Annotated in this window: 52 protein-coding genes, 2 rRNA genes and 2 pseudogenes (2 of these 56 only partly in view); 40 read left to right on the top strand and 16 right to left on the bottom strand. The window is 72.7% G+C overall.

Annotated features, from left to right (window positions below; translation table 11 throughout):
- Positions 1–1,744: ribosomal RNA gene (locus O7595_RS26795) — 23S ribosomal RNA — on the top strand (it extends 1,379 nt beyond the left edge of the window).
- A 110-nt stretch (positions 1,745–1,854) separates the two neighbouring features.
- Positions 1,855–1,971, top strand: a 5S ribosomal RNA gene (gene rrf, locus O7595_RS26800).
- Positions 1,972–2,119: 148 nt separating this feature from the next.
- On the opposite strand, the gene O7595_RS33715 is transcribed toward rrf, so the two are convergent.
- Positions 2,120–2,383, bottom strand: coding sequence for a hypothetical protein (locus O7595_RS33715; RefSeq protein WP_332328324.1), 264 nt, complete (start codon positions 2,381–2,383; stop codon positions 2,120–2,122).
- A 9-nt stretch (positions 2,384–2,392) separates the two neighbouring features.
- On the opposite strand from O7595_RS33715, the pseudogene O7595_RS26805 reads away from it, so the two are divergent.
- Together O7595_RS26805 and O7595_RS26810 are read left to right on the top strand one after the other, a co-directional pair.
- Positions 2,393–3,121 (top strand): annotated as a pseudogene (locus O7595_RS26805) (hypothetical protein); the annotation flags it as partial.
- A gap of 42 nt (positions 3,122–3,163) precedes the next feature.
- Entirely contained in the window at positions 3,164–4,039 is an 876-nt protein-coding gene (locus O7595_RS26810; protein WP_269732635.1) for a hypothetical protein, read from the top strand.
- A 106-nt stretch (positions 4,040–4,145) separates the two neighbouring features.
- Here O7595_RS26810 and O7595_RS26815 read toward each other — a convergent pair whose 3' ends face one another.
- Positions 4,146–5,387 carry a DUF1015 domain-containing protein gene (locus O7595_RS26815; RefSeq protein ID WP_443071864.1) on the bottom strand — a complete coding sequence of 414 codons (1,242 nt, stop codon included), beginning with the start codon at positions 5,385–5,387 and terminating at the stop codon, positions 4,146–4,148.
- 163 nt (positions 5,388–5,550) lie between these two features.
- Between O7595_RS26815 and O7595_RS26820 the strand changes: the two genes are divergently transcribed.
- From O7595_RS26820 to O7595_RS26835, 4 genes are all read left to right on the top strand, one after another.
- Positions 5,551–6,585 carry an HAD-IIA family hydrolase gene (locus tag O7595_RS26820; protein ID WP_269731169.1) on the top strand — a complete coding sequence of 345 codons (1,035 nt, stop codon included), beginning with the start codon at positions 5,551–5,553 and terminating at the stop codon, positions 6,583–6,585.
- Positions 6,586–6,689: 104 nt separating this feature from the next.
- Positions 6,690–7,748 (top strand): FecCD family ABC transporter permease, encoded by a 1,059-nt coding sequence (locus tag O7595_RS26825; RefSeq protein ID WP_269732636.1) that lies wholly within the window; start codon positions 6,690–6,692, stop codon positions 7,746–7,748.
- A complete protein-coding gene (locus tag O7595_RS26830; protein WP_269731170.1) occupies positions 7,745–8,782 on the top strand; it encodes a FecCD family ABC transporter permease in 1,038 nt (345 codons plus the stop codon). Before O7595_RS26825 ends, O7595_RS26830 begins: the two co-directional genes overlap by 4 nt.
- A 65-nt stretch (positions 8,783–8,847) precedes the next feature.
- Complete coding sequence (locus O7595_RS26835) at positions 8,848–9,702, top strand: ABC transporter ATP-binding protein (RefSeq protein ID WP_269731171.1); 855 nt, start codon at positions 8,848–8,850, stop codon at positions 9,700–9,702.
- A 39-nt stretch (positions 9,703–9,741) separates the two neighbouring features.
- On the opposite strand, the gene O7595_RS26840 is transcribed toward O7595_RS26835, so the two are convergent.
- Positions 9,742–10,089 (bottom strand): SCP2 sterol-binding domain-containing protein, encoded by a 348-nt coding sequence (locus O7595_RS26840; RefSeq protein ID WP_269731172.1) that lies wholly within the window; start codon positions 10,087–10,089, stop codon positions 9,742–9,744.
- A gap of 42 nt (positions 10,090–10,131) precedes the next feature.
- Between O7595_RS26840 and O7595_RS26845 the strand changes: the two genes are divergently transcribed.
- From O7595_RS26845 to O7595_RS26865, 5 genes are all read left to right on the top strand, one after another.
- The gene (locus tag O7595_RS26845; RefSeq protein WP_269731173.1) at positions 10,132–10,530 is read left to right on the top strand and encodes a hypothetical protein; all 399 of its coding nucleotides are present in this window, start codon (positions 10,132–10,134) and stop codon (positions 10,528–10,530) included.
- A 7-nt stretch (positions 10,531–10,537) separates the two neighbouring features.
- Entirely contained in the window at positions 10,538–11,353 is an 816-nt protein-coding gene (locus tag O7595_RS26850; protein WP_269731174.1) for a TlyA family RNA methyltransferase, read from the top strand.
- Between the two features lie 20 nt (positions 11,354–11,373).
- Positions 11,374–12,291, top strand: coding sequence for an NAD kinase (locus O7595_RS26855; RefSeq protein WP_269732637.1), 918 nt, complete (start codon positions 11,374–11,376; stop codon positions 12,289–12,291).
- Between the two features lie 288 nt (positions 12,292–12,579).
- Positions 12,580–14,298, top strand: coding sequence for a DNA repair protein RecN (gene recN / locus O7595_RS26860; protein ID WP_269732638.1), 1,719 nt, complete (start codon positions 12,580–12,582; stop codon positions 14,296–14,298).
- 475 nt (positions 14,299–14,773) lie between these two features.
- On the top strand, positions 14,774–15,862 hold the full coding sequence (locus tag O7595_RS26865; RefSeq protein ID WP_269731175.1) for a glycosyltransferase family 4 protein: 1,089 nt from the start codon (positions 14,774–14,776) through the stop codon (positions 15,860–15,862).
- A 153-nt stretch (positions 15,863–16,015) separates the two neighbouring features.
- Here the strand turns inward: O7595_RS26865 and O7595_RS26870 are convergent, their stop codons facing one another.
- The 3 genes from O7595_RS26870 to O7595_RS26880 all read right to left on the bottom strand — a co-directional run bounded on the left by O7595_RS26870 (position 16,016) and on the right by O7595_RS26880 (position 20,966).
- Entirely contained in the window at positions 16,016–17,653 is a 1,638-nt protein-coding gene (locus tag O7595_RS26870; protein WP_269731176.1) for a PucR family transcriptional regulator, read from the bottom strand.
- Between the two features lie 40 nt (positions 17,654–17,693).
- A complete protein-coding gene (locus O7595_RS26875; RefSeq protein WP_269731178.1) occupies positions 17,694–19,076 on the bottom strand; it encodes an FAD-binding oxidoreductase in 1,383 nt (460 codons plus the stop codon).
- A gap of 87 nt (positions 19,077–19,163) precedes the next feature.
- Positions 19,164–20,966 (bottom strand): glycoside hydrolase family 15 protein, encoded by a 1,803-nt coding sequence (locus O7595_RS26880; protein WP_269732639.1) that lies wholly within the window; start codon positions 20,964–20,966, stop codon positions 19,164–19,166.
- A gap of 481 nt (positions 20,967–21,447) precedes the next feature.
- Here O7595_RS26880 and O7595_RS26885 point away from each other — a divergent pair, with 481 nt between their 5' ends.
- The 9 genes from O7595_RS26885 (at position 21,448) to O7595_RS26925 (ending at position 33,137) form a co-directional block, all read left to right on the top strand.
- Positions 21,448–23,133, top strand: coding sequence for a CTP synthase (locus tag O7595_RS26885; RefSeq protein WP_269731179.1), 1,686 nt, complete (start codon positions 21,448–21,450; stop codon positions 23,131–23,133).
- A gap of 79 nt (positions 23,134–23,212) precedes the next feature.
- On the top strand, positions 23,213–23,839 hold the full coding sequence (locus O7595_RS26890) for an NUDIX domain-containing protein (RefSeq protein WP_269731180.1): 627 nt from the start codon (positions 23,213–23,215) through the stop codon (positions 23,837–23,839).
- 237 nt (positions 23,840–24,076) lie between these two features.
- Entirely contained in the window at positions 24,077–26,176 is a 2,100-nt protein-coding gene (locus O7595_RS26895) for a tetratricopeptide repeat protein (RefSeq protein WP_269731181.1), read from the top strand.
- Positions 26,177–26,337: 161 nt separating this feature from the next.
- Positions 26,338–27,453, top strand: a complete 1,116-nt coding sequence (gene ald / locus O7595_RS26900; RefSeq protein ID WP_269732640.1) for an alanine dehydrogenase — start codon at positions 26,338–26,340, stop codon at positions 27,451–27,453.
- 408 nt (positions 27,454–27,861) lie between these two features.
- Positions 27,862–29,007 (top strand): ParA family protein, encoded by a 1,146-nt coding sequence (locus O7595_RS26905; protein ID WP_443071737.1) that lies wholly within the window; start codon positions 27,862–27,864, stop codon positions 29,005–29,007.
- Positions 29,004–29,567: a hypothetical protein gene (locus O7595_RS26910; RefSeq protein ID WP_269732642.1), complete on the top strand. Its 564-nt coding sequence runs from the start codon at positions 29,004–29,006 to the stop codon at positions 29,565–29,567. The genes O7595_RS26905 and O7595_RS26910 overlap by 4 nt, the downstream gene beginning before the upstream one ends.
- Positions 29,568–30,469: 902 nt before the next feature.
- Positions 30,470–31,369 carry a segregation and condensation protein A gene (locus O7595_RS26915; RefSeq protein WP_443071739.1) on the top strand — a complete coding sequence of 300 codons (900 nt, stop codon included), beginning with the start codon at positions 30,470–30,472 and terminating at the stop codon, positions 31,367–31,369.
- 113 nt (positions 31,370–31,482) lie between these two features.
- Positions 31,483–32,055, top strand: coding sequence for an SMC-Scp complex subunit ScpB (scpB, locus tag O7595_RS26920; RefSeq protein WP_443071865.1), 573 nt, complete (start codon positions 31,483–31,485; stop codon positions 32,053–32,055).
- On the top strand, positions 32,055–33,137 hold the full coding sequence (locus O7595_RS26925; RefSeq protein WP_269731183.1) for a pseudouridine synthase: 1,083 nt from the start codon (positions 32,055–32,057) through the stop codon (positions 33,135–33,137). The genes scpB and O7595_RS26925 overlap by 1 nt, the downstream gene beginning before the upstream one ends.
- Before the next feature lie 153 nt (positions 33,138–33,290).
- Here the strand turns inward: O7595_RS26925 and O7595_RS26930 are convergent, their stop codons facing one another.
- The gene (locus tag O7595_RS26930) at positions 33,291–34,298 is read right to left on the bottom strand and encodes a 1-aminocyclopropane-1-carboxylate deaminase/D-cysteine desulfhydrase (RefSeq protein WP_269731184.1); all 1,008 of its coding nucleotides are present in this window, start codon (positions 34,296–34,298) and stop codon (positions 33,291–33,293) included.
- Positions 34,299–34,440: 142 nt separating this feature from the next.
- Here O7595_RS26930 and pnuC point away from each other — a divergent pair, with 142 nt between their 5' ends.
- The 9 genes and pseudogenes from pnuC (at position 34,441) to O7595_RS26975 (ending at position 41,985) form a co-directional block, all read left to right on the top strand.
- A complete protein-coding gene (gene pnuC, locus O7595_RS26935) occupies positions 34,441–35,127 on the top strand; it encodes a nicotinamide riboside transporter PnuC (RefSeq protein WP_269731186.1) in 687 nt (228 codons plus the stop codon).
- Positions 35,124–36,230, top strand: coding sequence for an AAA family ATPase (locus tag O7595_RS26940; protein WP_269731187.1), 1,107 nt, complete (start codon positions 35,124–35,126; stop codon positions 36,228–36,230). The genes pnuC and O7595_RS26940 overlap by 4 nt, the downstream gene beginning before the upstream one ends.
- Complete coding sequence (locus tag O7595_RS26945) at positions 36,227–36,955, top strand: NUDIX hydrolase (protein ID WP_269731188.1); 729 nt, start codon at positions 36,227–36,229, stop codon at positions 36,953–36,955. The genes O7595_RS26940 and O7595_RS26945 overlap by 4 nt, the downstream gene beginning before the upstream one ends.
- Entirely contained in the window at positions 36,952–37,992 is a 1,041-nt protein-coding gene (locus O7595_RS26950; protein WP_269731189.1) for an ADP-ribosylglycohydrolase family protein, read from the top strand. Before O7595_RS26945 ends, O7595_RS26950 begins: the two co-directional genes overlap by 4 nt.
- A 24-nt stretch (positions 37,993–38,016) precedes the next feature.
- A pseudogene (locus tag O7595_RS26955) lies at positions 38,017–38,267 on the top strand (DNA polymerase beta superfamily protein); the annotation flags it as partial.
- A 613-nt stretch (positions 38,268–38,880) separates the two neighbouring features.
- A complete protein-coding gene (locus O7595_RS26960) occupies positions 38,881–40,113 on the top strand; it encodes a helix-turn-helix domain-containing protein (RefSeq protein WP_269731190.1) in 1,233 nt (410 codons plus the stop codon).
- 100 nt (positions 40,114–40,213) lie between these two features.
- A complete protein-coding gene (locus O7595_RS26965) occupies positions 40,214–40,441 on the top strand; it encodes a hypothetical protein (RefSeq protein ID WP_269731191.1) in 228 nt (75 codons plus the stop codon).
- Positions 40,441–40,656 carry a hypothetical protein gene (locus O7595_RS26970; protein ID WP_269731192.1) on the top strand — a complete coding sequence of 72 codons (216 nt, stop codon included), beginning with the start codon at positions 40,441–40,443 and terminating at the stop codon, positions 40,654–40,656. The genes O7595_RS26965 and O7595_RS26970 overlap by 1 nt, the downstream gene beginning before the upstream one ends.
- A 216-nt stretch (positions 40,657–40,872) precedes the next feature.
- Positions 40,873–41,985 carry a methyltransferase domain-containing protein gene (locus tag O7595_RS26975; RefSeq protein WP_269731193.1) on the top strand — a complete coding sequence of 371 codons (1,113 nt, stop codon included), beginning with the start codon at positions 40,873–40,875 and terminating at the stop codon, positions 41,983–41,985.
- Positions 41,986–42,040: 55 nt separating this feature from the next.
- Here the strand turns inward: O7595_RS26975 and O7595_RS26980 are convergent, their stop codons facing one another.
- From O7595_RS26980 to O7595_RS27005, 6 genes are all read right to left on the bottom strand, one after another.
- Positions 42,041–42,277 carry a helix-turn-helix domain-containing protein gene (locus O7595_RS26980; RefSeq protein WP_269731194.1) on the bottom strand — a complete coding sequence of 79 codons (237 nt, stop codon included), beginning with the start codon at positions 42,275–42,277 and terminating at the stop codon, positions 42,041–42,043.
- A 76-nt stretch (positions 42,278–42,353) separates the two neighbouring features.
- Positions 42,354–42,746 carry a VOC family protein gene (locus O7595_RS26985; RefSeq protein ID WP_269731195.1) on the bottom strand — a complete coding sequence of 131 codons (393 nt, stop codon included), beginning with the start codon at positions 42,744–42,746 and terminating at the stop codon, positions 42,354–42,356.
- Positions 42,743–43,045 carry an ArsR/SmtB family transcription factor gene (locus O7595_RS26990; RefSeq protein ID WP_269731196.1) on the bottom strand — a complete coding sequence of 101 codons (303 nt, stop codon included), beginning with the start codon at positions 43,043–43,045 and terminating at the stop codon, positions 42,743–42,745. The genes O7595_RS26985 and O7595_RS26990 overlap by 4 nt, the downstream gene beginning before the upstream one ends.
- Positions 43,046–43,321: 276 nt before the next feature.
- Positions 43,322–43,843: a Rieske (2Fe-2S) protein gene (locus O7595_RS26995; protein WP_269731197.1), complete on the bottom strand. Its 522-nt coding sequence runs from the start codon at positions 43,841–43,843 to the stop codon at positions 43,322–43,324.
- Positions 43,840–44,436, bottom strand: a complete 597-nt coding sequence (locus tag O7595_RS27000) for a DUF6529 family protein (protein ID WP_269731198.1) — start codon at positions 44,434–44,436, stop codon at positions 43,840–43,842. Before O7595_RS27000 ends, O7595_RS26995 begins: the two co-directional genes overlap by 4 nt.
- Before the next feature lie 19 nt (positions 44,437–44,455).
- Positions 44,456–45,136 carry a hypothetical protein gene (locus O7595_RS27005; protein WP_269731199.1) on the bottom strand — a complete coding sequence of 227 codons (681 nt, stop codon included), beginning with the start codon at positions 45,134–45,136 and terminating at the stop codon, positions 44,456–44,458.
- 163 nt (positions 45,137–45,299) lie between these two features.
- Between O7595_RS27005 and O7595_RS27010 the strand changes: the two genes are divergently transcribed.
- The 6 genes from O7595_RS27010 (at position 45,300) to der (ending at position 50,381) form a co-directional block, all read left to right on the top strand.
- Positions 45,300–45,752 (top strand): YidB family protein, encoded by a 453-nt coding sequence (locus O7595_RS27010; protein ID WP_269731200.1) that lies wholly within the window; start codon positions 45,300–45,302, stop codon positions 45,750–45,752.
- 197 nt (positions 45,753–45,949) lie between these two features.
- On the top strand, positions 45,950–46,312 hold the full coding sequence (aroH, locus tag O7595_RS27015; protein ID WP_138056092.1) for a chorismate mutase: 363 nt from the start codon (positions 45,950–45,952) through the stop codon (positions 46,310–46,312).
- Positions 46,309–47,394 (top strand): prephenate dehydrogenase, encoded by a 1,086-nt coding sequence (locus O7595_RS27020; RefSeq protein ID WP_269731201.1) that lies wholly within the window; start codon positions 46,309–46,311, stop codon positions 47,392–47,394. The genes aroH and O7595_RS27020 overlap by 4 nt, the downstream gene beginning before the upstream one ends.
- Positions 47,395–47,537: 143 nt before the next feature.
- Positions 47,538–48,218 carry a (d)CMP kinase gene (cmk, locus tag O7595_RS27025; protein WP_269731202.1) on the top strand — a complete coding sequence of 227 codons (681 nt, stop codon included), beginning with the start codon at positions 47,538–47,540 and terminating at the stop codon, positions 48,216–48,218.
- A complete protein-coding gene (locus O7595_RS27030) occupies positions 48,215–48,859 on the top strand; it encodes a lysophospholipid acyltransferase family protein (protein WP_269731203.1) in 645 nt (214 codons plus the stop codon). Before cmk ends, O7595_RS27030 begins: the two co-directional genes overlap by 4 nt.
- A gap of 73 nt (positions 48,860–48,932) precedes the next feature.
- Positions 48,933–50,381, top strand: coding sequence for a ribosome biogenesis GTPase Der (gene der, locus O7595_RS27035; RefSeq protein ID WP_269731204.1), 1,449 nt, complete (start codon positions 48,933–48,935; stop codon positions 50,379–50,381).
- Between the two features lie 177 nt (positions 50,382–50,558).
- Here the strand turns inward: der and O7595_RS27040 are convergent, their stop codons facing one another.
- Together O7595_RS27040 and O7595_RS27045 are read right to left on the bottom strand one after the other, a co-directional pair.
- Positions 50,559–50,852 (bottom strand): hypothetical protein, encoded by a 294-nt coding sequence (locus O7595_RS27040; protein ID WP_269731205.1) that lies wholly within the window; start codon positions 50,850–50,852, stop codon positions 50,559–50,561.
- Positions 50,853–50,968: 116 nt separating this feature from the next.
- Positions 50,969–51,802, bottom strand: coding sequence for a hypothetical protein (locus tag O7595_RS27045; protein WP_269731206.1), 834 nt, complete (start codon positions 51,800–51,802; stop codon positions 50,969–50,971).
- A gap of 343 nt (positions 51,803–52,145) precedes the next feature.
- Between O7595_RS27045 and O7595_RS27050 the strand changes: the two genes are divergently transcribed.
- Genes O7595_RS27050 through O7595_RS27060 form a run of 3 tightly spaced genes read left to right on the top strand, consistent with a single transcriptional unit; the run spans position 52,146 to position 55,246 of the window.
- The gene (locus O7595_RS27050) at positions 52,146–53,429 is read left to right on the top strand and encodes a glycosyltransferase (RefSeq protein ID WP_269731207.1); all 1,284 of its coding nucleotides are present in this window, start codon (positions 52,146–52,148) and stop codon (positions 53,427–53,429) included.
- Complete coding sequence (locus O7595_RS27055; protein WP_269731208.1) at positions 53,426–54,229, top strand: hypothetical protein; 804 nt, start codon at positions 53,426–53,428, stop codon at positions 54,227–54,229. The genes O7595_RS27050 and O7595_RS27055 overlap by 4 nt, the downstream gene beginning before the upstream one ends.
- A gap of 51 nt (positions 54,230–54,280) precedes the next feature.
- The gene (locus tag O7595_RS27060) at positions 54,281–55,246 is read left to right on the top strand and encodes a helix-turn-helix transcriptional regulator (RefSeq protein WP_269731209.1); all 966 of its coding nucleotides are present in this window, start codon (positions 54,281–54,283) and stop codon (positions 55,244–55,246) included.
- Here O7595_RS27060 and ctaD read toward each other — a convergent pair.
- On the bottom strand, positions 55,197–56,787 hold the 3' portion of the coding sequence (ctaD, locus tag O7595_RS27065; protein ID WP_269731210.1) for an aa3-type cytochrome oxidase subunit I. It continues 134 nt past the right edge of the window; the window shows 1,591 of its 1,725 coding nt (coding positions 135–1,725); its start codon lies off the right edge, out of view; the stop codon is at positions 55,197–55,199. The genes O7595_RS27060 and ctaD overlap by 50 nt on opposite strands.

Consider the following 56,787-nt stretch of genomic DNA (forward strand, 5'->3'; position numbering starts at 1 on the left):
GAGTAGCGATACACACGTGGGAAACGTGTGCGCCGATTGACTAAGGGTTCCTGGGTCAAGCTGATCTGCCCAGGGTAAGTCGGGACCTAAGGCGAGGCCGACAGGCGTAGTCGATGGACAACCGGTTGATATTCCGGTACCCGCTTTGAAACGCCCAGTATCGAGCCCATTAATGCTAAGGCCGTGAAGCCGTCGGCTGAGTCTTCGGACGAGGTCGGAGTGGTGGAGCCGCTGACCCAAGGTGGTAGTAGGTAAGTGATGGGGTGACGCAGGAAGGTAGTCCAGCCCGGGCGGTGGTTGTCCCGGGGTAAGGGTGTAGGACGTCGCGTAGGCAAATCCGCGTGACATGTGTCTGAGACCTGATGCCGAGCCGATTGTGGTGAAGTGGATGATCCTATGCTGTCGAGAAAAGCCTCTAGCGAGTTTCATGGCGGCCCGTACCCTAAACCGACTCAGGTGGTCAGGTAGAGAATACCGAGGCGTTCGGGTGAACTATGGTTAAGGAACTCGGCAAAATGCCCCCGTAACTTCGGGAGAAGGGGGGCCACGTCTGGTGATCACTCTTGCAGTGTGAGCTGGGTGTGGCCGCAGAGACCAGCGAGAAGCGACTGTTTACTAAAAACACAGGTCCGTGCGAAGCCGTAAGGCGATGTATACGGACTGACGCCTGCCCGGTGCTGGAACGTTAAGGGGACCGGTTAGCTCCATTTCGGTGGGGCGAAGCTGAGAACTTAAGCGCCAGTAAACGGCGGTGGTAACTATAACCATCCTAAGGTAGCGAAATTCCTTGTCGGGTAAGTTCCGACCTGCACGAATGGCGTAACGACTTCTCGACTGTCTCAACCATAGGCCCGGTGAAATTGCACTACGAGTAAAGATGCTCGTTTCGCGCAGCAGGACGGAAAGACCCCGGGACCTTTACTACAGTTTGATATTGGTGTTCGGTTCGGCTTGTGTAGGATAGGTGGGAGACTGTGAAGCTTGGACGCCAGTTCAGGTGGAGTCGTCGTTGAAATACCACTCTGGTCGTGCTGGATGTCTAACCTGGGTCCGTGATCCGGATCAGGGACAGTGTCTGATGGGTAGTTTAACTGGGGCGGTTGCCTCCCAAAGGGTAACGGAGGCGCCCAAAGGTTCCCTCAGCCTGGTTGGCAATCAGGTGTTGAGTGTAAGTGCACAAGGGAGCTTGACTGTGAGACCGACGGGTCGAGCAGGGACGAAAGTCGGGACTAGTGATCCGGCGGTGGCTTGTGGAAGCGCCGTCGCTCAACGGATAAAAGGTACCCCGGGGATAACAGGCTGATCTTCCCCAAGAGTCCATATCGACGGGATGGTTTGGCACCTCGATGTCGGCTCGTCGCATCCTGGGGCTGGAGTCGGTCCCAAGGGTTGGGCTGTTCGCCCATTAAAGCGGTACGCGAGCTGGGTTTAGAACGTCGTGAGACAGTTCGGTCCCTATCCGCTGTGCGCGTAGGAGTCTTGAGAAGGGCTGTCCCTAGTACGAGAGGACCGGGACGGACGAACCTCTGGTGTGCCAGTTGTCCTGCCAAGGGCATGGCTGGTTGGCTACGTTCGGGAGGGATAACCGCTGAAAGCATCTAAGCGGGAAGCCTGCTTCGAGATGAGGACTCCCACCCACTTGATGGGGTAAGGCTCCCAGTAGACGACTGGGTTGATAGGCCGGATATGGAAGCCAGGTGACTGGTGGAGTTGACCGGTACTAATAGGCCGAGGGCTTGTCCTCAGTTGCTCGCGTCCACTGTGTGGTTCCCGGGTTGCGAACAGTCGCACCGGTCGAACCAGATCCACTTGATCAATTGAAAAGTGTGCTTGTTCGCTCGAACCCGATAGGGTTTCGGTGGTCATAGCGTTAGGGAAACGCCCGGTTACATTCCGAACCCGGAAGCTAAGCCTTTCAGCGCCGATGGTACTGCAGGGGGGACCCTGTGGGAGAGTAGGACGCCGCCGAACAATCTTTCAGGACCCGTGGTCCCAGCGTTCAGCTGGGACCACGGGTCCTTTTTGTTTTGTGTGCTTTCCCCGAAGCGCGTCGGTCAGCCGGCTGCGCGAGAATTGACTGCGGTACTCGAAGACAGGAGCCTCACCGATGCCCACCAACTCAGCCGACGATCGTCCTGAGCGCGAGCCGCGTCGCCGAGACGGTGGCGGCGACCGGGGCGGCTATCGCGGGGGCCCACGTCGGGACGACAGCCGTGGGAGCAGCCACCGTCGCGACGACCGTGGTGGGTTCCGTCGCGACGACCGCGACCGTGGGGGGGCGTTCCCTCGCGACGACCGTGGCTACGGACGCCGTGACGAGCGGCGTGACGACCGGCGGGACGACAGCCGCGACGGTCGCTTCCCCCGCGACGAACGGGCCCACGGTCGTCGTGATGAGCGTCGTGACGACCGCGGTGGTTTCCGTCGTGAGGAGCGGCGTGATGATCGTGGTGGTTACGGCGGTCCGCGGCGTGATGATCGTGGTCCGCGCCGCGACGACGACCGTGGCGGTTACGGGCGGCGTGATGATCGTGGTCCGCGTCGTGATGACGACCGTGGCGGTTTCCGCCGTGACGACCGGCCGCGTGGTCCGCGTCGTGATGACGACCGCGGTGGTTTCCGTCGTGATGAGCGGCGTGATGATCGTGGTGGTTACGGCGGTCCGCGGCGTGATGACCGTGGTCCGCGCCGCGACGACGACCGCGGCGGTTACGGGCGGCGTGATGAGCGGCGTGATGATCGTGGTGGTTACGGCGGTCCGCGGCGTGATGACCGTGGTCCGCGCCGCGACGACGACCGCGGCGGTTACGGGCGGCGTGATGATCGTGGTCCGCGCCGCGACGATGACCGTGGCGGTTTCCGTCGTGATGAGCGGCGTGATGATCGTGGTGGTTACGGCGGTCCGCGGCGTGATGACCGTGGTCCGCGCCGCGACGACGACCGCGGCGGTTACGGGCGGCGTGATGATCGTGGTCCGCGCCGCGACGACGACCGTGGCGGTTTCCGCCGTGACGACCGGCCGCGTGGTCCGCGTCGGGACGACCGGCGCGACGACCGGTCCCGTGGGGGCTACCGGGGCCGTGACGACCGTGGGGGGTACGGGCGCCGCGACGACCGACGGGACGACCGCGGGCGTGAGCGGGACCGGGAGCCGATCAAGCGGCTGCCGATCCCCGAGGACGTCACCGGTGAGGAGATCGACAAGGACGTCCGGCAGGAACTCCAGAGCCTGCCCAAGACACTCGCCGAGGACGTCGCGAGGAACCTGGTCATGGTCGCGCGGCTGATCGACGAGGACGCGGAGCAGGCATACGGCTACTCGCGGGTGGCGCTGCGGCTCGCGTCCCGGGTGGCAGCGGTGCGTGAGGCCGCCGGCTTCGCCGCGTACGCGACGCAGCGGTACTCGGAGGCGCTGGCGGAGTTCCGTGCCGCGCGCCGGATGACCGGCGGTGTCGAGCTCTGGCCCGTCATGGCCGACTGCGAGCGTGGCATGGGCCGGCCCGAGCGGGCACTGGCGATGGCCGGCGAGGCGGAGGTGCAGAGGCTCGACAAGGCGGGTCAGGTCGAGATGCGGCTCGTCGCGGCGGGTGCCCGTCGGGACATGGGGCAGCTGGACGCGGCCATCGTGACGCTTCAGAGCCCCGAACTGGCGTCGAACGCGCTGCAGCCGTGGACCGCGCGACTTCGGTACGCCTACGCCGACGCCCTGCTGGCCGCCGATCGGGAGCCCGAGGCGCGCGAGTGGTTCGCGAAGGCAGTCGAGGCGGACAAGGACGGCTCGACCGACGCCTCCGACCGGCTCGCCGAGCTGGACGGCGTGGAGTTCGTCGACGCGCTGGTCGACGACACCGACACCGACACCGGAGCCGCGGCGGAGGAGGCCGGAGCCGCGAAGGACGCCGAGGCGGGCGGTGAGACGGGCGAGGCCCGCCCCGGCGACAGCGCCACCCCCGAGTCCGGGGGAGAGAGCTCCGCACGTGAGAGCTCCGCACGCGGCGAGAGCGATGTGCACGTCGAGGACGACGGCGACGAGGCCTGATCCGACTGTCGCGCCCCCACGGGTGCGTACGCGGACGACACCGGGGCCCGGCCCCCGAGCGGAACCGCTCGGGGGCCGGGCCTTTCGTGTTCCGGTCCGTGCGTGCTCAGTCCAGGCTCAGGCTGCGCAGCACCAGGCCCGTCGCCGGTTTCGGGCCGAAGGACGTCGACTTGCGGGGCATCGTGACGCCCTGCCGGGCCAGGTCCCGTACGACCTCCTCGCGCACCGGATGCATGAGGACGGCCGTACCTCCCCGGCGTTCGGCCTGGATGACCGCCGCCTCGGTGTCGTGGATGTAGGTGATCTCCTCGGGCGAGTCCGGGATGTTCCAGATCCGCTCCAGCAGGGTGGCGTGGAGGACGGTCGCGTCGAGCCGGCGCCAGGCGTCCGGCCGGTCGGCCGGTACCGTGCGCTCCAGGAGCGCCGGGTCGGGGCGGTCGATCAGATGGAAGCTGCCGTCCCCGGCGAGGACGAACGCGTTGCCCTCGCCGACGGCCTCCGCCAGGGCGCCGAGCGCGTGCGACAGCCGCCCTTCGATCTCGCGGACGCGGAAGAGGCCGTCGACGGCCGCGAGCGCGTCCCCGACCGGCAGTCGGTTGAGCAGCCGGTGGATGGCGCGTACCTGCAGGGGATAGCGGGCGGTGTCGATGAGCAGCACCAGGCCGTAGCTCCAGGCGCCGGGCGCGGCCTGCTCGTCGCGCAGCCGGAGGTAGGTCGCCCAGCGGTGGTGGCCGTCGGCGATGAGGGCCTGCTGGCAGGCGAGGTCGGATGCGATGTCCGCGAGGTCCCCGGCGTCGGTGACCGACCAGAGGCGGTGGCTGAAGCCGTCCTCGGTCGTCGTCGACAGCAGGGGTTCTTCGTGGATGACGCGCTCGATGACGGCGCTCGCCCCGTTCGCGGGCCCCTCGCTGCGGTAGGTGAGCAGCAGGGGTTCGAGATTGGCGCCGGTGGTGCGCATCAGGGCCGTGCGGTCGGCCACCACGTGCGGCATCACGTCCTCGTGGGGGAGGACGACGCCCTCCTCCGGGGCGGACAGCGTCAGCGCCCCGATGATGCCGCGCTGAAGGATGACGCCCCTGTGCTGTTCGTAGACGTACAGCGCGGGCTGCGGGTCGGGGGCCAGGACGCCCTCGGCGACCCAGCGGTCGAGGGTCTCGGCCGCCTGCTCGTGGCGTTCGGTGGCGGTCGCCGCCTGGGGGAGGATCAGCCGGACGATGTTGTACGGGTCCGCGGACTCGAGGTGGTGCAGCCCGTCGGGCCGTACGACGACGTCGTAGGGGGGCGAGGTGACCGCGGCAAGACTGCCGACCCGCTCGGGGACGTATCGCAGTCCACGGAACGGGACCATGTGCAGACCTTCGGCCGCCCTGCCACCTCGCGCGCTCATTGGTGCATCGTATGTGTCCGGCGCGATGCGCGATGATCGGGGGAGTGCGCGGCGATCGCGACGCGCCACCGATCGACGGCACCGGCCGGGTGGGCCGGGAGCCGGGAGTGAGGAGCGGACCAGCATGGGCGAGCAGGGCAGGACCAGGCCGGGCGGCAGCGCGCGGGCGCTGAACGAGGTGTACGACACGGCTCTGCTCGATCTCGACGGAGTGGTGTACGCCGGCGGGGAGGCGGTTGCGCACGCGGTGGAGTCGCTGGAGACCGCGCGTGCCGGCGGGATGCATCTGGCGTACGTCACGAACAACGCCCTGCGGACGCCGGACGCGGTGGCCCGGCATCTCACCGAGTTGGGCGTGCCTGCGGAGGCGGGGGACGTCATCACCTCGGCGCAGGCCGTGGCCCGGCTGATCGCCGAGCAGGTCCCGGCGGGTTCCCGGGTGCTCGTCATCGGTGGCGAGGGGCTGCGGGTGGCGCTGCGCGAGCGCGGTCTGGAGCCGGTGGACTCGGCCGACGACGATCCGGCCGCCGTGGTCCAGGGGTACGGCGGGCCCGAGCTGGCGTGGGGGAGGCTCGCGGAGGCGTCGTACGCGGTAGCACGCGGGGTGCCGTGGTTCGCCTCCAACACGGACCTGACGATCCCGAGTGCCCGCGGGATCGCGCCGGGGAACGGCGCGGCGGTCGAGGTCGTCCGGATCGCGACCGGTGGTGTGCCGCAGGTCGCGGGGAAGCCGCTGCCCCCGATGCACCGGGAGACGATCCTGCGGACGGGCGCCGAACGGCCGCTGGTGGTGGGCGACCGTCTCGACACCGACATCGAGGGCGCGTTCAACGGAGGGGTGGACTCGCTGCTCGTGCTGACCGGGGTGACGGACCCGGCGCAGCTGCTGCGGGCGGAGCCGAGGCACCGTCCGACCTACGTCGACGCGGACCTGCGGGGGCTGCTCACCGGACAGCCCGAGGTGGAGCCCGCCTCATCGGGGGACGGTCTCGTCTGCGGCGGCTGGACGGCCTCCGTGCGGGACGGCGCGCTCGTGATCGAGGGGGACGGCCAACAGCTGGACGGACTGAGGGCGTTGTGCGCCGCGGCGTGGACGCACGCGGCGGACGGGGCCGGGTCCCCGGAGGCGGGGAAGGCGCTCGCCCGGCTCGGCTGGTGAACGGCCGCGCGGCGAAGGGCCGGTGGGCCGGGGTTCCGGCGGCTCCGTGATCGAAGCCGCCCCGATCGAAGCGAATTGGGAGGGTAGGCTAACCTAACCGCGTGTTGGTCGACAGTCCCCCCGAACAGAGCGCGGCCCGGACGGCCGCGCCAGCCGCGCCCGAACCGCGCAAGCGCCACGCGCTGCGCGCGGCCGGCCTGCTGCTCGCCGTCGGTGTCCTGCTGCTGGTCTGTGTCGCGAGCATCGCGACAGGTGCCAAGGCGGTACCGGTCGCCGATGTGTGGCACGGGCTCTTCCAGAACTCCGGCACGGGCAACGACGTGGTGATCCGCGACGTCCGGGTGCCGCGCACCGTGCTCGGCCTGCTGGTGGGCGTCGCCCTGGGTCTCGCCGGCGCGGTGATGCAGGCGCTGACCCGCAACCCTCTCGCCGAGCCCGGTCTGCTCGGGGTCAACGCGGGCGCGGCCGCCGCGGTCGTCACCGCCATCAGCTTCCTCGGGGTCACCTCGATCACCGAGTACGTGTGGTTCGCCTTCCTCGGCGCCGGCGTGGTCTCGGTGGTCGTGTACGTGCTCGGCGGCAGCCGCGGCGCCACGCCGGTACGGCTCGCCCTCGCCGGTACGGCCGCCACGGCCGCGCTGTTCGGCTACGTCAACGCCGTACAACTGCTGGACTCCGCGGCCCTGGACCGGCTGCGCTTCTGGACCGTCGGCTCGCTCGCCTCGGCCGACCCCGCGACGATCGGGAAGGTGGCGCCCTTCATCGGCGCCGGGGTGGTGCTGGCCCTGCTGATCGCGCGGCCTCTCAACGCACTGGAGATGGGCGACGACACCGCCCGTGCGCTGGGTGCCCATCTGACCCGGACCAGGGTGCTCGCCATGGTCGCGGTGACCCTGCTGTGCGGGGCGGCGACCGCCGCCTGCGGGCCCATCGTCTTCATCGGGCTGATGGTCCCTCATCTCGTCCGGGCCATCACCGGCCCCGACATGCGATGGATCCTGCCGTACGCCGCGGTGCTGTCGCCCGTGCTGCTGCTCGGGTCGGACGTCGTGGGCCGGGTGGTCGCCCGTCCCTCGGAGCTGCAGGTCGGCGTCGTCACCGCGTTCATCGGCGGACCCGTGTTCATCCATCTCGTACGGCGCAGGAGGATGGCGCAGCTGTGAAGGCCGTGAAGGCGATACGCACCCCGGGCGGGCTGTCCGTACGCGTGGACCCGAGGGCGGCCCTCGTCGTCCTGCTGCTCCTGGCCGCCGCGCTGGCCGTAGCGGTCGTGCTCGTCGGCAGCGGCGACTTCCCGATGACGCCCGGCGAGGTCGTCGCCACCCTGCTGGGCGACGGCACGCCCGCACAGGAGTTCATCATCCGGGACGTGCGGCTGCCGCGGGTCCTGGTGGCGCTGCTGGTCGGCGCGGCGCTCGCGGTCGGCGGGGCGCTCTTCCAGTCCATCTCGCGCAATCCGCTGGGCAGTCCGGACGTGCTCGGGTTCGGCCAGGGGTCGACCGTCGGCGCGCTGACGGTGATCGTGCTGTTCAAGGGCGACGCCTTCGCCACCGCGGGCGGCGCGATCGTCGGCGGGCTGGTGACCGGCGCCGTCGTCTACCTCCTCGCCTGGAAGCGGGGTGTCCACGGCTACCGGCTCGTGTTGATCGGCATCGGTATCGCCGCGATGCTCACCGGCGCCATCCACTACCTCATCACCAAGGCCAACCTCGTCGACGCCACCCGCGCCGTCGTGTGGATGACGGGCTCGCTCGACGGCCGCGACTGGAGCCAGTTCTGGCCGCTGCTCGCCGTCTGCGCGGTGCTCGTGCCGCTGTCGCTGGCGTACGGGCGTCCCCTGCGGATGCTGGAGATGGGTGACGACGCGGCGTACGCGCTCGGGATCCGCGTGGAACGGACCCGGGCCGTGCTCATGGGCTCCGCGGTGCTGCTCACCGCGGTCGCCACGGCGGCGGCCGGTCCGATCGTCTTCGTCGCGCTGAGCGCCCCGCAGCTCGCACGCCGGCTGACGCGCTCGCCCGGTCCGAACGTCGCTGCGAGCGCGGTGATGGGCGCCGCCCTGCTGGTCGTCGCCGACTGGGTCGCCACCTCGGCGTTCGGCGACCGTCAACTCCCGGTCGGTGTCGTCACCGGGGTGCTCGGCGGCGTCTACCTGCTCTGGCTGCTCGTCACCGAGCGCAAGGCGGGCCGGATGTGACGGCCGTCGCCGGGCGTACGAGCGCGGACCCGCACCAGACCGAGAACAAGCCCAGGAGTACGTCCATGCAGCGCCTCACCGCGGAATCGGTCACCCTCGCCTACGACCGGCGGGTGATCGCCGAGGAACTCTCCGTCGAGATACCCGACAACTCGTTCACGGTCATCGTCGGCCCGAACGCCTGCGGCAAGTCCACGCTGCTGCGGGCGCTCTCGCGGATGCTGAGGCCCACTCGGGGCCGGGTGCTGCTGGACGGGCAGACGATCCACTCGATGCCCGCGAAGAAGGTCGCCCGGACGCTCGGCCTGCTGCCCCAGTCGTCGGTGGCGCCGGACGGCATCACGGTCGGGGACCTGGTGGCCCGCGGCCGGTACCCGCACCAGGGCCTGCTGCGCCAGTGGTCGCCGGAGGACGAGCGGATCGTCCAGGAGTCGATGGCCGCGACCGGGGTGGCCGAACTCGCGGACCGCTACGTGGACGAACTGTCGGGCGGACAGCGCCAGCGCGTGTGGATCGCGATGGCGCTCGCGCAGCAGACGCCGCTGCTGCTGCTCGACGAGCCGACCACCTTCCTCGACATCCAGCACCAGTTGGAGATCCTCGACCTCTGCGCCGAGCTTCACGAGACCCAGGGCCGCACGCTCGTCGCCGTGCTGCACGACCTCAACCAGGCCACGCGTTACGCGACCCATCTGATCGCGATGCGGGACGGGAGGATCGCCGCCGAGGGCGCGCCCGGCGAGGTGGTCACCGCCGAGCTCGTCGAGCGGGTCTTCGGGGTCCGCGCCCAGGTGATCGACGACCCGGAGACGGGTACGCCGTTGGTGGTGCCGCTGGCCCGGCGCGGCAGGGCCGTCCTGGACGCCTCCCAGCCCTCTGCCTCCGGCGCGGCGCCCGGTGCGACCCCGGCGGCGCCCTGAGACGCCGTGACCGTGACGGGGGGCGTCAGGCCGCCGCCGTCACAGCAGCGCCCGCAGGCGCAGCAGATCGCGGAAGCCCGCCTCGAGCCCGACCCGGCCCGAGGCCCAGGCCTTGGCGAAGTTCAGTTGCCCGTCGACCATCGCCACCAGGTCGTCGCCGGTCATCGCCAGTCGGATGTCGGCCTTCTCCGCCGGGGGGCCGTCGAGCGTGTCCAGGACCGCGATCCGGCCCGCCGTCAGGCGCCCGGTGAAGGTGACGTCCAGGTCCTTGATGTGGCAGCTCAGGGAACGGTCGAGCGCGGCCGCGCTGCGCACGTCCCCGTCCGCCTTCGCGAGATTGTCCGAAAGTCTGTCGAGTGCGCCGCGGCACTCCTCTGTCGTCGCCATTGTGATCGACGGTACCCCAGGGCTTCGCGGTAGCGTCTGGGCATGAGCGACTCGATCGAAGCGTCCCGGACGGCGCACGAGGCGTCCGGGACGGCGCCCGGCGGGCCCGTGGCGCCGTTCCCGGTTCCCGGCCCGGCGGCGGGGCGCGTGCCCGCCGGCGGCGACGGCGGGCCGGCCGGCGAGGAGGTCACCGGGGCGGCCGTCCCGGCCGCGGCCGTGGCCGAGGAGCCGTACGACCCGGCCGCCCCCGCACCCCTGGGCGTCGAGCGCGTCCCCACCGGTCACGCGGAGGTCGACGCGCACCTCGAGCGGCTGGCCGATGCCGACCACCTCCCGGCGGACGGCCATCTGGAGGTGTACGAGGATGTACACCGAGGGCTCCGCTCCACGCTGACCGCGCTGGACGCCCGACCGGACGAATCGTACGACCACAGGAGCTGAACCGAACGTGGCAGGAGTGGCACGCCGCCGTCTCGACGCCGAGCTGGTACGCCGCAAGCTCGCCCGCTCGCGCGAGCACGCGAGCCAGCTGATCGCGGCGGGGCGGGTGACCGTCGGCGGCAACACCGCCGGCAAGCCCGCCACCCAGGTCGAGACCAGTGCCGCCATCGTCGTCGCCCAGGACGAAGACGACCCCGAGTACGTCTCGCGGGGCGGCCACAAGCTCGCCGGCGCGTTCGCGGCCTTCGTTCCCCAAGGACTGAGGACCGAGGGACGGCGGGCGCTGGACGCGGGGGCCTCCACCGGCGGTTTCACCGACGTGCTCCTGCGGGCGGGCGCCGCCCATGTCGTCGCCGTCGACGTCGGCTACGGCCAGCTCGCCTGGTCTCTCCGGAGCGATGAACGGGTGACGGTCAAGGACCGTACGAATGTGCGCGAGTTGACCCTGGAGGCGATCGACGGAGAGGCGGTGGACCTGATCGTCGGGGACCTGTCGTTCATTCCGCTGGGCCTGGTGCTGCCCGCGCTGGTGCGCTGCTCGGCCCCCGGTGCCGATCTCGTCCTCATGGTCAAGCCGCAGTTCGAGGTCGGCAAGGAGCGCCTCGGCAGCGGCGGAGTGGTCCGCAGCCCGGAGCTGCGTGCCGAGGCGGTGCGGACCGTGGCGCGCCGGGCGGGCGAGCTGGGGCTCGGTGTGCTGGGAGTGACCGCGAGTCCGCTGCCGGGACCCTCGGGCAATGTCGAGTACTTTCTCTGGCTCCGGGCCGGGGCACCGGAGCTCGATCCGGTGGATGTCGAGCGCGCAGTGGCGGAGGGGCCGCGTTGACCGATACCAGCCAGACCACCATGGACGCGCGGACACGGACCCGTACCGTGTTCCTGCTGGCCCACACCGGCCGGCCCGCGGCGATCCGCAGCGCCGAACTCGTCGTCCAGGGCCTGCTGCGCGCGGGGATCGGGGTGCGGGTGCTCGCCTTCGAGGCCGCCGACCTCCCGCTGCCGCAGTCGGTGGAGACCGTGCCCGAGGCGACGCCGGAGGTGCTCGACGGGTGCGAGCTGCTCATCGTGCTCGGCGGCGACGGGACGCTGCTGCGCGGGGCCGAGTTCGCCCGTGCCTCGGGGGTCCCGATGCTCGGGGTCAACCTGGGACGGGTCGGGTTCCTCGCGGAGGCGGAGCGGGACGACCTGGACAAGGTCGTCGACCGGGTCGTGACCCGGGAGTACGAGGTCGAGGAGCGCATGACGATCGACGTGGTCGTCCGCCGCAACGGCGACGTCGTGCACCGTGACTGGGCGCTGAACGAGGCGGCCGTGCAGAAGGTTTCGCCGGAGCGGATGCTCGAGGTCGTCCTGGAGATCGACGGTCGGCCGGTGACCGGCTTCGGCTGTGACGGCATCGTGTGCGCCACGCCGACGGGGTCGACCGCGTACGCGTTCTCGGCGGGCGGGCCGGTGGTGTGGCCAGAGGTCGAGGCGCTGCTGATGGTGCCGATCAGCGCCCACGCCCTGTTCGCGAAGCCCCTGGTCACGTCACCGTCGTCGGTGCTCGCGGTCGAGGTGCAGCCGAACACTCCGCACGGTGTGCTGTGGTGTGACGGGCGCCGCGCCGTGGAGCTGCCGGCCGCGGCCCGGGTGGAGGTGCGGCGCGGCGAGGTACCGGTTCGACTGGCCCGGCTGCACCACGCCTCGTTCACGGACCGGCTGGTGGCGAAGTTCGCGCTGCCGGTCTCGGGCTGGCGGGGCGCCCCGCACGGCGACGCGTGAGGTGAGCACGGTGCGGTCGCGCGGCGGTCGGCGGGTGGGCGGCGCTCGGCGCGAGCGCCGTCGTGTGCCGCACGGCGACGCGTGAGGTGAGCACGGTGCGGTCGCGCGGCGGTCGGCGGGCGCTGTGGTGGCGCGTGGTGGAGCCCGCGGCGGGTGACGCGCGCGGGGCGCCGAGGCCACCCCCACGGGTGATGACGGTCGCGCCGACCTGCGGCTGAGGACCCGGGAGGCGGGGGCCGTCGCACACCCGGCCCCGGACCTCGTAAGGTCTTCTCCGTGTTGGAGGAGATGCGGATACGGTCGCTCGGGGTCATCGACGACGCCGTCGTCGAGCTGTCGCCGGGGTTCACGGCGGTCACCGGTGAGACCGGAGCGGGCAAGACCATGGTCGTCACCAGCCTCGGGCTGCTGCTCGGCGGGCGCGCCGACCCGGCCCTCGTACGGATCGGCGCGAAGTCGGCGGTCGTGGAGGGGCGGGTCAGCGTGCCCACGGGCGCGCCCGTGGCGGTACGGGCCGAGGAGGCCGGCGCCGAACTCGACGACGGCGCGCTGCTGATCAGCCGCACGATCTCCGCGGAGGGCCGCTCCCGGGCGCACCTCGGCGGGCGCTCGGTGCCGGTCGGCATGCTGACCGAGCTGGCGGACGAGCTCGTCGCCGTGCACGGGCAGACCGACCAGCAGGGGCTTCTCAAGGCCGCTCGCCAGCGGCAGGCCCTGGACCGGTACGCGGGTGACGCGGTAGCGGGGCCGCACGCCAAGTACGCGGCCGCGTACCGCCGGCTGAAGGCCGTCTCCGCCGAGCTGGCCGAGCTGACCACCCGCGCCCGTGAGCGCGCCCAGGAAGCCGATCTGCTGCGCTTCGGACTGGACGAGGTCGCGGCCGTCGAGCCGCGGGCCGGCGAGGACGTGGAGCTGGCCGCCGAGGCCGAGCGGCTCGGACATGCCGAGGCCCTGGCCTCCGCCGCCTCCGTGGCGCACGCGGCGCTCGCCGGGAACCCGGAGGACCCCGAGGGCGTCGACGCGACCACGCTCGTCGCCGGTGCCGGCCGGGCCCTGGAGGCCGTCCGGTCCCACGACCCGGCGTTGGCCGCGCTCGCCGACCGGATGGGCGAGATCTCCATCCTGCTCGCCGATGTCGCGGGCGAACTCGCCGGGTACGCCGACAACCTCGACGCCGATCCGCTGCGGCTCGCGGCGGTCGAGGAACGGCGCGCCGCGCTCGGCGCGCTCACCCGCAAGTACGGCGAGGACGTCAACGCCGTCCTGGCCTGGGCCGAGGAGGGTGCCGGCCGGCTCACCGAGCTGGAGGGCGACGACGACCGGATCGGCGAGCTGACGGCGGAACGCGACGCGCTGCGCGCCGAACTGTCCGGCCTCGCCCAGGCGCTGACCGACGCCCGTACGGCGGCGGCGGATCGTTTCGCGGAGGCCGTGACGGCGGAGCTGGCGCATCTCGCCATGCCGCACGCGCGCGTCACGATCGACATCCGGCAGACCGGCGACCCCGAGGGTGTCGAGGTCAACGGGCGCACGGTGGCGTACACGTCGTCCGGCGCCGACGAGGTCGAGCTGCTGCTCGCCCCGCACCCGGGTGCCCAGCCGCGGCCGATCGCCAAGGGCGCGTCCGGCGGAGAGCTCTCGCGCGTGATGCTGGCGGTGGAGGTCGTCTTCGCGGGGACCGACCCGGTGCCGACGTACCTCTTCGACGAGGTCGACGCGGGCGTCGGCGGCAAGGCCGCGGTGGAGATCGGACGGCGCCTCGCCAAGCTCGCGAGGACCGCGCAGGTGGTCGTGGTGACCCACCTGCCGCAGGTGGCGGCGTTCGCCGACCGGCAGTTGCTGGTCGAGAAGACCAACGACGGATCGGTGACCCGGTCCGGCGTCACCGTCCTGGAGGGCGAGGACCGGGTGCGCGAGCTGTCCCGGATGCTCGCCGGGCAGGAGGACTCGGAGACGGCGCGGGCACACGCCGAGGAGCTGCTGGCGACGGCGCGCGCGGAGGTCTGAGCGCACGGGCGGGACCGGGCACGTCCGGTGGCTCGTGGCACCGGCGACCGACCGGAGGGGAAGTCGCGCGGCGTGGCTCCGCCGGGCGGCCGTCGCGGCCGTCGTGCGACTCTCCCCGACCGCGCACGGGTTCCGGGCGGGCCGTGACGGGACCGTGTACGGGTGCCCGGTGCGGACCCGGCTTCTCGCAGGGCGCTGTGGCCGTCACCCGGGTGGTGTACGGGCGCGTTGCGGGCGCGCGTACGGCGGCGTGCGCGGTGAGAGCACACCAATGACGCCCTACGCACGCCGAGGAGCCCGGGAGCAACCGTTCCCCGCCCGGCAAACGCAGTCGCCGAGCCGCTTCGGGCGAGCGGACGACCGCCGGTGTGCGCTCACCCGTGTGGGTGATCCGACCGGGGCTGTTGCGGCCCCGGACACGGGAACGACATCCCGGCGGTGCCGGAACGTGCGTACGGACTGGCATCCTTGGCGCGTGACACAGCTGCGTACGGTCCAGGTACTGGGCGGCGGCAGCGCGGGCAGCAGCGCTCACGTCAGGTCACTGGCCGGGGGCCTGGTGGCGCGGGGAGTGGGGGTGACCGTGTGCGCGCCCGCACCCCTGGAGCACGAATACGACTTCCTCGGCGCCGGGGCGCACTTCGTGCCCGTGCCGCGCCGCAGCGACCCCGCGTCGGTCGGCGCGCTCCGCACGGTGTGCGCGGGAGCGGACGTCGTCCACGCGCACGGTCTCGACGCCGCGGTGCGGACCGCCCTGGCGATCAGCGGGCAGCGCGTGCCGTTGGTGGTCACCTGGCACACCCGGAGCCAGGGCGCGGGCGCGCGCGGCAGGGTGCTGCGCATGCTGGAGCGGAGGGTGGTGAGGGCCGCGGCCGTCGTGCTCGGTACCTCGTCCGAGCTGGTGGACCGCGCCCGGAGCCGTGGTGCACGCGACGCCCGGCTCGCCCCGGTCGCCCTACCGCCGCCGGGCCCGGACCGGCCCGAGAGCAAGGTGCGGGCCGAACTGGGCGCGGTCGAAAGGCCGTTGCTGACGGCCGTCGGCAGGCTCGAACCGGGCCGCGGCCACGGCACCCTGCTCGACGCGTCCCACCGGTGGCTGGGTCTCGACCCCGTTCCGCTGGTCGCCGTGGCCGGGGAGGGGCGGGAACGTGCCGCGCTGCAGCGGCGCATCGACCGGGAGGGCCTGCCGGTCCGGCTCCTCGGCAGCCGCGACGACGTCGGCGAACTGCTGGCGGTGTCGGACCTCGCGCTGCTCCCGAGCCGTTGGGAGGCCCGTTCGCTCCTCGCCCAGGAAGCCCTCCGGCTGGGCGTGCCCCTCGTGGCGACCCGGGTCGGCGGTACGCCCGAGCTCGTGGGCACGGCCGCCGAACTCGTGCCGTACGGCGACGCCGTCGCCCTCGCCGCCGCGGTCAGCCGGCTGCTGGCGGATCCCGAACGCCGCCGCCTGCTCGCCGCGGCGGGCCGGGCCCAGGCGGCGACCTGGCCGACGGAGGACGAGACCGTCGCCCAGGTCCTGAGCATCTACGACGAACTCACGCAGCCCCCGGGTCCGCGTACGGTCTGATCGCGGCCCATGCCCTTCGCGGCAGTGTGGCTGCGCCCGTGTCCGCAGGCGCACGCAGCCCCCGGGTCCGCGTACGGTCTGACCGCGGCCCACGTCCGCTGCCGTGGAGCGCCCGCTCGCCCGGGACCCTCAGGAGCCGGACCGCGGGGCCCCTCACTGCGTGTGGCGGCGGGCACGCAGGGCCAGCGACAGGGCGAGGACGGTCTGCGGGTCGTCCAGATCCGTTCCGAGGAGTTCGGAGATGCGGGCCAGCCGGTTGTAGAGGGTCTGGCGGTTGAGATGGAGCTCGCGGGCCGTCTCGGCCTTGCGGCCGGCATGGGCGAGGAACGTCTGGAGGGTGGGCAGCAACGGCGGGCGCGACGTGCGGTCGTGCTCCAGGAGCGGGCCGACCGCGCGGTCCACGAACGCCGCCAGGTCCGGGTGGTCCCGCAGCCGCCACAGCAGCAGGTCGATGTCGAGACGACGGGCGTCGTACCACGGCCGGTCGGGCAGTCCCTGCGCCGCCGTCGCAGTCTCCGCAGCGTGCCGCAGTCCGGCCGAGGCCGCCGCCCAGCCGCCGGGGACGCCCACGACGACGACCGGGGGATGGATCCCGGCCCGGGCAGGGCCCGACATCCCGGCCCGCTCCAGGCCGGCGCGCAGCGCCCCCGCGACCCGGTCGGCCACCGCCGTCCGCTCCGACTCCGAGCGCAGGCCCAGCAGCAGCGGCACCCGCCCCTCGACGGGCCGCACCCCGAGGAGCACGGGGACGCCGACGGACGCCAGCTCCTCCAGTACCGCCCGGGCCAGCAGTGCCCAGTTGCCGGACGGCGAGAGCTCGGGCGCGAGCCGCATCACCACCGGCAGCAGCGGGCCGTCACCGGGCCGGAAGCCGAGGACCCTCGCCTGGGCGGGCGCGTCCTCCGCCGTGATCCGGCCCTCGGCGAGGTCGGTGAGGAAGTCGCCGCGGCCGCGCGCCGCCAGTTCCTCCTCCTGCCGGGCCTGCATGAGGACGACCGCGAGCACCCCGGCCGCGCGCTCGGCCGCCATCCGGTGCACCGGAAGCAGCGGTCCGGACACGGCCGGCATCACCAGCCGTGCCCGTACCGCCCCGGCCCCGTGCCCGCCGCCGGGCACGTCCACGAGGACCGATCCGGACGGCGGCCCCGCCTCCCGCGCCGACCGCTGCCCGCGCAGCCCCTCCCACACCTGGAGCGGATCGGCCGCGGCGGGCCCGGTGCCGGTGCCCGCCGCGTACAGCAGCCGGCCGTCGGCGGCCTCCAGGAACACCGGGTTGGCGGTGAAGTCGGCCAGGATGCGCAGCACTTGGGGAATGCCGCCGCCTTCGAGGAGGGCCCGTGTGCACTGCCGGTACACCTCTTCCGCCTGCTGCAGCAGCGCGTAGTGCCCGTTGACGATCTCGGTGTGGACCTCCTCGGTCACCGAGACGAACGGGACCTCGCGATGGAGCTGGATCAGCGGCAGCCCGGCCGTCCTGGCGGCCTCGACGATGCTGGCGGGCAGCCGGGTGAAGCGGGGACCGAGTTCCACGACCAGCGCCGCGATCCCGCGTTCCGCGAGCCGGTGCACGAACGCCCGCTGCTCCGCGGGCCGGGTGCCCAGGGCCACGCCCGTCGTCAGCAGCAGTTCGCCGCCCTTGAGCAGCGAGGCGATGTTGGGTACCTCGCCGGCGTGCACCCAGCGCACGGTGCTGTTCAGCCGGTCCGCCCCGGCGACGACCTCCGGGAGTCCGCCGCGCAGCGCAGGCAGTTCAAGGGCCTGCTGCACGGTGATCCCGCCCTGTGTTTCCATTGCCGGGACGCTACCTGGGCGAAAGTTCGAAGGACAACCGTCAGTCCGGCTTGATGTTGTGGTTCAGCCGGAACACGTTGTCGGGGTCGTACGCGGCCTTGACGTCGGCGAGCCGCCGGTAGTTCTCGGCCCCGAACCCGGCCACGACCCGCTCCCGGCCCTCGTCGCCGATGAAGTTCAGGTACACCTGACCGACGGACCAGGGCTTCACATCGGTCCGGGCGTCGCGCACCCACTGCCGTCCGCGCTCGTCGTCCGCCGGGTCCTCCCAGATGGCGAAGGGGTGCAGGACCCAGTCCGCGGTGCGCCACGGCAGCGGCCACCCGGAGTCGCCGCGGCGCAGTGCCCCGCCCATCGGGAACAGGATGTGCTGGGTGTTGGACGGCACGATCATGCTGTCGGCGCGGGCGCAGAAGACGTCCACCGCCGGGTCGGGCAGTGCCCGGAGGTACTCCGCCGACCAGTAGTTCCGCAGCCCGGGCGGGTCGTCGATCATGCACTGGAGCTCGGCGTACGGGAGCTCCTGCAGGATCTCGGCCTCATGGCCGAGGCCGAGCAGCGGCGCGGCGGCCTTGCGCAGCTCCGGCTCCGGGCCGGCGTATGTGACCAGCACCAGGGCCACGGCGCGTCCCACCAGGTGCTCGGGCATGAAGTCCTCGGGCGGGCCGGTGAGATAGATGAAGCCGCCGCCCATCGCGTCGGGCGCGGACTCCATCAGATCCCGGTACACGGGGAGCACCTCGGCCCCGCGCTCCGCCGGGAAGAACAGGAACGCCACGGACATGGCGGGCAGCGGGTGCAGCCGCAGCGTCAGCGAGGTGGCGACGCCGAAGTTCCCGCCACCGCCGTGCAGCGCCCAGAACAGTTCCGGGTTCTCCTCCTCGCTCGCGCGCACCTCGGCGCCGTCGGCCGTCACCAGGTCCACCGCCACGAGGCTGTCGCAGGCGAGGCCGAACTTCCGCTCCAGCCAGCCCGATCCGCCGCCCAGGGCGAATCCGGCCAGTCCGGTGGTGGAGGCCCGTCCGCCCGTGGTCGCCAGGGCGTACGGCTGGGTGGCCCGGTCCAGGTCGCTCATGGTGGCTCCGCCGCCGGCGCGGGCGGTCCGGGCATCCGGGTCCACCGTGACGGCGTGCATCCGCCGCAGATCGACCACGAGGCCGCCGTCGGTGGTCGCCAGCCCCGCGACGCCGTGGCCGCCGCCGCGGACGGCGAGCTCGAGGTCGTGGTCCCGGGCGAACCGGACCGAGGCGGCGACGTCGGCGGCCGACTCGCACTGGACGATCACCGAGGGCCGCCGGTCGATCATCGCGTTGAAGAGCGCCCGGGCCTCGTCGTAACCGGCGTCGTCCGGGGTGATGGCCTCACCGGCCAGGGAGTCGCGGAGTCCCGTCAGGGCCGGCTCCGCGAACGGTTGGGGCGCCATGATGCCCCCTTCCGGGGCGCGAACAGGACCTTCTCATCGTAGGTACGAGCGGTCCCGACGCGCACATCCGCGGAAGGGGGCGGGGCGTCAGCCGCCGTACGCGCCGGAGGCGGTGAGCCGCAGCGCCGTGTCGATCAGCGGGACGTGGCTGAACGCCTGCGGGAAGTTGCCCACCTGACGCTGCAGCCTCGGGTCCCACTCCTCGGCGAGCAGGCCGAGGTCGTTGCGCAGCGACAGCAGCTTCTCGAACAGCCGGCGTGCCTCGTCCACGCGCCCGATCATCGCCAGGTCGTCGGCGAGCCAGAACGAGCAGGCGAGGAACGCTCCCTCGTCGCCCTCGAGCCCGTCGACGCCGGCCTCGTCGCCCGCCGTCGGGTAGCGCAGCACGAAGCCGTCCGGTGTGGACAGCTCCCGCTGGATCGCCTCGATGGTGCCGATGACGCGCTTGTCGTCCGGCGGCAGGAAGCCCATCTGCGGGATGAGCAGCAGCGAGGCGTCGAGCTCCTTGGAGCCGTAGGACTGCGTGAAGGTGTTGCGCTCCTTGTCGTAGCCCTTCTCGCAGACGTCGCGGTGGATCTCGTCGCGCAGCTCGCGCCAGCGCTCCAGCGGGCCGTCCGCGTCGCCCGACTCGATCAGCTTGATCGTGCGGTCGACGGCGACCCAGGCCATGACCTTGGAGTGCACGAAGTGCCGGCGCGGACCGCGGACCTCCCAGATGCCCTCGTCGGGCTGGTCCCAGTGGCCCTCCAGGTACCGGATCAGCTTCAGCTGGAGCACCGAGGCGTAGTCGTTGCGGGACAGACCCGTCATATGGGCCAGGTGCAGGGCCTCGGTGACCTCTCCGTAGACGTCCAGCTGGAGCTGGTTCGCCGCGCCGTTGCCCACCCGTACCGGTGCGGAGCCCTCGTACCCAGGCAGCCAGTCCAGCTCCGCCTCGCCGAGCTCCCGCTCCCCGGCGATGCCGTACATGATCTGCAGGTTCTCCGGGTCGCCGGCGACGGCGCGCAGCAGCCACTCGCGCCAGGCCCGGGCCTCTTCGCGGTAGCCGGTGCGCAGCAGCGAGGAGAGGGTGATGGCGGCGTCGCGCAGCCAGGTGTAGCGGTAGTCCCAGTTCCGGACGCCTCCGATCTCCTCGGGCAGCGAGGTGGTGGGCGCGGCGACGATGCCGCCGGTGGGCGCGTATGTGAGGGCCTTCAGGGTGATCAGGGAGCGGATCACGGACTCCCGGTAGGGGCCGTGGTACGTGCAGTGCTCGACCCATTCGCGCCAGAAGTCCTCGGTGGCGTCCAGCGACCCCTCGGGGTCGGGCAGCGCGGGTGGCTGGTGGTGGGACGGCTGCCAGCTGATGGTGAAGGCGAGCCGGTCGCCGGGGGAGACCGTGAAGTCGGAGTAGGTCGTCAGGTCCTGGCCGTAGGTGTCGGCGGGGGTGTCCAGCCACACCGAGTCGGGGCCCGCGACGGCGACCGTGCGGTTGTCCACCTTGTGCACCCAGGGCACGATCCGGCCGTAGCTGAACCGCATCCGCAGGGCCGACCGCATGGGCACGCGCCCGCTGACGCCTTCCACGATCCGGATCAGCTGGGGTGCGCCGTCACGGGGCGGCATGAAATCCGTCACGCGGACCGTGCCGCGTGGCGTGTCCCACTCCGATTCCAGGATCAGCGAGTCGCCCCGGTAGCGGCGGCGGCTGGCCGCGGGCGGCTCGGTGTCGGCCGGGTACGCCGGCCCGAGGCGCCAGAATCCGTGCTCCTCGGTGCCGAGAAGACCTGCGAAGACGGCATGCGAGTCGAAGCGGGGGAGGCACAGCCAGTCGACGGTGCCGTCCCGGCAGACCAGGGCAGCGGTCTGCATGTCTCCGATGAGTGCGTAGTCCTCGATGCGCCCGGCCACGTGGATCTCCAGTCGAACGGCCACGTCCGCCCAGCGTGGCACTTACTGCGGTCAAGGGGGTCAATCGGTCGATGACGAGCTCGCTCCGGGAAGGGTGTCCCGCCCAGGCGAAACTGTGAGGGAAGGGCGGGGGTGGTGCCGTTCACCGGCCTGGCTCGGCAGCGATATTCCGAATCAAGTGTCCGAGCAGGATACGACGCACCCCGGTGATCCGCGCGACGCTCTCGACAATGCATCGCGGCCGAACGGGTGAGCGCCTGGTGAACCCCGGTGGAGCCCGCTGAAGGCCATCATGCCCTGTGTGGCCGGAAGCAGTCTCCCCCGGGCGCTGATACCCTGGTAGCCCGTGGACCGGTGGTGCCCCCACTAGGGATGGCGGCCCCCGAACCGCAGCGACGGCGCCCCGGGCGATCCCCGGATGTTCCCTGTGGGGCGCCGTTACGCACGACCACCTCGCGACCACGGGAGCCCCCTCTTGGCCATGCCGGCTCGATCCTCGACATCTACGACGACCAAGCACATCTTCGTCACCGGGGGTGTCGCCTCCTCCCTCGGCAAGGGCCTGACCGCCTCCAGCCTGGGCGCGCTCCTGAAGGCGCGGGGCCTGCGGGTCACCATGCAGAAGCTCGACCCGTACCTGAACGTCGACCCGGGGACGATGAACCCGTTCCAGCACGGTGAGGTGTTCGTCACCAACGACGGCGCCGAGACCGACCTGGACATCGGTCACTACGAGCGTTTCCTCGACGTGGACCTCGACGGCTCCGCGAACGTCACCACCGGTCAGGTGTACTCGACCGTGATCGCCAAGGAGCGGCGCGGCGAGTACCTGGGCGACACGGTCCAGGTGATCCCGCACATCACCAACGAGATCAAGCACCGCATCCGCCGTATGGCCACCGACGACGTCGACGTCGTGATCACCGAGGTCGGCGGCACCGTCGGCGACATCGAGTCGCTGCCGTTCCTGGAGACCGTCCGGCAGGTCCGCCACGAGGTCGGCCGGGACAACGTCTTCGTCGTGCACATCTCGCTGCTTCCCTACATCGGGCCGTCCGGGGAGCTGAAGACCAAGCCGACCCAGCACTCGGTCGCCGCGCTGCGGAACATCGGTATCCAGCCGGACGCGATCGTGCTGCGCGCCGACCGCGAGGTCCCCACCGCCATCAAGCGCAAGATCTCGCTGATGTGCGACGTCGACGAGGCGGCCGTGGTCGCCGCCATCGACGCCAAGTCGATCTACGACATCCCGAAGGTGCTGCACACCGAGGGCCTGGACGCCTACGTCGTGCGCAAGCTCGACCTTCCGTTCCGCGACGTGGACTGGACGGTCTGGGACGACCTGCTGGACCGAGTGCACAACCCCGACCATGAGGTCAGTGTCGCGCTCGTCGGCAAGTACATCGACCTGCCGGACGCCTATCTGTCGGTGACCGAGGCCATGCGGGCCGGCGGTTTCGCGAACAAGGCCCGGGTCAAGGTGAAGTGGGTCACGTCCGACGACTGCCGTACGCCGGCCGGCGCGCAGAAGCAGCTCGGCGACGTGGACGCGATCCTGATCCCGGGCGGCTTCGGCGAGCGCGGCGTCGACGGCAAGGTCGGCGCGATCCAGTACGCCCGCGAGAACAGGATCCCGCTGCTGGGCCTCTGCCTCGGCCTGCAGTGCATCGTGATCGAGGCCGCCCGCAACCTGGCCGAGATCCCCGACGCGAACTCCACGGAGTTCGACGCGGGCACCGCCCACCCCGTCATCTCCACGATGGAGGAGCAGCTGGCGTACGTGGAGGGCGCGGGCGACCTCGGCGGAACGATGCGCCTCGGTCTCTACCCGGCGAAGCTCGCCGAGGGCTCCATCGTCCGCGAGGTCTACGCGAACGAGCCGTACGTCGAGGAGCGCCACCGGCACCGCTACGAGGTGAACAACGCCTACCGTGCGGAGCTGGAGAAGAAGGCGGGCATCGTCTTCTCCGGAACCTCCCCGGACAACAAGCTGGTGGAGTACGTCGAGTACCCGCGTGAGGTGCACCCGTACCTGGTCGCGACCCAGGCCCACCCGGAGCTCCGCTCCCGCCCGACCCGTCCGCACCCGCTCTTCGCCGGCCTGGTGAAGGCGGCCGTGGAGCGGAGGACCGCGGGTCCGGGCGCAGGGCACAAGACGGGCAAGTAAGGCAAAGGCGTTACGGTGGGCCGGGGCACGGAACGGGACAGGTTCCGCGGCCCCGGTTCCGGCGTTTGGGAGGACGCGCATGACCATCAAGGACACCCCCGCGGAGTGGCGGGTCACCGCGACCGCGACGCCGTTCAGGGGCAACAAGACGAGTGTCCGCACCGACGACGTGGTCATGCCCGACGGCTCGGTCGTGCGCCGTGACTACCAGGTGCACCCGGGATCGGTGGCGGTCCTGGCGCTCGACGAGGACGGCCGGGTCCTGGTGCTGCGCCAGTACCGGCACCCGGTGCGGCAGAAGCTCTGGGAGATCCCGGCCGGGCTGCTCGACGTCCCCGGCGAGAATCCGCTGACCGCGGCCCAGCGCGAACTGTACGAGGAAGCACACGTCAAGGCGGTCGACTGGCGGGTCCTCGCGGACGTCTACACCACGCCGGGCGGCTGCGACGAGGCCGTACGGATCTTCCTGGCCCGTGATCTGTCCGAGGCGGAGGGCGAGCGCTTCCAGGTCTCCGAGGAGGAGGCGGACATGGAGCTGGCGCGCGTTCCGCTCCAGGACCTGGTGCGTGGCGTACTCGCCGGCGATCTGCACAACAACTGCCTGGTGGTGGGGGTCCTCTCGCTCACGGCCGCCCTCGCCGGCGACGGCCTGGACTCCCTCCGCCCCGCCGAGGCCCCCTGGCCCGCCCGCCCGTTCGAGGCGTAGGCACCGCACGGTCGGGGCGGCGCTCCCGGGCAGGGGAGTGCCGCCGTGGCCTCCGGCCCCTCGCGCGACCGCGCACAGGGGTGGTGTGACCATCCGCTCATCCGATCGAGGGATCCTCCCGCCGCGTGCCGCCGCGCTCTCCCCGTTTCGGCGAGATGCCTGAATTACGCTCGGAGCGCCCCGCCCGGGCACCCGGCGCGGGTTCGGCTCGACGGTGGCGGACTGGGAGCGTGGCCCGTGACGGATCAGGCGGTGGACTTCGAGGAACCCTCGTCCGAGAACCGCCCGTCGCAGGCAGGGCCCCTGTCCGGGGAGCGGCACGGTCATGGGACCGTTGGCCCTGTGGGTGGGCAATTCATCGGGCGCCAGCGGGAATTGAAGGCGCTGCGGGCCGACATCGAACGGGCCGGTCTCGACACGATCTCCGGGCGCAAGGCGCCTCGCGCCCGGGTGCTGCTCGTCGCCGGGCGGCCCGGCTCGGGGAGGACCGCGCTCGCCGCGGAACTGACGCGGCGGCTGGCGGACGAGTACCCGGACGGGGTGCTGTGGGCGAGGCTCAGCGAGCCCGGCGGCGAACCGGTCCCCACCGATCGCACCGCCCGCGGACTGCTGGACACGCTCGGCGTCGGAGCACCGGCCGGCGCCGAAGAGGACCTGCTCACCGAGATGGTCCGCGAGGCCCTCGCGGTGCGGCGGTGCGTGCTCGTGCTGGACGACGCCGCCGACGCGGAACAGGTGGACCCGCTGCTGCCCGACAACCCCGAGTGCCTGGTCGTCGCCGTCTCCCAGGGGCCGCTCACCGGGATCCCGGACGTGCGGCCGTGCACCATCGGCGGCATGGACGCCAAGTCGGCGATCGAGTTGCTGAGCCGTTTCACCGGCTCGGTGCGGGTCACCGTCGACCCGCAGGCCGCCGAGTCGCTGGTCGAGCAGTGCGGCGGGCAGCCCGCCGCGATGCTGCTGGTCGGCGGCTGGCTCGCGGCCCGCCCCAAGGCCTCCGTCGCCGACGCGACCAAGCAGCTGAAGGGACTGCCCGACGACCCCGAGGAGCCCGTCGGCGCCCGGCCGCTGGCCCGGGCCTTCCGGCTCGTGCACGACTCGCTCCCGCAGTCCGCGGCGAGGCTGCTGCGGCTGCTCGCCCTCGCCCCCGCCGGGCGGGCGGACGCGCACACCGCCTCCGCGCTGGCCGGCTGCTCGGTCTCGGCGGCCGGATCGACCCTGGAGGACTTCGCCGCGCTCGGGCTGCTGCACGCGCCCGCCGGTGCGGATGAGGCGGTCGAGCCGGAGGGGAGCGAGCAGTACGAGGTGCCGGCCTGCCTCGCCCCGCTGCTGCACGCGCTGGTGACCGAGGAGGAGCGGCCCGCCGAGGTGCAGCTCGCCCGGGCCCGGATGCTGGAGCGGACCGTACGGCTGCTGCAGTCCTGCCACGCCGTCACGGAACCGGAGGGATCCTCGGCCCGCAAGAAGCTCGCCGGACTGCCGCGCGCCCTGCGCTTCTCCGGCCCCGGGGCCGCCGCGGCCTGGCTGGAGGAGCGCCGGCCCGCGCTGCTCGGGGCCGCCCGGATCGCGGTGGCCGACGGAGAGCTGGACACGCTGGCCCGGCGGCTGATCGCCGCGCTGGTCCGGGCGCTGGTCGCGCACCGCGGCACCGAGTCGGCCGCCCCTGAGCTCTACGGGCTCCATCAGCTCGTACTGGACGTGGCCGTACGGCGTGAACTGCACCGGGAGCAGGCCGCCGCGCTGCTGAACCTGGCCGACCTGGATGCCGGGACGGGCCGGACGGAGGAGGCGCTGGTGCGGTACCGGGCGGCTCTGGACGCGGGACGCCGCGGAAACGACCCGTACGCCACCGCCAGGGCGATGGAATCCGTAGGCGGTGCCTACCAGGAGCTCGGGGACTGGGAGCGGGCGGCGGACTGGTACGGGCGAGCCCTCGCCCAGCGCCTCGCCCGGGGCGAGCGCGCCGACGAGGCCCGGCTGTACGGCCGGCTGGGCGGTGTGCACACCTACGCCGGGCGGTACGGGGAGGCGCTGCGCAGCTGGCGCGCGGCGGCGGCCGGATACCGGCGCCTCGGCGATCTGCCCGGCCATGCGCGGGCGTTGAGCGAGGCGGCCCGGGTCCAGGAGTACGCGGGACGCCCGGAGGAGGCGCTGCGCACCTGCGAGGAGGCCGTGGCCTGGGCTCGCAGGGCCGGGGACCTGCGGCTCCAGGCCGCACTCCAGCTGCGGCTGGCCGACACACTGGACCGCCTCGGCGACTCCGCCGCGGCCGGACTGCACCGTTCCGCCGCCGAGCGACTGCTGGGAGGCGATGTTTCCGGCCTACGAAATCCGTAGTGTTGTCCTCGGAGAAATTTGCTTTGCAAGGCTAGACAGCTGGAAGTCCTTCATTAGACTGGCTCTGCCGGGTGTCGCCCCGGTCCATCCGATACGCCCGGCGTATCCGGGTAAGTATGGAACTGCACCAGAATCCCCCTGAGCCAAGGACCGTGATCGACGTGAAGGTCGGCATCCCCCGCGAGGTCAAGAACAACGAGTTCCGGGTGGCGATCACCCCCGCCGGCGTGCACGAGCTCGTGCGCAACGGCCACCAGGTCTTCATCGAGGCGAACGCCGGTGTCGGCTCCTCGATCACGGACGAGGAGTTCGTCGCCGCGGGCGGGCAGATCCTGCCCACCGCCGACGAGGTCTGGGCCACCGCGGACATGGTGCTCAAGGTCAAGGAGCCCATCGCGGAGGAGTACCACCGCATGCGCAAGGACCAGGTCCTCTTCACCTACCTGCACCTTGCCGCCTCCAAGGAGTGCACGGACGCCCTGATCGAGTCCGGCACCACCGCCATCGCCTACGAGACGGTCGAGCTCCCCAACCGCTCCCTGCCGCTCCTCGCCCCGATGTCCGAGGTCGCGGGGCGGCTGGCCCCGCAGGTCGGGGCCTACCACCTGATGCGCCCGGCCGGCGGCCGGGGCGTGCTGCCCGGCGGGGTTCCCGGCGTGACCCCGGCCAAGGCCGTCGTCATCGGCGGCGGTGTCTCCGGCTGGAACGCCACGCAGATCGCCGTCGGCATGGGCTTCGAGGTGACGCTGCTGGACCGCGACATCAACAAGCTGCGCGAGGCCGACAGGATCTTCGGCACGAAGGTCAAGGCCGTCATGTCCAACTCCTTCGAGCTGGAGAAGGCCGTCCTCGACGCCGACCTCGTCATCGGCGCGGTGCTCATCCCCGGCGCCAAGGCGCCGAAGCTGGTCACCAACGAGCTCGTCTCCCGGATGAAGCCGGGAAGTGTCCTTGTCGACATCGCGATCGACCAGGGCGGCTGCTTCGAGGACTCCCGTCCGACCACGCACGCCGAGCCGACCTTCCGGGTCCACAACTCGGTCTTCTACTGCGTCGCCAACATGCCCGGCGCCGTTCCGAACACCTCCACCAACGCGCTCACCAACGCCACGCTCCCCTACGTCGTGTCGCTGGCGAACAACGGCTGGGTCGAGGCGCTCCGCCGCGACCCGGCGCTGGCCAGGGGCCTCAACGTCCATGAGGGCCAGGTCGTTTACAAGGAGGTCGCCGAGGCGCACGGCCTCGAGACCGTCGAGCTGAACACGCTGCTCGGCTGACACGCGTCGACAACCGACCGCCCTGTCAACCGGGGTCGTCAACATCACGTATCCGGCCGGACCTTGAGGAGCAGGGTCCGGCCGGACGCGTGTCCGGCCGGCGCGGGGCACTCGCTCAACTCGCCTTGAACGTAACCCTTCAACCGATTCGCACACCGTCGAAAGGCGCGGAACGGTCGCTGTGCACCCTTGACAGCGGGGTGTTCGGTTGCCGACACATCGGGCCGGGTCCGGCGGATTGTGTTGCTGCGGACCGGGGACACGCCATAGAGTCGCCAACCGTCGGCATGGTGCCACGCTGACCTATCGATAAGTTTCCTGGTCACGTCCAAGGAGGTAAGACGACTTGTGAATGAGTCGACATTTTCTCCCGGGGGCGGCCGCCCAGGAATGCTCCCGGTGCGCCCCATGGGCGTGGAGGTACCCCCGACGCCGGGCCAGGCGCCCGCGTCCGGGCCCGAAGCTGTCGGCTCCGTCGCTGTCCGTACCTTCGCGACTCATCAGCACATGACGACGACAGCCCACACGATGAAGATGATGGACGGCCAACACGTGAACGCCATGGCCGGCAACGAGAGTGGCCGAGAGTCCACCCACTTCGCCGACTACGACGAGGTGCCCGAGGGGCACTTCTACGACCCCGACGCCGAGTACGAGCCCGATCCGGAGTACGCGGCCACGCTCGCGCCCGACGCGGCCCGCCAGCGCCGCGAGCGCATCGGCCCGACCGGGCGCCCGCTGCCGTACTTCCCGATTCCCGGCCCGCTCACCGACCACGGCCCCGCGAAGATCATCGCGATGTGCAACCAGAAGGGCGGCGTCGGCAAGACGACGTCGACCATCAACCTGGGCGCCGCGCTCGCGGAGTACGGACGCCGGGTGCTGCTCGTCGACTTCGACCCGCAGGGAGCCCTGTCGGTCGGTCTCGGCGTGAACCCGATGGAGCTCGACCTCACCGTCTACAACCTGCTCATGGAGCGGGGCATGTCCGCGGACGAGGTCCTGCTGAAGACCGCCGTGCCCAACATGGACCTGCTGCCGAGCAACATCGACCTCTCGGCGGCCGAGGTCCAGCTCGTGAGCGAGGTCGCCCGCGAGTCGACGCTGCAGCGCGCCCTGAAGCCGCTGATGCAGGACTACGACTACATCGTGATCGACTGTCAGCCGTCGCTCGGCCTGCTGACGGTGAACGCCCTGACGGCGGCTCACAAGGTGATCGTGCCACTGGAGTGCGAGTTCTTCGCGCTGCGCGGCGTCGCCCTGCTCACCGAGACGATCGAGAAGGTCCAGGAGCGACTCAACCCGGACCTGGAACTCGACGGCATCCTCGCCACGATGTACGACTCGCGCACGGTGCACAGCCGCGAGGTGCTGGCGCGGGTGGTCGAGGCGTTCGACGACCACGTCTACCACACGGTCATCGGGCGCACGGTGCGCTTCCCGGAGACGACCGTCGCCGGCGAGCCCATCACGACGTACGCGTCCAACTCCGTCGGTGCCGCCGCCTACCGCCAGCTCGCCAGGGAGGTGCTCGCCCGGTGTCACGCCGAGTGAGTCTGCCCGGAGCCGACGAGCTGTTCCGTACGACCGGGGGCATGGGGCTGCAGTCCTCGTCCCCGAGGCGGGGTCAGGCGGGGGCGAACGGCGAGGCTCGGGTTCCGGCGCCCGCCGGTGAGAGCGACCCGGTCGAGTCGCCTCCGGCCGCGTCGCCCCCACCGCCGGCGTCGTCCGGAGCGGGCGCCCCGGCGGCCTCGGAGGAGCACTCCTCGGCCGGTGAGGCGGAAGCCGCGGAGCCGCGGAGCCGCGCGGCGGACGGCGACCAGCCGGCCGCGCCGAAGGGGCGCCGCCCGCAGGAGGCCGCCGCCCCGCGTCGCCGGGGGCGCGCGGCGAGCCGCCGGCCCAGCGGCCGGGAACGGCACGACGAGAAGATCACGGTCTATGTCTCGGCCGAGGAACTCATGGACCTCGAGCACGCGCGGCTGGTGCTGCGCGGTGAGCACGGACTGGCCGTGGACCGCGGGCGCATCGTCCGCGAAGCGGTGGCGGTCGTCCTGGCGGACCTCGAGTCCCGGGGCGACGCGAGCATCCTGGTGCGGCGCCTGCGCGGTCGCTGACCGGGTAGCCTGCGCGCGACGTTCCTTCCGCTCACTGGACCACGATGCCGCCGAACGACCCCGCCGCACCCCGGCCTCCGGCCCGCCCGCCCCGTCGCACCCTGGGCCGCGGCCCGGGGACGGCACCCGCGCCGTCGGCGGACCCCGCACCGGAACCCGGCGTCGCCCACGAGCGGCCCACGGAGGCCGAGCCGGACCCCCGGGCGCCCGGCGCCGGTCCGGGCCGCGCAGACGGCCCTGGAAGGGCGCCTTCCGGCCCGGGACGGGCCCCGGGGGCCCCTCACGGGGGTGCGGTCGGCGACGAGGGACCCGGGGCGGCGTCCTCCGCCCCCGGGCCGGGCCGCGAGCCGGGGCACGGCCCCGTTTCCGGGCGCGACGGCTCCATTACCGCGTCGACCCACGAGCCCGCTGCGGTTCGTGCCTCCGCTCCGCCTCACGCTCCCGTTCCCGATGACGGTGCCGCCGGGCCGGCGGCGTCCGACGAGGACGCCGATGCTGCTGGTACCCCCTCGACCGGCCCCGATGGCGCCGCGGGCCCGCGCGGGGGCGCGCCGAAGGCGCCCGCGCCGGGTGGGCCGGTCTCCGGGAACGATCCCCCTGTCCCGGCCACCGGTCGGGCCGATGGGGGAGAGTCCCCGGGGCCGGGCCGCGACCCCGCTGCACCGGCCCCGGAAGGCGCCGCCCAGGGCTCCGAGTACGGCCCGGGCCGGCTGCGGGAGGGCACTGCCGGGGCGGGCGGCGAGCCGGGAACCCGCATCCCGGTGTCCGCCCCGGCGCGGGCCGAGGCCGACCGCGGCGCCGGCCTTCCGGCAGACCCCGCACGCCCCGCAGGCGCAGACGGCCGGGACGCGGGTCCGCCCCCCGGCGCCCGCGCGTCGGCCGGATCCGGGGCCGGCGCTTCCATGGCCGTCCTCGCCGACCCGGTCCACGACCCCGCCGCCGCGCCGGCCGGGGCCGCCGAGCCCGACGCGCCGACGGCGGAGACCGTCGCGGAGCCCGTCGACGACGGGCGGTTCACGGTGCGGCTCGCGAACTTCGAGGGACCGTTCGACCTGCTGCTGCAGCTGATCTCGAAGCACAAGCTCGATGTCACCGAGGTCGCCCTCTCCAAGGTCACCGACGAGTTCATGGCGCACATCCGCGCCATGGGACCCGACTGGGACCTCGACCAGACCACCGAGTTCCTGGTCGTCGCCGCGACCCTGCTGGACCTGAAGGCCGCCCGGCTGCTGCCGGCCGCCGAGGTGGAGGACGAGGCGGACCTCGCGCTCCTGGAGGCGCGGGACCTGCTCTTCGCCCGGCTGCTCCAGTACCGCGCGTACAAGCAGGTCGCGGAGATCTTCAGCGGCAGGCTCGACGAGGAGTCGCGGCGGTACCCCCGTACCGTCGGCCTGGAGGACCACCACGCCGAGCTGCTTCCCGACGTCGTCATCAGCATCGGCGCGGAGGGCTTCGCCAAGCTCGCGGTCAAGGCGATGCAGCCCAGGCCGAAGCCGCAGGTGTACGTGGACCACATCCACGCACCGCTCGTGAGCGTGCGCGAGCAGGCCGAGGTCGTCGTCGGCCTGCTGCGCGAGCGCGGCAGGGCGAGCTTCCGGGAGTTGACCGACGGGGTGACGGACACCCTCACCGTGGTCGCCCGGTTCCTCGCGCTGCTGGAGCTCTATCGTGAGAGGGCCGTCGTCCTGGACCAGGAGGACGCCCTGGGGGAACTGGTGATCACCTGGGCCGGCGGCGAGGCCGGCGCGCACGTCACGGACGAGTTCGACCGGACCCCCGAGAGCATGGAGGACAAGGCGTGAGCGACGCCCTCGAACAGCCCGCCGCGCCCGGGACCCGTACCCCCGCCGCGCCCGGGGACGGGGACGCGTCGGCGGACCGGCCTGCCGTGAAGCCGGCACTCGAGGCCGTTCTCATGGTCGTCGACGAGCCGGCCACCGAGGAGCACCTCGCCAAGGTCCTCGAGCAGCCGCGCCGTGCCGTCGCGGACGCCCTGCGCGAGCTCGCGGACGAGTACACGATCCAGGGCCGCGGCTTCGAACTGCGACTCGTCGCCGGCGGCTGGCGCTTCTACACCCGTCCCGAGCACTCCGCCGCCGTCGAGCGCTTCGTCCTCGACGGTCAGCAGGCCCGGCTCACGCAGGCCGCCCTGGAGACGCTGGCCGTCGTCGCGTACCGGCAGCCCGTCAGCCGCTCCCGGGTCTCGGCGGTGCGCGGAGTGAACTGCGACGGCGTCATGCGGACCCTCCTCCAGCGCGGTCTGGTCGAGGAGGCGGGCGCGGAACCCGAAACAGGTGCGATCCTGTACAGGACGACGAACTACTTCCTGGAGCGGATGGGCCTGCGCGGTCTGGACGAGCTCCCCGAGCTCGCGCCGTTCCTCCCCGAGGCGGAGGCGATCGAGGCCGAGACCCAGGAGGGTGTCCCGTCGTTCGATCCGGACGCCCCGGACACAGACGCAGACGACACGACGACGACGGAACTTTGATGCGAAGCAGCGGCAGGAACAGCAGCGGACGCGGCGACTACCGGGGTACCGGTGGGGGCGCCGCCCGGTCGAGGAGCGGGGGACAGCGCGACGACAAGCCGAAGCGCGCGGGCAAGCCCCGTCCCGAGGAGCGCCGCTACGACGTCGGGGGCTCGGCGTCCGAGGGCCCGAAGAAGGGCCGCGGCGCGGCCGCCCGGGGCGGCGCCAAGGGAGGTCCGAAGCAGTCCCCGCAGCGCGGTGGCGGGCGTACGGCCCCCGCCCGTTCCCGTGAGTACGAGGCCCGTGCCGAGGAGCGCAACCGCGAGCGCTACGCGAACAAGCCCCGGACCGGCACGCCCAAGACGTTTCCGGGCGCCGAGCAGGAGGGCGAGAGGCTGCAGAAGGTGCTCGCCCGCGCCGGCTACGGTTCGCGGCGCGCCTGCGAGGAACTGATCGACATGGCCCGTGTCGAGGTCAACGGCGAGATCGTGACCGAGCAGGGGCTGCGCGTCGACCCGGCCAAGGACGAGATCAAGGTCGACGGCCTGACGGTCGCCACGCAGTCGTACCAGTTCTTCGCGCTCAACAAGCCGGCCGGAGTCGTCTCCACGATGGAGGACCCGGACGGCCGCCAGTGCCTCGGGGACTACGTCACCAACCGCGAGACCCGTCTGTTCCACGTCGGGCGGCTCGACACCGAGACCGAGGGCATCATCCTGCTCACCAACCACGGCGAGCTGGCGCACCGGCTGACGCACCCCAAGTACGGCGTGCAGAAGACCTACCTCGCCGCGGTCCAGGGCCCCCTCCCGCGCGAGGTCGGCAAGCGCCTCAGGGAAGGCATCCAGCTGGAGGACGGGTACGCCCGCGCGGACCACTTCCGGGTCGTGGAGCAGATCGGCAAGAACTACCTCGTCGAGGTCGTGCTGCACGAGGGCCGCAAGCACATCGTCCGCCGCATGCTGGCCGAGGCGGGTTTCCCGGTCGACAAGCTCGTACGGACCGCTTTCGGCCCGATCGCGCTCGGCGACCAGAAGTCCGGCTGGCTGCGGCGGCTGAGCAACACCGAGGTCGGCATGCTGATGAAGGAAGTCGGGCTCTGACACCTGCCGTTCCCCGGCGGGTGAGTGCCGGGAACGCCTTTCCGCCGTTCTCCGGCAGGCGGTGAGCGGCGGCGGGCGGCCGGCCCGGCGCCCGGATCCCGGGCGTCCGCCCGCCGTCCCGCGCGATGGGCACCGGCTGCCCCGCCCCGCGGATCAGGCGCTGTCCCGGGGGCCGTGGGTCTGGAGGAACAGCACGGGCCCGCCGCCGAACCGGCCGCCTTCGGCCAGGTCCAGCAGGGCGCCCAACGCCTTGGCCGTGTAGACGGGTTCGAGATCCAGCCCCGTTTCCGCGGCCAGGCGCCGGGCCTCCAGTGCCCGCGGGGTCGGATGCCCGTAGCCGGGGCCCAGCCAGTCCCGTACCAGCGTCACGTCGCCGGGTGCGACCATGTCGCGGGGCGGGTCCGCTCCCCGTGCGCGCAGCAGCCTTTCCGTCCGCCCGGCCAGGGCGGCGACGGCGCGGGTGTCGAGCCGGAGGGTGTCGTTGACGACCACGCCGACGACCCGGGTGCGCTCCAGGCCGGCGAGCCGGAGGCCGAGGGCGAGCCCGGCCGCGGTCCCTCCCGAGCCGACGGCGGTCACGAGGTGGGACGGCTCGGGGAGGGCGCCCGCGGCGACCTGCTCCGCGAGTTCGAGGGCCGCCTCCACACAGCCCAGGGTGCCGACCGGGGACGAGCCGCCGGCGGGCAGGAAGTACGGCAGGTGCCCGCGCGTCGAATGGCGCAGGAAGAGCCAGGGTGCGGCGGCGATCGTCCGGGCCTTCGTGCGGGTGAAGTGGAGGGCGGCACCGGAGCGGCGCAGCCGCTCGAGCTGCCGCCGGACATGGTCGTCGGCGGGCTGGTCGATCAGGGCGAGGGCCGTCCGCAGCCCCCGTTCCCTCGCGTAGAGGGCCGTGGCCAGGCCCCAGTTGGTGCCCGTGCCGCCCACCGTGAGGATCGTGCGGGCTCCGCGGCGGCGCACGTCGGGGAGGATCCACTCCAGCTTGCGGACCTTGTTGCCGCCCCAGCCCCCGGAGCCGTACCCGCTCTCGTCCTTGCACCACAGAGGGACCGGGCCGGTGAGACCGGTCAGTTCGCGCACGGGCGTCGGCCCGTCGCCGAGCTGCTCACGGCGCAGTGTCCCGGACAGCTCGGGGAGGAGCCGGTGCAGCAACGGCCCGTTCATTCCAGCCTGTTCCCTTCGCCGGTGTGCCGCCCGTGCGGCGGTGCCCGCGCCGGACACCGCCGCCCAGCCTTCCGTCGTTGTGCTTGTCGGACCACCCCTTCCCCCTTTATAGTCATAGTGACTCTAAAAGAAGGGGGCGGTCGTGAGCCTCTCGGACGTACTCGCACCGCTCCAGCAGCCGCTGTTCACGCTGCTCGGCACGCCGGTCAGTTGGACCGAGGTCCTCGGCTTCGGCAGCGGGGCCCTGTGCGTCTGGCTCGTCGCCCGGCAGCACATCGCCAACTGGCCCGTCGGCATCGCCAACAACGTCCTCTTCGTCCTGCTCTTCACCCAGGCCGGCCTGTACGCCGACGCGGGGCTGCAGGTCGTCTTCATCACCCTCGCCGTGTACGGCTGGCGGACCTGGACCCACGGGGGTGGACCAGGCTCCGACGCCCTCCCGGTGCGCCGCACCACGCGCACCGAGTGGGCCTGGCTGCTCGCGGCGGGGGTGGTGGGGACAGTCGCGCTGACGCTGTTCCTGGACCGCGCCACCGACTCGGACGTCCCGTTCTGGGACGCGCTGACCACCGCGCTGTCCCTGACGGCGACGTACGGACAGTGCCGCAAGCGGCTGGAGTCCTGGTGGCTGTGGATCGCGGCGGACGTGGTCTACGTGCCCCTGTACGCGTACAAGCAGCTGTATCTCACCGCGCTGCTGTACATCGGCTTCATGACGCTCTGCGTCCTCGGGCTGCGCCACTGGTCGCGTGATCCGGTGGCGCGTCGCCCGCTGCCGGTGCCCACCGGTGGAGCGAGGCAGGACGTGACCGCGGAGGCGACGACGTGAAGCGCTACCGGCACGGGCTGGTCCTCGGCAAGTTCTATCCGCCGCACGCGGGCCACCACCACCTCGTACGGACCGCCCGCGACCGCTGCGACCGGCTGACCGTCCTCGTCTGCGCCGCGTCCGTGGAGTCGATCCCGCTCGACGCGCGGGTGGCGTGGATGAGCGAGGTGCACCCGGACGTCCGGGTCGTCGGCGCGATCGACGACCACCCCGTCGACATCACCGACCCGGCGGTCTGGGACGCGCACATGGCGGTCTTCCGTGCGGCCGTCCCCGGGCGGGTGGACGCCGTCTTCACCTCCGAGGCCTACGGCGACGAACTGGCCCGCAGGTTCCGCGCCGACTCGATCTGCGTCGACCCGGGGCGCACGGTCTTCCCCGTCTCCGGCACGGCCGTGCGCAAGGACCCCGTCGCCTGCTGGGACTTCCTGGAGCCGCCCGTGCGGGCCGCTCTCGCCCGGCGCGTGGTCGTCCTCGGCGCGGAGTCCACCGGCACCACCACCCTCGCCGAGGCGCTGGCCGCGCACTACCGGGCACGCGGCGGGGTGTGGTCGCGCACCGCCGCCGTGCCCGAGTACGGCAGGGAGTTCAGCGAGCGGAAACTGGCCGCCCTGCGGGCCGAACGGCCCGGTGCCACCTGGTCGGACGTGCGCTTCGACGGCGACGACTTCCCACTGATCGCCCGGCGCCAGACCGAACTGGAGAACGCCGCCGCCCGGATCGGCTCCCCGGTCCTGATCTGTGACACGGACGCCTTCGCCACCACCGTCTGGCACGAGCGCTACCTGGGGGGCCGGCACGAGGAGGTCGCCCGGATCGCCGCCGCCGGCCAGGGCGACCTCTGGCTGCTCACCGACCACGAGGGAGTGCCCTTCGAGGACGACGGGCTGCGCGACGGCGAACATCTGCGGCCCTGGATGACCGCCCGGTTCGCGGAGGAACTCACCCGTACCGGACGGCGGTTCGTCACCGTCACCGGCCCGCACGAGCAGCGGCTCGCCACGGCCGTCGCCGCCGTCGACGAACTGCTCGCCGAGGGCCGGCACTTCGCCGACCCCCTGCCCACCCGGGGCGGGGACGCCCCCGTGCCGGAGCTCCGATGAGCGTCGAGGGATACGACCCGAGGGCCTTCCCGCCCTTCGCCGTCACCGTCGACCTCGCCGTCTTCACGGTCCGCGACGGCGAACTGCACGTCCTGCTGATCGAGCGCGGTGCCGAGCCGTACAAGGGCGCCTGGGCGCTGCCCGGCGGCTTCATCCTCCCGCGCGAGTCCGCCGAGCAGGCCGCCCGCCGCGAACTCGCCGAGGAGACCGGCCTGTCGGTGAGCACCGTCGCCGGCCTCCACCTGGAGCAGCTGCGCACCTACAGCGACCCCGACCGCGACCCGCGGATGCGCGTCGTGTCGGTCGCGTACACCGCCCTCGTGCCCGATCTGCCCGAGCCGCGCGGCGGGGGCGACGCCGCGCACGCCCGGTGGGTGCCCCACGGCAGCCAGGGCCGCCTCGCCTTCGACCACGAGCGCATCCTCGCCGACGCCCACGAACGCGTCGGCGCCAAGCTCGAGTACACCGGCCTCGCCACCGCCTTCTGCCCCGCCGAGTTCACCCTCGGCGAGCTGCGGCAGGTGTACGAGACCGTCTGGGGCGTCGAGCTCGACCGCCCCAACTTCCGGCGCAAGGTCCTCACCACGCCCGGCTTCGTGGAAGCCGTCGAAGGAGGCGCGCGCCTGACCGGCGGCCGGGGAAAACCGGCCGCGCTCTACCGCGCGGGGCCGGCGAACGCCCTGCACCCCCCGCTACTGCGACCGGAAGGACGGCATTCGACATGACGGACACGACCGACCTGGCGGCCACGCGGACCGCCACCAAGCAGGCCGCCACCGGCACCCTCGTCGGGCTGGCGCTCGGCGACGCGCTCGGCTTCCCCACCGAGTTCAAGGACGTGCCGTCGATCCTCGCGACGTTCGGGCCCTGGCGCGAGATGGACCTGCCGAGGCCCGCGGTCGTCACCGACGACACCCAGATGACGCTGGCCCTCGCCCGCGGCATCCGTACGGCCACGGACCGGGGACTCCTCGCCCCGCTGCGGCTGACCCGGCCGGTGCGCGAGGAGTTCGTGGACTGGTACCACTCGCCCGACAACAACCGCGCACCCGGCCGCACCTGCCTGGTCGCCTGCCACAAGCTCGACAGCGACATGCCCTGGCAGGAGGCCAGCCAGATCGCGTCCAAGGGATGCGGGGCCAACATGCGGGTCGCACCCGTCGGGCTCGTGCCCGGCCTCAGCGACGGACAGCGCGCCGGAGCCGCCCAGCTCCAGGCCGCGCTCACCCACGGCCAACCGACCGCGCTGGCCGCCTCCGACCTCACGGCGCGGGCCGTGTACCTGCTCGCCCGCGGCACGGAACCGCTCGGACTCGTCGGCCGGCTCCGGTCCTACGCGTACGAGAACCGCTCCCGCTACCACCGCGACTGGCTCGGCGACCTCTGGACGTACGCCCACGACGCCACGCCCGAGGCGTTCATCGAGCGCGGCTGGGACGAATGCCTGACGGTGCTGGAGCGACTGGCCGCCGCCCTGCGCGACGCCGACCCGGAGACCGATCCGTGCCTCGCCACCGGGGACGGCTGGATCGCGGAGGAGGCCCTCGCGACCGCCCTGCACTGCTTCCTGCTCTTCCCCGAGCAGCCACTGACGGCGCTGCGCCGGGCCGCCTGCACCCGGGGCGACTCCGACTCGATCGCCTGCCTCGCCGGCGCCTTCGCCGGGGCCCACCTCGGCGCCCGGGCCTGGCCCAAGGAGTGGGAGGAGCGCATCGAGTACCGGAGCGAACTGCTGACGCTGGGCGCCCTCTGGGACGCTTGAGACACGACGCTGGCCCTTCACCCCGCCGAACTCGCCCCCGTGGTGCTGACCACGCACCGCGCCCTCCACTACCGGGGCTTCGCGAGCACCCAGTGGCTGCTGTTCGAGAAGGCAGGTGAGCTGAAGTGAAGCCCCTGCTCTACACCTACCGGGCGCTGCTCACCGGCATCCCTCTGATGCGCTCCGGTGTGGTCGTCGCCCATCTCCCCACGCTGCCGGGCGAGATGGCGGCGCCGACCCGGCTGCCCGAGCTGATCGCGGCGAAGACCGAGGCCAACGCCCGCGGCACCGCCGCCCGTGGACGCTGTCGAGGATCTGACGGAGCGGGCTCGGGTACCGGTGCCGATTCCGGGCCCGTCCGGGCCGCCGGGTCCGCAGGGCGAGCCGGGCAAGGCAGGTCCGAGCGGTTCGCCGGGCGCGTCGGGGGCGCCCGGACCCGCTGTGACGGGGCCGTCCGGCGCGCAGGGTGTGCAGGGCCCGCAGGGTCCGGCCGGCCCGGAAGGGCCCGCGGGACCGCAGGGCGAGCAGGGGCCGCAGGCGAGCGCGGCCCGGCCGGTCCGCAGGGTCCGCCCGGCGAGGCCGGGCAGGGGCAGGGCTGCCCGTCGGGCTACTCGTGGCAGCCGCGGCGCGGCGACCCGGATGTACTCGAATGCCGACGCAACGGCGCTACGCCGCCGGACGATCCGCCCGCCGACGGCGGGCTGCTCTCGACGGGCCTCGATCCGGCCCGCCGTCAGTATGTGTGACGACGCCCCCTGTCTGGTCCTCCGGGACCGGGCAGGGGGCGCTTTCGTCGTTCCCGGGCGGGCCCGCGCTCCCGAACCTCGTTCCCTCGCAGGGGACTACGCCCGTACCCTGACCGAAACGGCACAGAGAAGGGGCCCGACCGTGGACATCCCCGACGAGCTGACGATCGGCGAACGAATCCGGCTGCTGCGCGAGTCCCGCGGCATGACCCGCGAGGTACTCGCAAGCATGTGCGGCCGCGGCGTCGACTGGCTAAAGAAGATCGAGACCGGCGAGCGTGAGCTGAGGAGCAACACGCTGATCATGCGGCTCGCCGCCGTGCTGCAGATCTCGGACGCCTCGATCATCACCGGCGCCTCGGGCACGACACAGACCGTCCCGACCGGCCGCCTGCACCATCCCGGAATGCCCGCGATCTGGGATGCAGTGATGAACCGCCGACTCACCTCGTCGAGGCCCGACGGCCCGGTCGACGTCGCCGCGCTGCAGGGCCGTGTCGACCAGACGTGGGCGCTGTGGCACAGCAGCGACCACAACCGCACCGAGGTCGCCCGGCTGCTGCCGAACCTCATCCGCGACGCCGAGGCGGCCGGCCGCGGACTCGACGGCGCCGAGAGGCGGGCCGCGCTCGTCGCACTGTCGGACGTGTACCGGCTCACCGGGCAGGCGACCGCGTACGTCGCACCCGCCGAACTCGCGTGGGTCGTGGCCGACCGGGCGTTCGCGGCGGCGCAGGACGCCGACGATCCGGCCGCGATCGCCGCGGCGGCGTGGAACATGGGCAACATCCTGCGGGAGACGTCCTATCCCGAGGAAGCGCTGCGCGTCGTGACCGAGGCCGCCGACCTGATCCGCCCGCACCTCGACGCCGCCCCCGAGGACTGGCGCGGCGTGTACGGCGCGCTGCAGTTGCACGCAGCGGTGACCGTCGCCCGCGAGGGCCGGTCCGGCGATGCGTGGCGCTACTGGGGTGCGGGCGACCAGGTCGCGAAGAGCCTCCCCGCCGCGTACGTCCACCCCAGTACGGTTTTCGGCCGGGCAAATGTCGACTTTCACGCCGTGTCCGTGGCGACCGATCTGCGCACCTCGGGCAAGGCGTTGACCCTCGCCGACGATCTCGACCCGGACGCGATGCCTTCCGTCGAGCGCCGGGCCCGGCTGTGGGTCGAGGTCGCCCGCGGACACCTGCAGCGCGGCGACCGCACGGCGGCGCTGCACGTGATGCAGCTCGCCCACAAGATCGGCGCCGAGACGGTCGAGTTCACCCCGTCGGCCCGGTCGGCGGTCGCCGAGCTGTGGCGTGACGCCCCGCGTGCGTTGCGCCCCGAGGCTGCCCGGCTCGCCGAGCGCATCGGGCTGCGCGAGGTCGGATAGAGGGACAGCTCGGGACAGGGGGACAGTCCGTCCCCGTTACTCGCCGGTACTCCACTTACTGTGACGGTCCGTAAACGGCCGCACACGCAAGGGGAGTCCGATGCTCACGCCCTCGCACGCCTCGCCGCGCCCCGGCGTAGCGCCTACCGGCGACCCGAGCACGGGCGAGATACGCGTGCCGCTGGAGCTCTTCGCCCTCGACCACTCTGTCGGCACCGTCGACCTGGTGCTGTCCCGCGTCGAGGCGGAACACCTGCACGCCGCGCTCACCCGCCAGATGAACCGCGCCGAGCGCACCCTCGGCTACGTCACCCCGCAGGCGGTGTGATGACGCAGCGCACCACCCGCCCCGTAACCCCGCCGCCGATCGGCACGCTGACACAGCGGCAGCAGCGCGGCGTCGAGTGCGCGTTCTGCGCGATCGTGCTCACCCCCGCGACGGCGGTCAACTTCGAGGGTGAGCATTACTTCCGCCGGGCCGGGATGCGGTTCCGCTGGTATCCCCGGCACTGCCGGACATGCCAGAAGGGCGGCCGCTCGTGAGACTCCCCGCCCGCCGGACTACGGCGGACCGTGCGGGCGGGGCACACTGCACCACATCCGCCGACCCGCGTACGCCCCCACCACTACAGGAGGTCAGGATCCTGAGCGACAGCGGCAAGCACGCCGGGCAGCCGAGCGACAAGCCGTGGACGCCGCCGCCGACCCCGCCGTCGCCCGACGGCAGCGGTCCGGGCAAGGTCACGGAAGGCTGACGTCGTGACGACTGCTCAACTGGGCGGGCACGCCGCGCTCGTGCAGAACCTGCACGGGCGCGGGCTGCTCGACGACACATGGCGCCGCGTGTGGGACGCCGTACCGCGCATACCGTTCATCCCCGCCCGCGCGTGGCGGCAGGACCCCGACGGCTGCACGCTGCTCGCCTCGCCGGCCGAACGGCGCGCGCTCATCCACTCCGACGAGCCGGTCGTGATCCAGCTCGACGACGGCGCCGAGAACGGGCCCGGCATCGCGACGTCGTCGAACTCTCAGCCGAGCATGGTCGCCCGGTCGCTCGGGCTGCTGCAGGTCGAGGACGACGCCCGCGTGCTGGAGATCGGCACCGCATCCGGGTACGTCGCGGCGCTGCTGTCCGAGCGGCTCGGTGAAGAGCGGGTGTTCAGCATCGAGCTCGACCCGGCGCTCGCCGCGCACGCCGAGGCGGCGCTGCACGCCGCCGACTACCGGCCGAACCTGCGCTGCGGAGACGGCGAGCCGGGATGGCCCGAGGCGGCACCGTTCGACCGGCTGCTCGCGACCTGCGCACTGCGCCGCGTACCGCAGGCGTACGTCGACCAGGTGCGGCCGGGCGGCCTGATCGTCGCCCCGCTCGCCCGCGAGTTCTGGTCGGGCGCCCTGGTGCAGTTCACCGTGCAGGGCGACGGGACCGCGACGGGCCGGTTCCATGGCGGCGCGTCGTACATGCCGATGCGCTCGCACCGCGTCGTCGACGGCGCGCCGGTCGACAGCGGCACGGCCCGCAACCGTCAGACCCGCCTCGGCACGGCCGCGGTGCTGCACCTCGCGTTCGCGCTGTGGGCCGGTACCCGGCTGCCGGGCGTGCGGCTGTGGCACAGCGACGGGCCGGCGGGCGTGCAGGTGTGGGCGCAGCACCCGGACGGCTCGGCGGCGACCGCGGTCGCGGGTGACGTGTGGGAGTACGGGCCGCGCGAGCTGTGGGCGGAGATCGAGCGGGCGCACCGCGACTATGTCGACCTCGGCTCGCCAGCGGCCGAGGGGTTTGGGCTCACTGCGAGCCCCGAGGGCGAGTACCTGTGGCTGCACGGCCCCGGGAATGTGCTCGCTCCGGTGCTGGAGCCCGCCGGGCGGTAGGCGCCCCCTCTACGGCCCCGGCCGGCCCGCGCCCCCCGTCGCGGACCGTCCGGGGTCACGTCGTTACGAGATCGGCGATCGTGACGTCGAGGGCGGCGGCTATCCGCAGCAGGGTGTCGATCCGGGTCGCGACGTGCCCCTGCTCGATCCTGTTGATCGTCTGCCGGTCGGTCCCGGACAGTTCGGCGAGGCGTTCCTGTGAGAGGCGGGCGGCGCGGCGTAGCTCTCGGATGTGCACGCCGATGGCCCGACGTTGGGTGAGGACCCACTCGGGCTGTTCTGTCGGCGGCACGGATTGGCACTGACCGCCGCATGATCATTTGTCTGTATCAGCGACGGGCCGGGGCGCCCCGTACGCGCCCGACCGCCTACTGCGGCCGCGACGCGAGCTGGATGAGGTTGCCGCAGGTGTCGTCGAGGACCGCGGTGGTGACGGGTCCCATCTCCACCGGCTGCTGGGTGAAGCGGACGCCCAGGGCGCTCAGCCGCTCGTACTCCTCCTCCACGTCGTCGACGGCGAACTGGGCGAGCGGAATGCCGTCCTCGACGAGCGTGTCGCGGTAGGTCCTGGCGGCCGGGTGGCGGGCGGGCTCCAGGAGGAGCTCGGTGCCGCCGGGCTCGTCGGGGGAGACGACGGTCAGCCACCGGTCCTGCTCGCCGACCGGGACGTCGTGCTTCTTCACGAAGCCGAGGACCTCGGTGTAGAAGTGCAGGGCCTTGGCCTGGTCGTCGACGAAGACGCTGGTCAGATGGATCTTCATGGGGTGCCGTCCTCCGGGTCCGGTGCGTCGGGTACGAGCCATCGCTCGGCGATGTGCCGCAGCGGGGCCGTGTTCAGGTCGTGGAACTTGCAGCGGCCCTCCCGCCTGGTCTCGACGAGCCCGGCGGCCTCCAGCACGGCGAGGTGCTGGGAGACCCCCTGGCGCGAGATGCCGAGCCCGTGCCTGATGCCCAGTCGCGCGCAGATCTCGAACAGCGTCTGTCCGGACCTCTCCGTGAGCTCGTCGAGGATGGCGCGGCGGGTGGGGTCGGCCAGGGCTCTGAAAAGGTCGTCGGCCACGACTGCAGGATAGGCAAGTGTTCACTTGCCTATCAAGTCGGTGGCGCCGCGGACCGGAGCCGGCGGGCGCGCCCCGGACGTCCTCGCCCCCGGCCGTCCACGCCGGCGGGCATGGCGCGAGTGCCCCGCACGGTCGCGCCGCGCCGCGGACGTTCCCGGCAGTCCGGCGGCACCCACGGCGGGCCGGACAAGGGGGCCGTCGGTCGCGGCACCGGGCCGGGTCCGGTGCATCCCGCCCGGCGCGCCGGGCGGACGGCGCCGTGTCTCGGACACCGCCTAGACGAGCCGGATCTCGCCCCCGGACACGGCGATCCGCTTCTCCCCCAGCGGCCGGGTCGCGGGACCCTTCACCACCGCACCGTCCTCGGCAGCGAACTCGCTGCCGTGGCAGGGGCAGTCGATGGTCCCGTTCTCGACCTTGTCGACGAGACAGCCCTGATGGGTGCAGACCGCGGAGAACGCCTTGAACTCCCCCGCCGCGGGCTGGGTCACCACGACCTTCTGGGCCTTGAAGACCTTCCCGCCGCCCTCCGGCACCTCGGACGTGCTGCCGAGCCGCGCGCCCGCGTCCGCCGGCGGCGGCGTCGCACCGCCGGTCCCCTCCGGCGTGGGCGGCGGGGACGTCCCGCCGCCGGTCTCCTCGCCGTACCGGCTGCAGCCCGCCGCCGTCACCGCCAGGGCCCCCGCCGCCCCGGCCCGTACCACCGTCCGCCGGGCCACGCCCTCCCCTCCGGTGGGGCGGGTCGCACCTCCGGCCGTCCCGCCGCCGTGTCCGCCGTCCGCTCTGCCGTCCGTCATGTCGTCACTCCGAAGGTGCGGAAGAACCACAGCGCCGAGGTGAGCCACAGGACCGCGAGCACGGCGAAGACCAGTCCGCCGACGACGGGCAGCAGCCACCCGGGCAGCCGCTCCATGCGCAACAGCAGCATCTTCGCGCTGAACGCGCCGAAGAAGAAGCACCCGAGCAACGAGTGCCAGGCGGCGCGGGCGCTCTGCGTCTGGTAGCCCAGGGCGTACAGGCAGTGCACCGCCACCGGCACCGCGAGGAAGAAGGCCACCCGGCCCGACCAGCGGTGCAGTACCGGCGTCCAGGAGGCAGGCCGTACGCCGGGCAGCCTGCCGTACATCGCGAGCGCCGACACGAGCTGCACCAGTCCGAACGCGAGGGCCGCCGTCGCCAGCCACGACTTCACCGCGCCGGTGCTGCTGAAGCCGGCGAGGTTGAACGCGGTCCCCGCCGGGTCGTGGAATCTGCCGTACACCCCGAGGACCACCGCCACCGCGGCTCCGACCAGCACCGGGACGGCCCAGCGCGCCGCGCCGCCCAGGTTCCGGCCGTCCGGCCCGCCGGGCGGGAGGTCCTGGGTCCGTGCGTTGGGGTCCACGCTCATGGATGCACCTCGGAAACGCTCAGGGGGTGACGGGGCGGGCGGTGATCTGCTCGCCGTCGATGGTGACGGCGCCCGTCCCGGGGTCGATCGGGGGAGCGGCGGCGGGCTCGCCGCCGCGGTTGACGATGCCGACCTGACGGCCGTTCTGCAGGACGATCCACCCGCCGTCGACCTTGGTCCCGCGCACCTCTGTGGTGGCGCGGTAGACACCCGCGGGCTTGGCCGCACGGGCGGCGGTGAACGGATGGCCGGCGCTCTCGACCGTCACCGTCCCGTCGACCCGGTCCTCGTTCACGGTCCCGTCGAGCGTCGCCCCGGTCTTGCTCTTCAGCCGCATGCTCCCGTCCGCGGCCACGTCGCCGCGCAGCCACGCCTCCTGCGTACGGCCGTCGCAGTAGTAGGCGACCGCCTTCCCCTTGCGCAGGGTGATGGCGACGGAGGCCCGGTCGTCCTGGGTGCGCCCCGCGTACTTGGCGTCCGGGGGCGGCGTCGGGGACGGCGACCGGACCGCGGGCACCCTGGGCTGCACGGGAGCGCTGGCGGCCGGGCTCGTCGGCGGAGCCGGGCTCGCGGGCGGGCTCGCGGTCGAGCGGTCGAGCGAGGTGGGAGCCGGTTCGCCGGTGGTGGCGTTGAACGACAGCATGAACAGGCCGAGCAGCAGTCCGGCCACCAGCGTGATCAGCGGCCCTGCGCGCTTCATCGGCGCCTCCCGCGGGACGACCGGGCAGTGGGATGTCCATGCAAGCCGAGGCCACGCCCCGTGTCCAACCGGGCCACGCTCGGTGATAGCCCGAGTGGCGGCAGGCGTCGCCGTGGGTGACATTGACCGTTGTCCACCATTTCCCGGCGCGAAAGGCAGGATCATGGCCGGTAACGATCTCGGCGGCCTCCTGGGCGGTCTCCTCGGCGGCGGACAGGGCGGGTCCTCCGGCGGGAACGTCCTGGGCGCGCTCATCGGCGCGCTCGCCGGCGGCGCCAAGGCCGGAACGACGGGAGCGGCCGGAGCCGCCGGCAGCGGGGCCGACGGCAATCCGCTCGGCGCGCTGCTCGACGTGCTCGCCCGGTCGGGTCTCGCGGACCAGGCGCAGTCCTGGATAGGCACGGGGCAGAACCAGCAGGTCAGCGGTGGGCAGATCGCCCAGGCGCTGCCGAACGGGACTCTCGACAAGGTCGCCCGGGACACCGGGGTGACACCTCGGCAGGCGGCCGACCAGATCGCACGGTCCCTGCCGCAGGCCGTCGACAAGCTGACCCCGTCCGGGCAGCTGCCGCAGGGCGCCTCGCTGGAGGAGATCGTCCGGCAGCAGCGGATCTGACGCGGCGGAGCCCCCTGACCGGTCCGCGGCGTACGGCCCGCGTCTCGCGGGCCGGTCGCCACGGCCCCGTGCACGGGGGCCGACGGTGCCGCGTCCGCCGGGGTTCGCCCCGGCGGACCCCGCCCGACGCGGCACTAGGCTGATCGGAGCATCCGCGGGTCTGTGGCCGCGGAGTCGAGGCCGAGGAGGAGCACGAGGTGGCGGTACGAGCCGTCCGGGGAGCCGTCCAGCTGGAACGGGACGAGGCCGGGCACATGGACGAGCAGGTCGGTGAACTGCTCTCCGCCATCCTGGAGCGCAACGGGCTCACGGCGGACGACCTGATCAGCATCTGGTTCACGGCCACACCGGACCTGCACAGTGACTTCCCGGCCGCCGCCGCGCGCGGCCTCGGCATCGTCGACGTGCCCCTCATCTGCGCCCAGGAGCTCGACATCGCCGGAGCGATGCCCCGCGTCGTGCGCATACTCGCCCACATCGAGTCCGACCTGCCCAAGTCCCGGATCGCGCACGTCTACCTCGGTGCCGCCGCCGCCCTTCGCAAGGACATCGCCCAGTGAGAACCGCCCTCGTCATCGGAACCGGCCTGATCGGCACCTCGGCGGCCCTCGCGCTCGCCGGGCGCGGGGTCACCGTCCACCTCATGGACCACGACCCCGCCCGGGCGAGGACCGCGGCCGCGCTCGGCGCCGGCACCGACGAGACCCCCGAGGGCCCCGTCGACCTCGCGGTCGTCGCCGTGCCGCCCGCCCACGTGCCCGCGACGCTCGCCGAGGCGATGCGCGCCGGGACCGCGCGCGGCTACCTCGACGTGGCCAGTGTCAAGGGCGGGCCGCGGCGCGAGCTGGAGGCGCTGGGCGTCGACATGTCGGCGTACATCGGCACGCACCCCATGTCGGGCAAGGAACGTTCCGGGCCGCTGGCGGCCACCGCCGATCTCTTCGAAGGGCGGCCCTGGGTGCTCACGCCGACCCGGGACACCGACACCGAGGTGCTGAACCTGGCGCTGGAGCTGGTCGCGCTCTGCCGCGCCGTCCCCGTCGTGATGGACGCCGACGCCCACGACCGCGCGGTCGCTCTGGTCTCGCACACGCCCCAGCTGATCTCGTCCATGGTCGCGGCGCGGCTGGCCGACGCGGACGAGACGGCCGTACGGCTGTGCGGGCAGGGCATCCGCGACGTGACCCGGATCGCGGCCTCCGACCCCCGGATGTGGATCGACATCCTCGCCGCCAACCCCGGCCCCGTCGCCGACGTCCTCGCGGGCGTCGCCGCGGACCTGGACGAGACGGTGCGCGCACTGCGCGCCCTGCAGTCCGCCGACGAGGACAAGCGGCGCGAGGGGGCAGGCGGGGTCGAGGACGTACTGCGCCGCGGCAACGCGGGCCGCGAACGCGTCCCCGGCAAGCACGGCGCCGCCCCGGCCGTGTACGAGACCGTCGCCGTCCTCATCGGCGACCGGCCGGGCGAGCTCGCCCGCATCTTCGCCGACGCGGGCGGCGCGGGCGTCAACATCGAGGACGTCCGTATCGAGCACGCCACCGGACAGCAGGCGGGTCTGGTCCAGCTCATGGTGGAGCCCTCGGCCGCCCCCGTGCTGGCGGCGGCGCTGCGGGAACGGGGCTGGGCGCTGCGCCAGTGACCCCCGGGCGGCTGCTTCCCGGGGCCCTGCCGGCCGGTCCGGGAAGCGGTGCATGGGCCCCGTCGCGCACTCGGTAACCTTGTGCAGGGCACCTTGGCATTCCGGCCCGCCCGCACACCAGCTTCAGGAAGGTCTCCGACACCGTGGAATCCGTGATCGTCGCCATCGACGGCCCCTCCGGCACGGGCAAGTCGAGCACCTCCAAGGCGGTCGCCGCAGAGCTGGGTCTCAGCTACCTGGACACCGGCGCCCAGTACCGGGCGATCACCTGGTGGATGCTGACCAACGGCGTCGACGTGGACGACCCGGCGGCCGTTGCCACCGTCTGCGACAAGCCGGTGATCGAGTCCGGCACGGATCCGCTCGCCCCGACGATCAGCGTCGACGGCGCGGACGCCTCCGGCCCGATCCGTACCCAGGACGTGACCTCCAAGGTGAGCGCCGTCAGCGCCGTCCCCGAGGTGCGCGCCCGGATCACCGAGCTGCAGCGGACCATCGCCGGGGCGGCCGAGAAGGGCATCGTCGTCGAGGGCCGGGACATCGGCACCACCGTCCTCCCCGGCGCCGATGTGAAGATCTTCCTCACTGCCTCCCCGGAGGCCCGCGCGGCCCGCCGCAGCGGGGAGCTGAAGGGCAAGGAGGCGAGTGATGTGGCGTCCACCCGCGAGGCGCTGATCAAGCGGGACGCCGCGGACTCCAGCCGGAAGACCTCTCCGCTGGCCAAGGCGGACGACGCCGTCGAGGTCGACACCACCGATCTCACGCTCAAGCAGGTCATCGAGTGTGTCGTCGCTCTCGTTGAGGAGAAGCGGGCCGCGAAGTGACCGTTCCGTCCGCGAGGGGCGCCGCCGTCGGCCGGGCCATCGGCATCGGCCTCATGAACACGTTGTGGAGGCCGCGGGTGCTGGGCGCGTGGCAGGTGCCGGCCACCGGGCCCGTCATCCTCGCCGTCAACCACGCCCACAACATCGACGGTCCGATGCTCATGGGCACGGCGCCCAGGCCGGTGCACTTCCTCATCAAGAAGGAGGCGTTCGTCGGACCCCTCGACCCCTTCCTGACCGGGATCGGGCAGCTCAAGGTGGACCGTTCGAGCACGGACCGGGCGGCCGTGACCAACGCCCTCGGCGTGCTGGAGCACGGCGGCGTCCTCGGGATCTTCCCCGAGGGAACCCGAGGCGGCGGCGACTTCACCTCCATCCGCGCCGGGCTCGCGTACTTCGCCGTGCGCTCCGGGGCCCCGGTAGTCCCGGTCGCCGTGCTGGGAGGCGGAGAACGCGGAGGACGGTTGATACCGGCGCTGCCCCCGCTGCGCAGCCGCTTCGACATCGTCTTCGGCGAGCCCTTCGAGCCCGGCGACGGCAGCGGGCGGCGCACCCGCAAGGCGCTCGACGAGGCGACCGTACGCATCCAGGAACGGCTCACCGCCCACCTGGAAAACGCCAAGCGCCTCAGCGGGCGCTGAGCGAGACTCCAGTAGTGGGCCGCGGCCGCACGGGCCCGGTCCACCGACCACGAATGAACGAGGAACGGACTTCATGAACGACCAGCACGACCACGGGGCACTCGGCGACACCGAGTACACGGAGTTCATGGAGCTCGCCGCGGAGGAGGGCTTCGACCTCGAGGACGTCGAAGGCGCCATCGAGGAGGCCGGCCACGGCCCGCTGCCCGTCCTCGCCGTCGTCGGCCGCCCCAATGTCGGCAAGTCGACCCTGGTGAACCGCTTCATCGGGCGCCGCGAGGCCGTCGTCGAGGACAAGCCCGGGGTCACCCGTGACCGGGTCACGTACGAGGCCGAGTGGGCGGGCCGCCGCTTCAAGGTCGTCGACACCGGCGGCTGGGAGCAGGACGTCCTCGGCATCGACGCCTCCGTGGCCGCCCAGGCCGAGTTCGCCATCGAGGCCGCCGACGCCGTCGTCTTCGTCGTGGACGCCACCGTCGGCGCCACCGACACCGACGAGGCCGTCGTGAAACTGCTGCGCCGTGCGGGGAAGCCCGTCGTGCTGGCTGCCAACAAGGTCGACGGCCCGTCCGCCGAGGCCGATGCCGCCATGCTCTGGTCCCTGGGTCTGGGCGAGCCGTTCCCGGTGTCCGCGCTGCACGGCCGTGGCACCGGCGACCTGCTCGACGAGGTCCTCAAGGCCCTTCCCGACGCCCCCGCCCAGACCTTCGGCACCGCCGTCGGCGGCCCGCGCCGTATCGCCCTCATCGGCCGTCCGAACGTGGGGAAGTCGTCGCTGCTGAACAAGGTGGCGGGCGAGGAGCGGGTCGTCGTCGACGAGATGGCCGGCACCACCCGCGACCCGGTCGACGAACTCATCGAACTCGGTGGCACGACCTGGAAGTTCGTGGACACCGCGGGCATCCGCAAGAAGGTGCACCTCCAGGAGGGCGCGGACTACTACGCCTCGCTGCGCACCGCGGCGGCCGTCGAGAAGGCCGAGGTCGCCGTCGTACTGATCGACACCAGCGAGTCCATCTCGGTCCAGGACCAGCGGATCATCACCATGGCCGTCGAGGCGGGCCGTGCGCTCGTCATCGCGTACAACAAGTGGGACACGCTCGACGAGGAGCGCCGCTACTACCTGGAGCGCGAGATCGAGACCGAGATGCAGCAGGTCTCCTGGGCGCCGCGGGTGAACGTCTCGGCCGCGACCGGCCGGCACATGGAGAAGCTGGTCCCGGCGATCGAGACGGCGCTGGCGGGCTGGGAGACCCGGGTGCCGACCGGCCGGCTCAACGCCTTCCTCGGCGAGCTGGTCTCCGCCCACCCCCACCCCATCCGCGGCGGCAAGCAGCCCCGGATCCTGTTCGGCACCCAGGCCGGTACCAAGCCGCCGCGCTTCGTGCTCTTCGCCTCCGGCTTCCTGGAGCACGGCTACCGCCGCTTCGTGGAGCGCAGGCTGCGCGAGGAGTTCGGCTTCGAGGGCACCCCGATCCACATCTCCGTGCGGGTCCGGGAGAAGCGGTCCAAGAAGAAGTGACCCGCGGGAGCGCGCCGCGCGCAAGGCACGGCGGGCGCGCACCGCGCCGCCCCCTCGCCGCCCGGACGGTCCGGAGCGGCGCGCACTCCACCGCTCCCGCTCCAACGCGGGACACACGGCACACACGCCGAACGGCCGGGACGGATACCGTCCCGGCCGTTCGCGTTCCGCCGCCCGTCACAGCCCCCTGCGAGGCGCCGGCGGCAGCGCGCGGGCGTGGAGCCCTGTTGCGTGCTGCCGGATCCCGGCCGGCCAGGGGCTGAGCCGGCCGCCGACGACGGCGCCGAGACCGGCGCCGTTGCCTTGCCGGCCGGTGCCGAAGCCCCGGAAGGCGAGATCCTCCTCGCCCGTACGGTCACCGGGCAGTGTCCGGAAGGCCCTTCGGTACTCGGAGTACAGCGCGTCGTAGATCGGGGTGGCCGAAGCGTTCCGGCTCTCGTACGGCCGGCGGGTGGGGTCGTCTGTGTGCACATAGGAGCCAACGACCCCGATGCCCGTCGGATGCGGGCCCGTCCCGGAAAACGCAGTTCGGCGGGGGTGCGGGGGGCGCACGCCCCGGTCCGCGTCCGGCACGGGGCCGGCGGCCCTCAGGTGCCCGCGAGCGGCATCGCCGCGGCGACCAGCCGGCCGTTCGCCGCGGCCTTGTCGAGCGCGTCGCGGAGCAGGTCCTCGCGCGGCTGCTGGCCGATCGAACCGACCGGGGCGGCGAAGACGAGGACCTTGTGCGTCTTGTTGGCGGCGGTGCGCCAGCCGTCCGTCACCTGCAGCGGCTGGTGGGCCTGCCACCAGGCGGCCTGGCCGCTCCCGCCGCTGCCCGGCTGGAGCACGGCGTGCAGCTGCCCCATCGCGAGCAGTACCGACCAGCCGTGCAGCACGGGGGGCAGCTGGTCGACCGTGGAGACCGGCAGGAAGCCCTGCTCGATCAGCAGCGGCAGGAAGTCGTCGCCGCCCTCGCCGAGGCTGCCGGGGCGGGCGATGGGTGCGGTCGGCTCCACGACGAGCGCGGGGTGCAGCTCGTCGCCGATCAGGACCAGGCCGCTGGTCACGCCGAGCACCGCCTGTTCCTGCGGCGCGGCCGGCACGCCGTGCCCGGAGTGGTGGCCCGGGTGGACCGCCTGCGGGCGGTGGGCGACCGGGGCCGCGGCCTCGCCGGTGATGGAGCGGACGGCGCCCTTGAGCTGTTCCTCGGCGACCTGGACGACCTGGGAGGGGATGCAGCTGGCATGGGCGAAGGCGAGGACGGCGGTCTCCTCACCGACGAACAGCACGGTGCTGGTCCGCTCCTGCTCGGAGTCGCCCGGGGTGCGGCAGGAGGTGCAGTCGTAGCTGCCCGGGGCGTTCTCGCCGGCGAGCAGCCGGTCGGCTTCTTCGTCGCCGATCTCGGCGCGTACGTCCTCGCTGACGTCGAGCATGCGCGGCACGGGTTGCTCCTCGGACTCGGTGCGTGGTGGTGCGCCGGGCGGTTCCCGGCTCGCAACGAGCACAACGGGAGACTCGGGGCAAGAGTCACGCGACAGGGTCCTCCGGCCGACAGATCGCCACATGGACACATCGACAAATCGTGAACGACCGCCGCCCGGGCGGCGACACGCCGGTCCGTACCGACCGTTACGCACGGCCACGGCATGCCGACAGGACGGGAGCGGCCGGATCGCCCACAGTAGGGACCGGACGGGGAACCCGAGTCCCCCGGCCACCCTCCGGATCCCCGGGCCCGGCGAAGTCCCGTCCGGGCCACCACATCGCCAGGGGGAGCGGCACCGCATGCACATCTCGTTCCTGCTCCACAACGCCTACGGAATCGGCGGGACGATCCGCACGACGTTCACCCTCGCGGCCACCCTGGCCGAGCGGCACGACGTGGAGATCGTGTCGGTCTTCCGCCACCGCGAGGAGCCGACCCTGGGCGCGCCGCCGGGCGTGACCATGCGTCACCTCCTCGACCTGCGTCAGGGCAGCCCCACGTACGACGGCACCGACCCCGACTACACCCGCCCCGCCCGGGTGTTCCCCCGGGGCGACGGGCGCTGGAGGCAGTACAGCCGCCTCACGGACGCTCGCATCGCCGCGTACCTGAGGTCCCTGCAGGCCGACGTCGTCGTCGGCACCCGCCCCGGGCTCAACGTCCACATCACCCGTCAGGCCCCCCGCGGCCCGGTCCGCGTGGGCCAGGAGCACCTGACCCTGGACAGCCACGACTACCGGCTGCGCCGCGAGATCGCCCACCGCTACGCCCTGCTCGACGCGGTCACCACCGTCACGGAGGCCGACGCCCGGGCCTACCGGACGCGTCTGCGGCTGCCGGACGTCCGGATCGAGGCCGTGCCCAACAGCGTGCCGACGCCGGCCGTGGCCCCCGCGGACGGGGACGGCACCTGGGTCGTCACGGCCGGCCGGCTGCTCAAGGTCAAGCGCTACGACCTGCTCGTCAAGGCCTTCTCCAAGGTCGTCGCCGCGCGCCCCGACTGGCGGCTGCGGATCTACGGCGGGGGCGACGCCACCGGCAACGAACGCGAGGCGCTGCTGGCCCTGATCGCCCGGCGCGGTCTGCACAACCACGTCTTCCTCATGGGGCCGGTCCACCCGCTGGAGCCGGAGTGGGTCAAGGGCTCCATCGCCGCGGTGACCTCGGACAGGGAGTCGTTCGGCATGACGATCGTCGAGGCGATGCGCTGCGGACTGCCCGTCGTCTCCACCGACTGCCCGCACGGCCCGCGCGAGATCATCGAGGACGGCGTCGACGGGCTCCTCGTGCCCGTGGGCGACGAGGACGCGGTCGCCGACGCCCTGCTCGCCCTGATCGACGACGACGACCTGCGGCGCAGGGCCGGGGCGGCGGCGCTGGAGGCTTCCGGGCGGTTCGACCCGGCGCGGATCGCCGAGCGGCACGAGGCGCTGTTCGCCGAGCTGGTCGCCCGGGGCGCGCGCGTCCGCTCCCGCTCCGCGCTCCGGGACGTCGTGCACCGCTCGCGCGGTGCCGTGCTGGACGCGGCGTACGCACTGCGGTACCGGGCCGCCGACGCCGTCCGCAAGGGGAGGTCGGCATGACCGCGCCCACCGGGGGAGGGGCGGCGCCGCGCGCCGACTGCATCGCCGACACGGCGGGCGGAGTCACCTTCGACATCACCGGCCCCGGCGCCCCGGACGCCTCGCTCGTCCTGCGCCGGCGCGGCGGCGGCGCCGCCGACACCGTCCGGCTCCCGCTCACCCCGGTGGGCGGCAGCCACTCCCGGGCCGTGCTGCCCAGCACCGTCGATCTCGCCGAGGGGCACTGGGACGCGTACACGGACGACGGTTCGGCCGTCGCGCCCGGCATCCGCGATCTGCGGGCCCTGGTCGGCCGGGTCCCGGAGGCCGGCCGGATCACGGCCCGGGTCCCGTACCCGACCGCCGACGGACGGCTCGCGGTGCGCTGCTGGCTGCGCCAACCGCACGCCGAGGCGGGGGACATCGGCGTGGCACAGGGGGCCTGCACGATCGAGGGCGTGCTGTACGGCGCCGTGCTCGGCGCGGGGGCCGTGGGGGAGGCCCGGCTGGGTGGGGCAGTCCACCGGGTGCCGGCGGCCGTCGGTGGGGGCGGACGCTTCGCCCTCACGCTGCCGTACGCGACGCTCGCGGGGCCCGGCGTGGACGGGGAGCGGTCGTGGACCCTGTGGCTGCGGCCCTCGGAGTGCGCGGAGCCGGTGCGGATCTCCCGCATCCTCGACGACCTCTGGGACCGGCGGAACGTCTTCGTGTATCCGGCCCACGAGGGGGAGGGCTACCGGGCGGCGCCCTGCTACACCGGTGGCAACGACCTGTGCGTACGGCTGACGCCCCGGACACGACCGGGACCGCGCCATCCGTGAAGTCCCTTGTCAGGACTGCGGATGTCCGCGACGGGCGGCAGAATCGCCCGCATGCTGGAGACCTCGGCGCGACTTCTGCGCCTGCTGTCCTTGTTGCAGGCCCACCGTGAATGGTCCGGGGCCGAACTCGCCGACCGGTTGGGCGTCACCGCGCGCACCGTGCGCCGGGACGTCGACCGACTGCGCGAACTCGGTTACCCGGTCAACGCCAGCCCCGGCACCGGCGGTGGCTACCAGCTCGGCGCCGGTGCCGAACTGCCGCCCCTGCTGCTCGACGACGAGGAGGCCGTCGCCGTCGCCGTCGGGCTGCGCACCGCGGCGGGGAACGGCGTCGAGGGCATCGGGGAGGCGTCCGTACGCGCCCTGGCCAAGCTCGAACAGGTGCTGCCCCACCGGCTGCGCCGCCGGGTGGGCGCGCTCAACGCCTTCACGGTGCCGATGCTGCGCGCGCCGCGGGACCAGGCGGACCCCTCCGTCCTGACCGAGCTGGCGAACGCCTGCCGCGACGGCGAGCGGCTGCGCTTCGTGTACCGCGACCACAACGGCTCGACGAGCCGCCGGACCGTCGACCCCCACCGGCTCGTCTGCACCGAGCGCCGCTGGTACCTCGTCGCCTGGGACGTCGACCGCGAGGACTGGCGTACCTTCCGCGTCGACCGGGTCACCCCGAAACCGCCGCACGGGCCGCGCGTCCCGCCGCGCAACCCGCCCGCCGAGGACCTCGCCGCCTACGTGGCCCGGGGGGTGTCGACGGCGACGTACGCGGAGACGGCGGTGATCAGGCTGCTGGTACCCGTCGAGCGCGCGGCCGCGGTCGTGTCGCCCTCCACAGGGGTACTGGAGGCCGAGGGGCCCGGCAGCTGTCTGCTGCGCACCGGTGCCGGCAGCCTGGACGTGATGGTCGTTCACGTGGTGCTGATGGGCTTCGACTTCGAGGTGGTCGAGCCGGTGGAGCTGACCGAGCACATCAGGACCGTCCGGGACCGTCTGGGCCGGGCTCTGGACGCCGCCGGCTGACGTCGTCGTGCGGGGACTCCGGCACGGCCGGACGCAGTGGCGCGAACTCCGGGTGGTGCAGGTCGAACGCGGGTGACTCGGAGCGCACGCGGGGGATGGTGGTGAAGTTGTGCCTCGGCGGCGGGCAGGACGTCGCCCACTCCAACGACCGGCCGAACCCCCATGGGTCGTCGACGGTGACCTTCTCGGCGTACTTCTGGGTCTTCCAGACGTTGTAGAGGAACGGCAGCGTGGACGCCCCGAGCAGGAAGGCGCCGATGGTGGAGACGGTGTTCAGCGCGGTGAAGCCGTCGGCGGCCAGGTAGTCGGAGTACCGGCGGGGCATGCCCTCCGCACCCAGCCAGTGCTGGACCAGGAAGGTGATCTGGAAGCCGAGGAAGAGCGTCCAGAAGTGGATCTTCCCGAGGCGCTCGTCGAGGAGCCTGCCGGTGAACTTCGGCCACCAGAAGTAGAAGCCGGCGAACATCGCGAAGACGACCGTGCCGAAGACCGTGTAGTGGAAGTGGGCCACGATGAAGTACGAGTCGGTCACGTGGAAGTCCATCGGCGGCGAGGCGATGATGACTCCGGTCAGCCCGCCCAGGAGGAACGAGACCAGGAAGCCGACCGCCCACAGCATGGGCGTCTCGAACGACAGCGAGCCCTTGAGCATCGTGCCGCTCCAGTTGAAGAACTTCACCCCGGTCGGCACGGCGATCAGGAACGACAGCAGCGAGAAGAAGGGCAGCAGTACGGCGCCGGTGGCGAACATGTGGTGGGCCCACACCACCACCGAGAGCCCGGTGATCGCCATCGTGGCCCCGACGAGGGTCAGATAGCCGAAGATCGGCTTCCTGGAGAACACCGGGATGATCTCCGTGATGATGCCGAAGAACGGCAGCGCGATGATGTAGACCTCGGGATGGCCGAAGAACCAGAACAGGTGCTGCCACAGCAGCGCGCCGCCGTTCCCCGCCTCGAAGACCACCGAGCCGAAGCGCCGGTCCGACTCCAGCACCAGCAGCGCCGCCGCCAGGACCGGGAAGGCCACCAGCACCAGGATCGTCGTGAACAGGATGTTCCAGGTGAAGATCGGCATCCGGAACATCGTCATCCCCGGCGCCCGCATCCCGATGATCGTCGCCAGGAAGTTCACGGAGGTGAGGATCGTGCCGAAGCCGGAGAGGGCGAGACCCATGATCCACAGGTCGATGCCGGCGCCGGGGGAGCGTTCCAGGCTGTTGAGCGGCGCGTAGGCGGTCCAGCCGAAGGCGGCGGGGCCGGTCGGCACCAGCAGCGAGCCGAGCACCATCAGCCCGCCGAAGAGGAACAGCCAGTACGAGAGCATGTTCAGCCGCGGGAAGGCCACGTCCGGCGCGCCGATCTGCAGCGGCACGATCTCGTTGGCGAAGCCCGCGAAGGTCGGCGTCGCGAAGAGCAGCAGCATGATCGTGCCGTGCAGGGTGAACGCCTGGTTGAACGTCTGGTTGGTGACCAGCTGGAGCCCGGGGCGGGCCAGCTCCGCCCGCATCAGCATCGCCATCAGCCCGGCGATCAGGAAG

The organism is Streptomyces sp. WMMC940, assembly GCF_027460265.1.
Taxonomy (GTDB): domain Bacteria; phylum Actinomycetota; class Actinomycetes; order Streptomycetales; family Streptomycetaceae; genus Streptomyces.

What these genes read in the sequence shown, in the direction of transcription:
- O7595_RS26950 (WP_269731189.1), top strand. Translation starts at nt 36,952, where the DNA reads ATGACGGACACGACCGACCTGGCGGCCACGCGGACCGCCACCAAGCAG.
- O7595_RS27060 (WP_269731209.1), top strand. Translation starts at nt 54,281, where the DNA reads ATGCTGGAGACCTCGGCGCGACTTCTGCGCCTGCTGTCCTTGTTGCAG.
- O7595_RS26855 (WP_269732637.1), top strand. Translation starts at nt 11,374, where the DNA reads ATGGACGCGCGGACACGGACCCGTACCGTGTTCCTGCTGGCCCACACC.
- O7595_RS26930 (WP_269731184.1), bottom strand. Translation starts at nt 34,298, where the DNA reads ATGAACGGGCCGTTGCTGCACCGGCTCCTCCCCGAGCTGTCCGGGACA.
- O7595_RS26915 (WP_443071739.1), top strand. Translation starts at nt 30,470, where the DNA reads ATGGCCGTCCTCGCCGACCCGGTCCACGACCCCGCCGCCGCGCCGGCC.
- O7595_RS26905 (WP_443071737.1), top strand. Translation starts at nt 27,862, where the DNA reads ATGGGCGTGGAGGTACCCCCGACGCCGGGCCAGGCGCCCGCGTCCGGG.
- O7595_RS26995 (WP_269731197.1), bottom strand. Translation starts at nt 43,843, where the DNA reads ATGACGGACGGCAGAGCGGACGGCGGACACGGCGGCGGGACGGCCGGA.
- O7595_RS27010 (WP_269731200.1), top strand. Translation starts at nt 45,300, where the DNA reads ATGGCCGGTAACGATCTCGGCGGCCTCCTGGGCGGTCTCCTCGGCGGC.
- O7595_RS26835 (WP_269731171.1), top strand. Translation starts at nt 8,848, where the DNA reads ATGCAGCGCCTCACCGCGGAATCGGTCACCCTCGCCTACGACCGGCGG.
- scpB (WP_443071865.1), top strand. Translation starts at nt 31,483, where the DNA reads ATGGTCGTCGACGAGCCGGCCACCGAGGAGCACCTCGCCAAGGTCCTC.
- O7595_RS27000 (WP_269731198.1), bottom strand. Translation starts at nt 44,436, where the DNA reads ATGAGCGTGGACCCCAACGCACGGACCCAGGACCTCCCGCCCGGCGGG.
- O7595_RS26970 (WP_269731192.1), top strand. Translation starts at nt 40,441, where the DNA reads ATGACGCAGCGCACCACCCGCCCCGTAACCCCGCCGCCGATCGGCACG.
- O7595_RS26870 (WP_269731176.1), bottom strand. Translation starts at nt 17,653, where the DNA reads ATGGAAACACAGGGCGGGATCACCGTGCAGCAGGCCCTTGAACTGCCT.
- der (WP_269731204.1), top strand. Translation starts at nt 48,933, where the DNA reads ATGAACGACCAGCACGACCACGGGGCACTCGGCGACACCGAGTACACG.
- O7595_RS26885 (WP_269731179.1), top strand. Translation starts at nt 21,448, where the DNA reads ATGCCGGCTCGATCCTCGACATCTACGACGACCAAGCACATCTTCGTC.
- O7595_RS26840 (WP_269731172.1), bottom strand. Translation starts at nt 10,089, where the DNA reads ATGGCGACGACAGAGGAGTGCCGCGGCGCACTCGACAGACTTTCGGAC.
- O7595_RS26945 (WP_269731188.1), top strand. Translation starts at nt 36,227, where the DNA reads ATGAGCGTCGAGGGATACGACCCGAGGGCCTTCCCGCCCTTCGCCGTC.
- O7595_RS26890 (WP_269731180.1), top strand. Translation starts at nt 23,213, where the DNA reads ATGACCATCAAGGACACCCCCGCGGAGTGGCGGGTCACCGCGACCGCG.
- O7595_RS26815 (WP_443071864.1), bottom strand. Translation starts at nt 5,387, where the DNA reads ATGGTCCCGTTCCGTGGACTGCGATACGTCCCCGAGCGGGTCGGCAGT.
- O7595_RS27005 (WP_269731199.1), bottom strand. Translation starts at nt 45,136, where the DNA reads ATGAAGCGCGCAGGGCCGCTGATCACGCTGGTGGCCGGACTGCTGCTC.
- recN (WP_269732638.1), top strand. Translation starts at nt 12,580, where the DNA reads ATGCGGATACGGTCGCTCGGGGTCATCGACGACGCCGTCGTCGAGCTG.
- O7595_RS27050 (WP_269731207.1), top strand. Translation starts at nt 52,146, where the DNA reads ATGCACATCTCGTTCCTGCTCCACAACGCCTACGGAATCGGCGGGACG.
- O7595_RS26985 (WP_269731195.1), bottom strand. Translation starts at nt 42,746, where the DNA reads ATGAAGATCCATCTGACCAGCGTCTTCGTCGACGACCAGGCCAAGGCC.
- O7595_RS26820 (WP_269731169.1), top strand. Translation starts at nt 5,551, where the DNA reads ATGGGCGAGCAGGGCAGGACCAGGCCGGGCGGCAGCGCGCGGGCGCTG.
- O7595_RS26925 (WP_269731183.1), top strand. Translation starts at nt 32,055, where the DNA reads ATGCGAAGCAGCGGCAGGAACAGCAGCGGACGCGGCGACTACCGGGGT.
- O7595_RS27055 (WP_269731208.1), top strand. Translation starts at nt 53,426, where the DNA reads ATGACCGCGCCCACCGGGGGAGGGGCGGCGCCGCGCGCCGACTGCATC.
- O7595_RS26965 (WP_269731191.1), top strand. Translation starts at nt 40,214, where the DNA reads ATGCTCACGCCCTCGCACGCCTCGCCGCGCCCCGGCGTAGCGCCTACC.
- O7595_RS26845 (WP_269731173.1), top strand. Translation starts at nt 10,132, where the DNA reads ATGAGCGACTCGATCGAAGCGTCCCGGACGGCGCACGAGGCGTCCGGG.
- O7595_RS26875 (WP_269731178.1), bottom strand. Translation starts at nt 19,076, where the DNA reads ATGGCGCCCCAACCGTTCGCGGAGCCGGCCCTGACGGGACTCCGCGAC.